The sequence below is a fragment of the Synechococcus sp. CBW1006 genome, assembly GCF_015840525.1.
Lineage (GTDB): Bacteria > Cyanobacteriota > Cyanobacteriia > PCC-6307 > Cyanobiaceae > CBW1002.
This window is the reverse complement of the sequence record NZ_CP060396.1, coordinates 55,472-110,980: the sequence shown is the minus strand read 5'-3', so window position 1 is coordinate 110,980 and position 55,509 is coordinate 55,472. Positions and strand designations below refer to the sequence as shown.

Annotated in this window: 57 protein-coding genes (1 of these 57 running past the window's edge); 26 read left to right on the top strand and 31 right to left on the bottom strand. The window is 67.1% G+C overall.

Annotated elements, in window-relative coordinates:
* Positions 1–124, top strand: the 3' portion of a protein-coding gene (locus H8F26_RS00555; protein WP_197156737.1) for a hypothetical protein. The gene continues 83 nt to the left of window position 1, outside the view; only the last 124 of its 207 coding nucleotides appear in the window; the start codon falls outside the window, past its left edge; the stop codon is at positions 122–124.
* Positions 125–190: 66 nt separating this feature from the next.
* Here H8F26_RS00555 and H8F26_RS00550 read toward each other — a convergent pair whose 3' ends face one another.
* The 5 genes from H8F26_RS00550 to H8F26_RS00530 form a co-directional block, all read right to left on the bottom strand.
* Positions 191–466, bottom strand: coding sequence for a hypothetical protein (locus H8F26_RS00550; protein ID WP_197156735.1), 276 nt, complete (start codon positions 464–466; stop codon positions 191–193).
* A gap of 32 nt (positions 467–498) precedes the next feature.
* On the bottom strand, positions 499–2,007 hold the full coding sequence (locus H8F26_RS00545) for a leucyl aminopeptidase (RefSeq protein ID WP_197156733.1): 1,509 nt from the start codon (positions 2,005–2,007) through the stop codon (positions 499–501).
* Between the two features lie 50 nt (positions 2,008–2,057).
* On the bottom strand, positions 2,058–2,699 hold the full coding sequence (locus H8F26_RS00540; RefSeq protein WP_231597998.1) for a GIY-YIG nuclease family protein: 642 nt from the start codon (positions 2,697–2,699) through the stop codon (positions 2,058–2,060).
* Positions 2,696–3,523: a hypothetical protein gene (locus tag H8F26_RS00535; protein WP_197156731.1), complete on the bottom strand. Its 828-nt coding sequence runs from the start codon at positions 3,521–3,523 to the stop codon at positions 2,696–2,698. The genes H8F26_RS00540 and H8F26_RS00535 overlap by 4 nt, the downstream gene beginning before the upstream one ends.
* 87 nt (positions 3,524–3,610) lie before the next feature.
* Positions 3,611–4,309, bottom strand: coding sequence for a response regulator transcription factor (locus H8F26_RS00530; protein WP_197156729.1), 699 nt, complete (start codon positions 4,307–4,309; stop codon positions 3,611–3,613).
* Positions 4,310–4,504: 195 nt separating this feature from the next.
* Here H8F26_RS00530 and H8F26_RS00525 point away from each other — a divergent pair, with 195 nt between their 5' ends.
* The 5 genes from H8F26_RS00525 (at position 4,505) to H8F26_RS00505 (ending at position 8,745) form a co-directional block, all read left to right on the top strand.
* A complete protein-coding gene (locus H8F26_RS00525; protein WP_197156727.1) occupies positions 4,505–4,828 on the top strand; it encodes a DUF1825 family protein in 324 nt (107 codons plus the stop codon).
* 146 nt (positions 4,829–4,974) lie between these two features.
* Positions 4,975–6,222 carry a tyrosine--tRNA ligase gene (tyrS, locus tag H8F26_RS00520; protein WP_370594656.1) on the top strand — a complete coding sequence of 416 codons (1,248 nt, stop codon included), beginning with the start codon at positions 4,975–4,977 and terminating at the stop codon, positions 6,220–6,222.
* Positions 6,219–7,004 carry an orotidine-5'-phosphate decarboxylase gene (gene pyrF, locus H8F26_RS00515; RefSeq protein ID WP_197156725.1) on the top strand — a complete coding sequence of 262 codons (786 nt, stop codon included), beginning with the start codon at positions 6,219–6,221 and terminating at the stop codon, positions 7,002–7,004. Before tyrS ends, pyrF begins: the two co-directional genes overlap by 4 nt.
* 86 nt (positions 7,005–7,090) lie before the next feature.
* Entirely contained in the window at positions 7,091–8,431 is a 1,341-nt protein-coding gene (locus H8F26_RS00510) for an MBL fold metallo-hydrolase (protein ID WP_197156723.1), read from the top strand.
* Positions 8,425–8,745 (top strand): GGDEF domain-containing protein, encoded by a 321-nt coding sequence (locus H8F26_RS00505; RefSeq protein ID WP_370594655.1) that lies wholly within the window; start codon positions 8,425–8,427, stop codon positions 8,743–8,745. The genes H8F26_RS00510 and H8F26_RS00505 overlap by 7 nt, the downstream gene beginning before the upstream one ends.
* A gap of 29 nt (positions 8,746–8,774) precedes the next feature.
* On the opposite strand, the gene H8F26_RS00500 is transcribed toward H8F26_RS00505, so the two are convergent.
* Positions 8,775–9,263: a DUF2721 domain-containing protein gene (locus H8F26_RS00500; protein WP_197156721.1), complete on the bottom strand. Its 489-nt coding sequence runs from the start codon at positions 9,261–9,263 to the stop codon at positions 8,775–8,777.
* 44 nt (positions 9,264–9,307) lie between these two features.
* Here H8F26_RS00500 and H8F26_RS00495 point away from each other — a divergent pair, with 44 nt between their 5' ends.
* Complete coding sequence (locus H8F26_RS00495) at positions 9,308–9,709, top strand: OsmC family protein (RefSeq protein WP_197156719.1); 402 nt, start codon at positions 9,308–9,310, stop codon at positions 9,707–9,709.
* A 49-nt stretch (positions 9,710–9,758) separates the two neighbouring features.
* Here the strand turns inward: H8F26_RS00495 and H8F26_RS00490 are convergent, their stop codons facing one another.
* The gene (locus H8F26_RS00490; RefSeq protein WP_197156717.1) at positions 9,759–9,908 is read right to left on the bottom strand and encodes a hypothetical protein; all 150 of its coding nucleotides are present in this window, start codon (positions 9,906–9,908) and stop codon (positions 9,759–9,761) included.
* Between the two features lie 586 nt (positions 9,909–10,494).
* Between H8F26_RS00490 and H8F26_RS00485 the strand changes: the two genes are divergently transcribed.
* On the top strand, positions 10,495–10,785 hold the full coding sequence (locus H8F26_RS00485; protein WP_197156715.1) for a GAP family protein: 291 nt from the start codon (positions 10,495–10,497) through the stop codon (positions 10,783–10,785).
* Between the two features lie 16 nt (positions 10,786–10,801).
* Here H8F26_RS00485 and H8F26_RS00480 read toward each other — a convergent pair whose 3' ends face one another.
* On the bottom strand, positions 10,802–11,731 hold the full coding sequence (locus tag H8F26_RS00480) for a cation diffusion facilitator family transporter (RefSeq protein ID WP_197156713.1): 930 nt from the start codon (positions 11,729–11,731) through the stop codon (positions 10,802–10,804).
* A gap of 8 nt (positions 11,732–11,739) precedes the next feature.
* Complete coding sequence (locus H8F26_RS19100) at positions 11,740–12,570, bottom strand: cation transporting ATPase C-terminal domain-containing protein (protein WP_231605380.1); 831 nt, start codon at positions 12,568–12,570, stop codon at positions 11,740–11,742.
* A gap of 449 nt (positions 12,571–13,019) precedes the next feature.
* Here H8F26_RS19100 and H8F26_RS00470 point away from each other — a divergent pair, with 449 nt between their 5' ends.
* From H8F26_RS00470 to H8F26_RS00455, 4 genes are all read left to right on the top strand, one after another.
* Positions 13,020–13,247, top strand: a complete 228-nt coding sequence (locus tag H8F26_RS00470; protein WP_231597995.1) for a high light inducible protein — start codon at positions 13,020–13,022, stop codon at positions 13,245–13,247.
* 78 nt (positions 13,248–13,325) lie between these two features.
* Positions 13,326–14,879, top strand: a complete 1,554-nt coding sequence (locus tag H8F26_RS00465) for a carboxypeptidase M32 (protein ID WP_197156711.1) — start codon at positions 13,326–13,328, stop codon at positions 14,877–14,879.
* Between the two features lie 70 nt (positions 14,880–14,949).
* Complete coding sequence (locus tag H8F26_RS00460) at positions 14,950–15,537, top strand: inorganic diphosphatase (protein WP_197158875.1); 588 nt, start codon at positions 14,950–14,952, stop codon at positions 15,535–15,537.
* A 360-nt stretch (positions 15,538–15,897) separates the two neighbouring features.
* A complete protein-coding gene (locus H8F26_RS00455; protein ID WP_231605379.1) occupies positions 15,898–16,377 on the top strand; it encodes a L,D-transpeptidase in 480 nt (159 codons plus the stop codon).
* Between the two features lie 289 nt (positions 16,378–16,666).
* Here the strand turns inward: H8F26_RS00455 and H8F26_RS00450 are convergent, their stop codons facing one another.
* The 7 genes from H8F26_RS00450 to rpoD form a co-directional block, all read right to left on the bottom strand.
* A complete protein-coding gene (locus H8F26_RS00450; RefSeq protein WP_197156707.1) occupies positions 16,667–18,742 on the bottom strand; it encodes a chloride channel protein in 2,076 nt (691 codons plus the stop codon).
* A gap of 27 nt (positions 18,743–18,769) precedes the next feature.
* A complete protein-coding gene (gene hemC, locus H8F26_RS00445) occupies positions 18,770–19,735 on the bottom strand; it encodes a hydroxymethylbilane synthase (RefSeq protein ID WP_197156705.1) in 966 nt (321 codons plus the stop codon).
* Positions 19,736–19,898: 163 nt separating this feature from the next.
* Positions 19,899–20,315 (bottom strand): DUF1824 family protein, encoded by a 417-nt coding sequence (locus H8F26_RS00440; protein ID WP_197156703.1) that lies wholly within the window; start codon positions 20,313–20,315, stop codon positions 19,899–19,901.
* Entirely contained in the window at positions 20,315–20,959 is a 645-nt protein-coding gene (locus H8F26_RS00435; RefSeq protein ID WP_197156701.1) for a phosphatase PAP2 family protein, read from the bottom strand. Before H8F26_RS00435 ends, H8F26_RS00440 begins: the two co-directional genes overlap by 1 nt.
* Positions 20,959–22,743, bottom strand: a complete 1,785-nt coding sequence (locus H8F26_RS00430) for a glycosyltransferase family 39 protein (protein ID WP_231605378.1) — start codon at positions 22,741–22,743, stop codon at positions 20,959–20,961. The genes H8F26_RS00435 and H8F26_RS00430 overlap by 1 nt, the downstream gene beginning before the upstream one ends.
* Positions 22,744–22,851: 108 nt before the next feature.
* Positions 22,852–23,961, bottom strand: coding sequence for a glycosyltransferase family 2 protein (locus H8F26_RS00425; RefSeq protein WP_197158873.1), 1,110 nt, complete (start codon positions 23,959–23,961; stop codon positions 22,852–22,854).
* Positions 23,962–24,034: 73 nt separating this feature from the next.
* Positions 24,035–25,507, bottom strand: a complete 1,473-nt coding sequence (rpoD, locus tag H8F26_RS00420) for an RNA polymerase sigma factor RpoD (protein WP_197156699.1) — start codon at positions 25,505–25,507, stop codon at positions 24,035–24,037.
* Between the two features lie 668 nt (positions 25,508–26,175).
* Here rpoD and priA point away from each other — a divergent pair.
* On the top strand, positions 26,176–28,431 hold the full coding sequence (gene priA / locus H8F26_RS00415; RefSeq protein WP_231605377.1) for a primosomal protein N': 2,256 nt from the start codon (positions 26,176–26,178) through the stop codon (positions 28,429–28,431).
* A gap of 23 nt (positions 28,432–28,454) precedes the next feature.
* Here priA and H8F26_RS00410 read toward each other — a convergent pair whose 3' ends face one another.
* The 3 genes from H8F26_RS00410 to H8F26_RS00400 form a co-directional block, all read right to left on the bottom strand.
* Entirely contained in the window at positions 28,455–29,573 is a 1,119-nt protein-coding gene (locus H8F26_RS00410) for a DUF3153 domain-containing protein (RefSeq protein WP_197156697.1), read from the bottom strand.
* Positions 29,574–29,583: 10 nt separating this feature from the next.
* Positions 29,584–30,483, bottom strand: coding sequence for an acetylglutamate kinase (gene argB / locus H8F26_RS00405; protein WP_231605375.1), 900 nt, complete (start codon positions 30,481–30,483; stop codon positions 29,584–29,586).
* A gap of 143 nt (positions 30,484–30,626) precedes the next feature.
* A complete protein-coding gene (locus H8F26_RS00400) occupies positions 30,627–31,193 on the bottom strand; it encodes a DUF2854 domain-containing protein (RefSeq protein ID WP_197156693.1) in 567 nt (188 codons plus the stop codon).
* A 57-nt stretch (positions 31,194–31,250) separates the two neighbouring features.
* Here H8F26_RS00400 and H8F26_RS00395 point away from each other — a divergent pair, with 57 nt between their 5' ends.
* Positions 31,251–31,529: a hypothetical protein gene (locus H8F26_RS00395; protein WP_197159375.1), complete on the top strand. Its 279-nt coding sequence runs from the start codon at positions 31,251–31,253 to the stop codon at positions 31,527–31,529.
* A gap of 33 nt (positions 31,530–31,562) precedes the next feature.
* Here H8F26_RS00395 and H8F26_RS00390 read toward each other — a convergent pair whose 3' ends face one another.
* Positions 31,563–32,093: a single-stranded DNA-binding protein gene (locus H8F26_RS00390; RefSeq protein ID WP_197156691.1), complete on the bottom strand. Its 531-nt coding sequence runs from the start codon at positions 32,091–32,093 to the stop codon at positions 31,563–31,565.
* 31 nt (positions 32,094–32,124) lie between these two features.
* On the opposite strand from H8F26_RS00390, the gene H8F26_RS00385 reads away from it, so the two are divergent.
* Together H8F26_RS00385 and cutA are read left to right on the top strand one after the other, a co-directional pair.
* Positions 32,125–32,994 carry a precorrin-6A/cobalt-precorrin-6A reductase gene (locus H8F26_RS00385; protein ID WP_197156689.1) on the top strand — a complete coding sequence of 290 codons (870 nt, stop codon included), beginning with the start codon at positions 32,125–32,127 and terminating at the stop codon, positions 32,992–32,994.
* Positions 32,995–33,028: 34 nt separating this feature from the next.
* On the top strand, positions 33,029–33,532 hold the full coding sequence (gene cutA, locus H8F26_RS00380; RefSeq protein WP_370594654.1) for a divalent-cation tolerance protein CutA: 504 nt from the start codon (positions 33,029–33,031) through the stop codon (positions 33,530–33,532).
* Here the strand turns inward: cutA and H8F26_RS00375 are convergent.
* From H8F26_RS00375 to H8F26_RS00360, 4 genes are all read right to left on the bottom strand, one after another.
* Entirely contained in the window at positions 33,501–34,493 is a 993-nt protein-coding gene (locus tag H8F26_RS00375; protein ID WP_197156687.1) for an adenosine kinase, read from the bottom strand. The two genes, cutA and H8F26_RS00375, sit on opposite strands and share 32 nt — an antisense overlap.
* A gap of 9 nt (positions 34,494–34,502) precedes the next feature.
* Positions 34,503–35,816 (bottom strand): adenylosuccinate synthase, encoded by a 1,314-nt coding sequence (locus tag H8F26_RS00370; protein ID WP_197156685.1) that lies wholly within the window; start codon positions 35,814–35,816, stop codon positions 34,503–34,505.
* A gap of 280 nt (positions 35,817–36,096) precedes the next feature.
* Positions 36,097–36,519 (bottom strand): photosystem II protein Psb27, encoded by a 423-nt coding sequence (gene psb27 / locus H8F26_RS00365; protein ID WP_197156683.1) that lies wholly within the window; start codon positions 36,517–36,519, stop codon positions 36,097–36,099.
* Positions 36,520–36,575: 56 nt separating this feature from the next.
* Complete coding sequence (locus H8F26_RS00360) at positions 36,576–38,399, bottom strand: proline--tRNA ligase (RefSeq protein ID WP_197156681.1); 1,824 nt, start codon at positions 38,397–38,399, stop codon at positions 36,576–36,578.
* Positions 38,400–38,835: 436 nt separating this feature from the next.
* On the opposite strand from H8F26_RS00360, the gene H8F26_RS00355 reads away from it, so the two are divergent.
* Together H8F26_RS00355 and H8F26_RS00350 are read left to right on the top strand one after the other, a co-directional pair.
* A complete protein-coding gene (locus H8F26_RS00355) occupies positions 38,836–39,231 on the top strand; it encodes a hypothetical protein (protein ID WP_197158870.1) in 396 nt (131 codons plus the stop codon).
* 630 nt (positions 39,232–39,861) lie between these two features.
* Positions 39,862–40,410 carry an inorganic diphosphatase gene (locus H8F26_RS00350; RefSeq protein ID WP_197156679.1) on the top strand — a complete coding sequence of 183 codons (549 nt, stop codon included), beginning with the start codon at positions 39,862–39,864 and terminating at the stop codon, positions 40,408–40,410.
* Between the two features lie 29 nt (positions 40,411–40,439).
* On the opposite strand, the gene H8F26_RS00345 is transcribed toward H8F26_RS00350, so the two are convergent.
* A complete protein-coding gene (locus tag H8F26_RS00345) occupies positions 40,440–41,150 on the bottom strand; it encodes a class I SAM-dependent methyltransferase (RefSeq protein ID WP_197156678.1) in 711 nt (236 codons plus the stop codon).
* A 141-nt stretch (positions 41,151–41,291) separates the two neighbouring features.
* Here H8F26_RS00345 and H8F26_RS00340 point away from each other — a divergent pair, with 141 nt between their 5' ends.
* Positions 41,292–41,654, top strand: a complete 363-nt coding sequence (locus H8F26_RS00340; protein WP_197156676.1) for a 2Fe-2S iron-sulfur cluster-binding protein — start codon at positions 41,292–41,294, stop codon at positions 41,652–41,654.
* The gene (locus tag H8F26_RS00335; protein ID WP_197156674.1) at positions 41,651–42,010 is read left to right on the top strand and encodes a Spx/MgsR family RNA polymerase-binding regulatory protein; all 360 of its coding nucleotides are present in this window, start codon (positions 41,651–41,653) and stop codon (positions 42,008–42,010) included. Before H8F26_RS00340 ends, H8F26_RS00335 begins: the two co-directional genes overlap by 4 nt.
* 60 nt (positions 42,011–42,070) lie before the next feature.
* Here the strand turns inward: H8F26_RS00335 and H8F26_RS00330 are convergent, their stop codons facing one another.
* Entirely contained in the window at positions 42,071–43,678 is a 1,608-nt protein-coding gene (locus tag H8F26_RS00330; RefSeq protein ID WP_231605374.1) for a hypothetical protein, read from the bottom strand.
* Positions 43,679–43,739: 61 nt separating this feature from the next.
* On the opposite strand from H8F26_RS00330, the gene lepB reads away from it, so the two are divergent.
* Positions 43,740–44,513: a signal peptidase I gene (gene lepB / locus H8F26_RS00325; RefSeq protein WP_197156672.1), complete on the top strand. Its 774-nt coding sequence runs from the start codon at positions 43,740–43,742 to the stop codon at positions 44,511–44,513.
* Here lepB and H8F26_RS00320 read toward each other — a convergent pair.
* On the bottom strand, positions 44,479–45,747 hold the full coding sequence (locus H8F26_RS00320; protein ID WP_197156670.1) for a dihydroorotase: 1,269 nt from the start codon (positions 45,745–45,747) through the stop codon (positions 44,479–44,481). The two genes, lepB and H8F26_RS00320, sit on opposite strands and share 35 nt — an antisense overlap.
* A gap of 8 nt (positions 45,748–45,755) precedes the next feature.
* Positions 45,756–47,096 carry a histidine phosphatase family protein gene (locus H8F26_RS00315; RefSeq protein WP_231605373.1) on the bottom strand — a complete coding sequence of 447 codons (1,341 nt, stop codon included), beginning with the start codon at positions 47,094–47,096 and terminating at the stop codon, positions 45,756–45,758.
* 106 nt (positions 47,097–47,202) lie between these two features.
* Here H8F26_RS00315 and H8F26_RS00310 point away from each other — a divergent pair, with 106 nt between their 5' ends.
* From H8F26_RS00310 to H8F26_RS00290, 5 genes are all read left to right on the top strand, one after another.
* Entirely contained in the window at positions 47,203–48,675 is a 1,473-nt protein-coding gene (locus H8F26_RS00310) for a CPBP family intramembrane glutamic endopeptidase (protein ID WP_197156666.1), read from the top strand.
* A 177-nt stretch (positions 48,676–48,852) separates the two neighbouring features.
* Complete coding sequence (locus H8F26_RS00305; RefSeq protein ID WP_231597990.1) at positions 48,853–49,218, top strand: hypothetical protein; 366 nt, start codon at positions 48,853–48,855, stop codon at positions 49,216–49,218.
* Positions 49,219–49,258: 40 nt separating this feature from the next.
* A complete protein-coding gene (locus tag H8F26_RS00300; RefSeq protein WP_197156663.1) occupies positions 49,259–51,070 on the top strand; it encodes a penicillin-binding protein 2 in 1,812 nt (603 codons plus the stop codon).
* Positions 51,071–51,170: 100 nt separating this feature from the next.
* The gene (locus tag H8F26_RS00295) at positions 51,171–52,340 is read left to right on the top strand and encodes a transaldolase (RefSeq protein ID WP_197156661.1); all 1,170 of its coding nucleotides are present in this window, start codon (positions 51,171–51,173) and stop codon (positions 52,338–52,340) included.
* Between the two features lie 107 nt (positions 52,341–52,447).
* Entirely contained in the window at positions 52,448–52,825 is a 378-nt protein-coding gene (locus tag H8F26_RS00290; protein WP_197156659.1) for a Crp/Fnr family transcriptional regulator, read from the top strand.
* A 99-nt stretch (positions 52,826–52,924) separates the two neighbouring features.
* On the opposite strand, the gene H8F26_RS00285 is transcribed toward H8F26_RS00290, so the two are convergent.
* From H8F26_RS00285 to pyrH, 3 genes are all read right to left on the bottom strand, one after another.
* Complete coding sequence (locus H8F26_RS00285; RefSeq protein ID WP_197156657.1) at positions 52,925–54,082, bottom strand: geranylgeranyl reductase family protein; 1,158 nt, start codon at positions 54,080–54,082, stop codon at positions 52,925–52,927.
* Between the two features lie 11 nt (positions 54,083–54,093).
* Complete coding sequence (frr, locus tag H8F26_RS00280) at positions 54,094–54,633, bottom strand: ribosome recycling factor (protein ID WP_197156655.1); 540 nt, start codon at positions 54,631–54,633, stop codon at positions 54,094–54,096.
* A gap of 89 nt (positions 54,634–54,722) precedes the next feature.
* Positions 54,723–55,436, bottom strand: coding sequence for a UMP kinase (gene pyrH / locus H8F26_RS00275; RefSeq protein ID WP_197156653.1), 714 nt, complete (start codon positions 55,434–55,436; stop codon positions 54,723–54,725).
* Positions 55,437–55,509: the final 73 nt, after the last annotated feature.

Sequence of the window (55,509 nt, the reverse complement as noted above, 5' to 3'; positions counted from 1 at the left end):
TGATCGTCTGCTGGCCACTTGCGGCGAGCGGGCTCGCTGGCAGATCCATGCGCTCGAATCTCCCGAGTTGCTGCGGCAGCAGCTCCGTAACCCCCGTCCCGGACGGGCCGCCATGGCGGCCTGACTGGTTCAACGGTCCAGGTCGACTTCAACGTTCCGGCGGCCTGGTCCACAGGCCGCCCCTGCGGCTTCAGTTCCGCTGCTCAGGCCGGGGCTGGCGCGGGTAGCCCCGCAGCAGTCCGCTTTCGATCATCAGGCCCACGCCGGCATTGATCAGGATCAGGCCGAAGGTGCCATACCAGAACCAGGGGCCTGGATCGGCAATGGTGTCCACAGTCTTGGCCGAGGCCGCCAGGGTCTGGATGCCCTTGCGGATCACCGCTTCGCCGAACAGGCACAGGCCCGCCGGGAGCATCAGCACCCCCAGTTGCGCTTTGGCGTACCAGCGGATCTTCTGAGCGGCCATGGGGCTGGGAATCCGGCTTCAAGGGCTACAACCTAGGCGGTGGCCCCCGCCTGCACCCATTGCACCAGAGTGCGCACCCCGAAGCCGGTGGCCCCGGCCGGATCCATGCCCCGCCCCTTGTCGCTCCAGACCGTGCCGGCGATATCGAGGTGGGCCCAGGGCAGATCCTTGGTCACGAAGTCCTGCAGGAACAGGGCGGCAGTGATCGAGCCGCCGGGGCGCGGACCGGTGTTCTTCATGTCGGCCACGGGGCTCTTGAGGCCGCTGCGATAGGAAGCCCGCAGGGGCATGCGCCAGAAGGACTCGCCGCCCACCTGGCCGGCCTGCAGCAGGGCTGCGGCGAGCGCATCGCTGGTCGACCAGAGACCGGCGATCTCCTCCCCCAGGGCGATCACGCACGCCCCGGTCAGGGTGGCCAGATCCACCACGGCATCCGGTTCCAGCTTGCAGGCGTAGATCAGGGCGTCCGCCAGGGTGAGCCGCCCTTCGGCATCGGTGTTGTTGATCTCGATCGTCTTGCCGTTGGAGGCGGTGACGATGTCGCCGGGGTGGACGGCACCACCGCTGATCATGTTTTCGCAGGCGGCCACGATCACATGCAGCTCCACCCCCGCGGGCCGCAGCTCGGCAAGGGCACGCGCTGCCCCCAGCACGGCGGCGCTGCCGCCCATGTCGTACTTCATCATCTCAATCTGGGATCCGCCCGTCTTGAGGTTGTAGCCGCCTGAGTCGAAGGTGAGCCCCTTGCCCACCAGGGCCACGCGCCGCTGGATGTCGCCTTCGGGGCGGATGGTGAGGTGGATGAACTTGGGCGGCAGATCCGAGCCCTGGGCCACGCCCAGGTAGGCCCCCATGCCCAGGGCCTGGCAGTCGCTCCGCTCCAGCACCTTCAGCTCGGCGCCATAGGCCTCGGCGATGGCCAAGGCCGCGTCGGCGAGAGCCTGGGGGGTGACCACGTTGGGGGGCGCGGCCACCAGTTCACGGGCCAGCTCCACGCCGGCGCAGACTGCCCCCACGCGGCTGAGGGCGGTATCGGCCGCGTCATCCAGGCCGATCAGGGTCACCGTGTCCGGGCGGGGCTTGGGTTCGGCCTCGCTGCGGAAGCGTTGGTCGGCGTAGAGGCTGAGCCGCACGGCCTCGGCCATTGCCGCTGCGGCGATGGCGGGGGTTGTCTCGGCCGGCAGGCTGGTCAGGGGGAAGGCCAGGCCGAGGTGGCGACCACCGGAAGCGGCCGCGGTGCGGGCGGCCTTGGCGACGGCGCTGCGCAAGCCATCGAGATTGAATCCCTCCGCCTCGCCCAGCCCCACCACGACCACGGCTGTCGGCTCGACGCCCACCCGTTCGAAGGCGAGCACCTCCGCTGGCTTGGCCTTGAAGGCCCGTTGTTCCAGCCGCTGTCGCAGGCCAGCGCCAAGCAGGGCTTCCAGCGCTCCGAGCAACGGCTGCCCGTCATCTCCCGCGAGCAACCCCAGCACCAGGGTGTCGCCGCTCCAGTCGCCGAGGGGGGTGGCGGAGGTTGCGGGGAGGCAACGAAACTGCATGCGGATCAGACGGGCGTGGCCGCGATCGTAGCCAGCTCAACTGGGCGCTCTCAGTCCTGCAGGGCGGTGAATGGGGTGCTCCAGCGCTCGCGCGTCTCCTTGTTAAACGGTGGCAGCCACTGTTGGATCAGGGCCTGCTCCACGGCGCGTCGGGCTGCGGTCGTGGCGGGCACGTCGCACCAGAAGCGGATGCTCAGCTGGGGTTGCAGGCCGGCGGCGCGCAGGGCCTCGCCGTAGGTGCTGAGATAGCTCTTGCAGTCGTGATCCCCCTTCCAGCGCCGGTCGGCGCGGCTGGTTTCGCCCACGTAGAGCAGCAGGGGGCAGGGGGCTTCGGCGGGCCGGTCCATCACCAGATACACGGCGGCACCCTGGTGGGAGCTGCTGGGCCAGCGCCAGAACGACAGGCTCTGGGGCGTGAGGCTGAGCGGATCCAGCTGGCCAGCCAGCCGCTGAGGCTGACTCGCTGGGCCGAACAGGAGGCCCTGCTGGGCGGTGGGATCCAGGCCCGCGGCGGTGGCGCTGAACAGGGGCTGCTGGTGGGCCGCCAGGGCCCCTTGCCAGGCGAGGATCTGGCGGCGTAACAGCGGCAGGGTGTCCGGTCTTGCCGGATTGGTCGCGGCCGAGAGGCCTGTGATGGAGGCCGGCGTGCCGGCGAACAATTCCCCCTGGCGTGGCTGGCCGCGGCTGCTCATCGCGGCTTGCGGTGCTGGCTGAGGGGCTTGAACAGACTGGGCCCGGCGGGACCGGGGCTGAACCGGACCCGGCCGATCCAGCCCTCCAGCAGGGCGGGGGGAAACTGCAACCGCAGCTGCAGATCGGCCAGGTCCTGAAACGGCAGCCGGGAGCGTTCGCGCAGCAGGCGCCCGCAGCGCTCCTCGCTCAGCCCCAGATCGCGCTGAAGCTCAGCGGCGCTGGCCTGGTTGATCTCAAGCGGGCGTGTGGCCGGTACGGCAGGGGCGTCGCTGTACCAGCGAAAGTCCAGCAGGGGGACCCAGGTCGCCATGGTGGCCGCCTCCAGCTCCAGCAGGTTGGCCAGGTCATCAGGGCCGCTGAGCTGAACCCCGCTGGCCTGGAGGCGCAGCAGCAGATCCACATGGTTCGGGCTGCAGCCCGGCAGCCGCAGCCAGTCGGCGGCCGTGGCCCGGTTCACGTCCAGCCGCCAGCCGAGGGCGGCGGCCCGTCGCACCTCGTCTGCCCCCTGCAGACGCAAAGCGGGGTTCTGGGCCAACCGCAAGGCCAGTAGTTCCCGCTCCACGGCTTCCTGTTGCTCTGCCTCCTGAACGCCGAGGTCTTGCTTGTCGTCACCGGGGGTGAGGCGGTGGTCTGGTGAGACCTTCTGCTCGGGGGTGCGCCAGGCCGCCACGGCTCGGATGCGATCCGCTGTGATGTCCAGCGCCCGGCCCAGGGGCCTGATGCCGCCGCCGGAATTAGGTTCACGCTCGGGTACGGCAGGAAGTTGGCCCGTCGCCTCCAGCAGACGGCGGGCCAGGGGATCGAGCCAGTGGCCCTTGGCCATGCGGATCCGGGCGCGGTACGGCTCAGAAGTTAGCGGTGGCCCCCCTGCCCGAGCCAGGTCATTGAATCTGATCTCGCCTGACGGACTTCAGGTGTCTGGCCAGGGCACCAGCCCCCGGCAGAGGCCAATCACAGCGGCATGGGTGCGATCGCGCGCCTGCAGTTTGTGGCGAAGGTTCTGGATATGGCTTTTCACGGTGTCCGGCGACAGAAACAGCTGGGCGCCGATCTCCGGGTTGGAGTGGCCCTGCGTCACCAGGGTGAGCACCTGGGTCTCGCGCTGGGTGATGGGCCGCAGAGGGGTGTGGTCGGCATGGACCTGCCTGAACAGATCGGCCAGGCCGGAATCGATGTAGACCCCGCCGCCGCGCACCGCACCGATCGCCGCACGCAGCGTGCCGAACCCGATGCGTGATTCGAGACAGATGCCGTTGCATCCAGCCTTTATCGCCGCCTTGAGGCGCTGGCTGCGTTGGGGTTGGGTGGCGATCAGCAGGGTCCGCAGTTTCGCCTGGAGCTGCTTGGCCTGCACCACGAGGTCGATGCCACAGCCGTGTTCCAGATGGTCGGTGGCGATCAGCACGTGGGGCTTGTTTTTGATCAGCAAATCCAGAACTTCCTGGGCGGTGGTGGCCGCTCCGGTGATCCGCAGCTGTGAGGGGTAGTGGCAGAAGAACGTGAGCAGGGCCGGGCTCCCCATGGCGACCACGGCTCTGCGGCCACGGATCACCTCCAGGCTGCTGAGGTCAGGGTTCTGCAGGCGCGGCAGGTGCGGGGTGAAATCCACGGGTGGCGGAGCTCCTGAACGGCGACCGGCACAGAACGGTTGGGTGGGCTGGTCGATGGCGGCATGCTGAATCGCGCTTGAGCCGCTGTCAGGCCTCGGTGGCGTTTCGCTGAACCTGTGTGTGCGTGGATCCGCACCTCCGAGGGGGAACGGGGGGACCCCAGAATCGTCGCCAATGCGTCAACGGGCTCGGCCATGGCCTTCTTCGACTCCGAGATCGTTCAGGACGAGGCCCGCCGTCTGTTCAGTGATTACCAGCAGCTGATGCAGCTGGGCAGTGACTACGGCAAGTTCGACCGGGCTGGTAAGAAGCTCTACATCGATCGCATGGAAGAGCTGATGGACCGCTATCGCGTGTTCATGAAACGCTTCGAGCTCTCGGAGGATTTCCAGGCCAAGCTCACCGTGGAGCAATTGCGCACCCAGCTCGGCCAATTCGGCCTCACCCCCGAAGTGATGTTTGAGCAGATGCACCAGACCCTCGAACGCATGAAACGCGAACTCGATCAGACGGCCTGAATTCGCAGCCCGTCTGATCCCGCAGTCCGCCTGAGCGCGGCCCGCGCCTGCCTACGATCCGCCGCGGTCTGGCAACGGGGAGCAGGATGGCTGAGGCAGGGTTTGAAGCCATGCAAGGGGTTGGCGCCATGCCAGTGGGGGAGACCATGGCGCTTCCCGGCTGGCTTCAGCGTGGGCTGGTGGATCTCTTCCCGGCCGGCAGCGCCGCCGCCGATCCCGATCAGCTGCTCGGATCTCGCCTGGCTGAGGCTGAGGCCGCTGGCCGTCCCCTGCGGGTGAAGCTGGGGATCGATCCCACCGGCAGCGACATCCACCTGGGGCACAGCATCCTGTTCCGCAAGCTGGGGGCCTTTCAGGATGCGGGCCATACGGCCGTGTTGATCATCGGCGACTTCACCGCCCGCATTGGTGACCCCACCGGTAAGAGCAGCACGCGGGTGCAGCTCGACGCCGAGGCGGTGGAGGCCAACGCCCGCACCTATCTCGAACAGCTGGGTCAGGGGCAGCCGAGGGAACGGGCCCTGCTGGATTTCGAGACGCCGGGTCGGCTGGAGGTGCGCCGCAACAGCGAATGGCTGGCGGGACTGGATCTGCCCCAGGTGATCGAGTTGCTGGGCATCAGCACGGTTGGGCAGATGCTGGCCAAGGAGGATTTTGCCAACCGCTACGGCTCCGGCACACCGATCTCCCTGCATGAATTTCTCTACCCCTTGCTGCAGGGCTACGACTCGGTGGCGGTGCAGGCCGATCTCGAGCTGGGCGGCACCGACCAGAAGTTCAATGTGGCCATGGGCCGCGATCTGCAGCGCCACTTTGGCCAGCGGCCCCAGTTCGGGCTGCTGTTGCCGATCCTGCCGGGCCTCGATGGGGTGCAGAAGATGAGCAAGAGCCTGGGCAACACGGTGGGCCTGCGGGACGATCCGTTGACGATGTATTCGAAGTTGGAGAAGGTGCCCGATGCCGTGGTGGACGCCTACCTCACTCTGCTGACCGATTCCGATCTGGCCGCCCTGCCGGCTAACCCGCGCGAACGCCAGAGGGCGATGGCCCTGGAGATCACCCGGGCCCGCCACGGCGCCGAGGCGGCGGCCCAGGCCCAGGCGGATGCCGCGCGCCTGGTGGCCGGGGCCGCCGGCAGTGGCGCAGCCGATGCCGAAGTGCCGGAGGCGTCGCTGGCGGCGGTGAACTTCCCGGCCAGGGCCTTCTATCTGCTTGCTGCGGTGGGACTCTGCGCCAGCAGCAGCGAGGCGCGCCGCGCCATTCAGGGCGGTGGGGTGCGGCTCGACGGCCAGAAGCTGGCCGATCCCAACCAGGAGTTCGCTGATACAGCCGTGCTGGATGGCAAGGTGCTGCAGCTGGGCAAGAAGACCTTCCGCCGTCTGGTGGCCGGATGACCTCTCCTGTTCCCTCGCCGGCCGATCAGGTTGCTGCCGATCAGCTGATCGTGGCCCTCGACGGCATGGATGGCACCCAGGCCCTCAGCTTCGCGGAGAGGATTCCGGAGCTGCGCTGGGTGAAGGTGGGGCTGGAGCTGTTCACTGCCGCCGGCCCTGCGGTGATCGCCGAGCTGCGTGATCGGGGGCTTCGGGTGTTTCTCGATCTCAAGTTCCACGACATCCCCGCCACCATGGCAGGCGCCTGCCGCAGCGCTGCTCGCCTCGGCGCCGAGCTGATCACCGTGCATGCCTGCGCCGGCGGCGATGCCCTGGCCGCCGCCCAGGCCGGCGCCACCCTGGCTGCCGAGCAGGCGGGTCTGCCCCAACCCACCCTGCTGGCGGTCACGGTACTGACCAGCTGGGATGCCGCTCGCTTCGCTGCTGAGCTGGCGATCGAGGAGCCCCTGACCACCTACGTGCCCCGCCTCGCTGAACTGGCCGTCGCGGCCGGTCTCGGCGGCTGTGTCTGCTCTCCGCTGGAAGTGGAGGCTTTGCGGCGGCGCTACCCGGTACCTTTCGCTCTGGTCACCCCGGGGATCCGGCCGGCGGGAGCCGCGGCGGGGGACCAGCAGCGGGTCTGGAGTCCGGCAGAAGCGATTGCGGCCGGTTCCAGCCAGCTGGTGATCGGCCGACCGATCACGGCCGCCGAGGATCCTGCTGCTGCCTTTGATCAGTGCTGCCGCCAACTCGCGGCTGCCGCTGGCCAGGGTTCGGCCGCTGTTATGCCTGATCTGCACTAGCGTTCTCTCATCCTCTTGTTGCCTCTACCGATCTGATTGTGATCATCGACTTCGAGCCGTCACAGTTGGATCGACGGGAGACTTCAGTGCTTCCTTTTCATGGGAGCAACGAGCCTGCTGATTGCTCCGATGCCCCGATCGAACTGGCTCCCGATGTGTGGTGGGTCGGGCGTCGCCTGCCGGACGACCGCTTCCAGTGCCATGCTTATTACCTGCGCAATGGCAACAATGGGGTTCTGATTGACCCGGGCTCGCCGCTCACGATCGAGACCACCCTGGCCAAGGTGGCCCGGATCGACGACCTGAGTGCGATTCGTTATCTGGTCTGTCACCACTGCGATCCTGATATCGCGGCGGCCCTGCCGATGTTGTCCGAGCGCCTCAGCCGGCCGGATATTCAGGTGGTCACCGAATGGCGGGCGATGGCGCTTCTGCGCCATTACGGCCACCGTTTTGATTATTATCTTGTGGAGGAACAGAATTGGCGTCTGCCTCTGGAAGGGGATCGAGCTCTTGAGTTTCAGCTCACGCCCTATCTGCACTTTCCTGGAGCGATGGTGTCGTATGACACGGCCTCCAGGATTCTGTTCTCCTCCGATCTGTTCGGCGGCTTTGTCCCCGATGCCGCCAATCTGATCTGCCGGGACCTTGATGTTCTGATCGCCAGTGCCAAGCCCTTTCATCAGCACTACATGCCCAGCACGGAGCTGCTGTCGGCTGGGTTGACCCGGGTCCAGCAGCGCTGGCCCCAGATCGCCATGATCGCCCCCCAGCACGGCCATGTCGTGCCTGGCCCGCTGGTGGAGGAGGCCTTCAGCCGGCTCAAGGCTCTGGAGTGCGGCATCTTCGCCCTGGCGGATGCCGATATCGATCTGAAGCGCTTATTGCGCATTGCCGAGGCCCGTAGCCGCCTGTTTCAGGTGCTCCTGTCCCAGGCCGCCCCTACCCAGATGCTGGTCACCCTCAAGCTGGTGCTGCAGCGCATCCGCGGAGTCCGCGATTGCGTGCTCTCGATTGACCTGCCTGATCAGGGGTGGACCAGCTGGAGTGGCACACCACCGGAACCGCGGCTGGAAGGGCCGCCGCCGAACTGGGAGCAGGTGGAGCTCAGCACCCAACCTCCGACGAAGCTGTCGCTGCTGATCGACGACCAGATCCCTGTGGATGAGGATGTTCTGAGGATGCTGAAGGACATCACTCCATCTCTTCAGTCGTGGATTGATGGTGTGGTGGAGGAGCATCAGGATCATCTGCGCATGCTTGAGCTCAAGCAACAGGCCACAACCGATCCGCTCACGGGCCTGACCAATCGACGGGCCCTTGAAGATGACCAGCCCAGCGGTGCCTACGCCCTCCTGTCGTTCGACATCGATTTCTTCAACAGATCAACGACAGCTTCGGCCATGCGGCCTGTGATCAGGTGCTGAAGAAGGTGGCTGCTGTCATGACCAAGGCCGTGCGAGAGGGAGATGCTGTGTATCGCCTCGGTGGAGAGGAGTTTCTGGTGGTGCTCCCCCAGATTGATCCGGCCATGGCTCTGGGGATCGGTGAACGGATCCGCAGCCAGGTCAAGGTTCTGGATCTCCAGGGGTTGGCCCCGGACGGGGGTGTGACCATCAGCGCTGGGTTGTTCGTGGCCGATCCAGATCAACCTCTCCCGTTCGATGCAGCCCTCGCCATGGCCGATGGGGCGCTCTATCTGTCCAAGGAGCAGGGGCGTGATCGCCTCACGGTGGCCTGAGGGATGGTCCCTGGGCTGATCTGGCAGTTTCAGTAATAGCGGCGGGGGTTTTGGCCGATTGCCAGCTGCACCTCCACCAGGAACAGCAGCAGGGCCACGATCAGCGCCGGCATCGCCAACACGAAGGCGGGCACCACGATCGCCGCCAGGTCGAGGGCGGCCACGGTGCTGATGAACAGCACGGCCACCACTCCCGCCACCAGCAAGGCGCTGATGCTGCTGCAGAGAATGGCGCGGTTGATCAGGAAGGTGCGGCGGTGCTGCACCTTCAGGGCCTTGGTCAGGGTGTCCGCCTGCTGGCCGCCGCCCCGTTCCAGGGTCTCCTGCATCACCCGGGTCCTGTCGATGATCCGAGCCAGCCGGCCGGTGAAGGTGTTGAGCAGGCCACTGATGCCGGTGAGCAGAAACACCGGCGCCACCGACAGCTGGATGGCCCTGGAGAGCGCGACCACGGCCGACCCCTGCTCAGGCTCGCTCAGGACCCCCAGGAGGATGGTCGTGGACAGGGTGCCCTGCATCGGAGGAATTCACCGCAGACTGCGACCCTACCGACTTTGATCCGATGACTTCGATCGCCTGCCGTTACGAGGGCGGCCTGCGCTGCCAGGCCCTGCATGAACCCAGCACCATGGAGTTGGCCACCGATGCCCCCACCGACAACCAGGGGAGGGGGGAGTGCTTCTCCCCCACCGATCTGGTGGCCACCGCGCTCGCCACCTGCATCCTCACAATCATGGGGATCACAGCCGAGCGGCATGGCTGGCCTCTCGAGGGCGCCACCGCCCGGGTGGAGAAGAGCATGACCACCACGGGAGCGCGGAGGATCGAGAAGCTGGAGGTGTGGATCAACCTGCCGACGGAGCTGGAGGATTCCGCCCGGGCGGTGCTGCGCCGCGCGGCGGAGGCCTGCCCGGTGAAGAAGAGCCTGGAGGGTGCCGTGGCGATGGAGATGCACTGGGCCTGACCCTGCGCGACTGGCCGCGCTGAGAACGAAGCGATCAGCCCGTGGCCGTTCACATGATTTCCGGACCACCGGAAACGGGCGAAATATGCAGCAGGTCGGCGTGAATGCCCAGCCGTTCCTCCGCGATCATCATCGCCGTTCCCAGGGAGGTGGCTTCGAGCATCGTCACATTGCCCTCCTGATCCATGACGCGGTACAAGCGGGGCCCCTGGCGTCTCACTTCGGGCCAGGGCTCACCGCACAGCCTTCGCCCAGGCCGGTCAAGGTCTCGGAAGGGGGGAGTCATGGTCGGATTGGTTGATGACGATGAGCAGGGCAGGGCCGCCAGTCGCGTGGCACTGAAACAAAATCCTGGTCTTGATGGTGGGTCCCGTCTGCGTTGTGGGTGGTTGACGCAGGGTGTCTGGCGGCGAATTTTCCCCATTTTGGGGTGGAAGCTGATGGGGTGTCAGCGGTTCAGGGGAGTTCTTCATCGCAGGGGGCCGAGCCAGCTTCCCGATTGGCACGACGACGTGATTGATGGGATTGGGTTATCGGCTCTCGGTCTTATCTGGATTCAGATTTTTCTCTGGTCCCTGATCTGGTGATCCGTGGTGTCCGAGATATTGGCTGTCGATGCTGTTGCGATGTTGCGATTCTCGTGGGTTGAGGTGTTGGTGAAGAAAAAGTGGAAGCTCCTGAATTGTCGTCAAAGAAGGTGAAATCCTCGTGTACTTTCTCTGGCGTTCAATGCTGCATCTCGCCGTTCATCGTTGTCACAGTGATGTGTGCCGCCGACTGGAGCGGTGGTCTTCTCTGTCAAGGAGGGCGGCATGCTGCTGGCCAACCACTCCGATCTGCGCGGCGATCTGGAGGTGGGCTCCGTCTTCGTGACCATGACCACGTCCCTGTTGCTGTTGCCACCCCTGGCCTGGTTGGTCAGCGGCAACCGCTTGCGAGAGCCCCTCTCTTCGCTGAACGATTGGCTGGTGCACCGGGCCGAATGGCTGGTCGGGGTGTTCGCGCTGCTGCTGGGCCTCTATCTGGGTTGGCAGGGCATCGAAGGGCTGCACCGGATGGTGGAGCTGGTGGGCTGAGTCCCTCCCCATCCTCTCAAGGATCAGCTGGGTCCGCCGGCTCCAGTTGAAGGGTGCTGTGGGCAATGCCGAGCTGGGCGAGTCGTTCCTTGGCCTGGTGCAGCAGTTCCAGGTCGTCGATCGCTCCGGTTCGACGCACCACATGGGCGGTCAGGGCGTTCTGGGAGGTGCTCATGCTCCAGATGTGCAGATGGTGCACATCCACAACGCCGGGCAGGCTGCGTAACGCCTGATTCACCGCCGCCGGCTCGATGCCGGCAGGCACCGCATCGAGGGCGACCCGCATCGACGCGCCCAGCAGGGACCAGCCCGTCCAGGCCACCGCCAGGCCGACCCCAATGCCGGTGGCGGCATCGAGCCAGTTCCAGCCGGTCAGTCCCACCACGATGGCGCTCACGAGCACCGCTGCCGACACGGCGGCATCGCCGAGCAGATGAATCACTGCCGCCCGGCGGTTGAGGTCGTGGCTGCCGTCGTCGCCGAACAGCCGGGCGGAGAAGAGGTTGACGGCGATGCCCAGCGCCGCCGCCCAGGCCACGGGAGTGCTGAGCACCTCGACCGGGGCATGGAGCCGTTTGATCCCCTCCACCAGCACCACGGTGGCGGCCATCAGGATCAGCCCCGCATTGGCCAGGGAGGCCAGCTGGGTGGAGCGGCCATAGCCGTAGGTGAACTGGTCGTTCGGGGCTCGCGTGCTCAGCCGCTCGGCGCCCCAGCCCAGCAGCAGGCCGGCCACATCGCCAAGGTTGTGCACGGCATCCCCGACCAGCGCCAGCGACCCGAAGCCGACGCCGATCGCGAGTTGCAGGGCCGAGAGGCCGCTGTTGAGGATGACGCTCCAGCGAAAGGCCCTGCCGGATCCGGCGCGGTGCTGATGCTGGCGGGGATGGGGTTGGCGCTGGATCTCCACCGCAGGATGGCTGCGGCTCTCGTGCTGGGAAGACATGGGGGGGGTCAGGCGAGTTGGCGGTTGAGCAGCCCTGCCAGCAGCAGGGCGACCGCCGTGGTGATCATCACGGTGAGGATCTCGGCTGGCTGCATCGGCGCCAGGCTGAGCAGCTGCTGCAACCCGGGAATGGCCAGCAGCAGCAGCCACAGCCCCAGGCCGATGCCGGCCCCGGCGGCCGTGATGCGGCTGTGGGGATCTCCGTTCAGCCACACCAGGCCTCCACCGGCGAGCAGCAGCAGCGAGAACACCAGGCTGCGGTGGGTGGCAGTGTCCGTATCCGGCCAGAAGACCAGCACCAGGGCGGCCACCATCACCACGGCGCCCTGGCTGAGCGAATGGCGCCAGGTGTCGGGGCCGAACAGGGGCGCCTGCGGCGGGCGGGGGGGCTGTCGCATCAGGCCCGGGGTGGCGGGCAGGGCCTCGAACACCACCGTGCAGGCCGGATCGATCACCAGATGCAGCAGGGCGAAGTTGCCAGCGCGGAAGCGGATCCGCAGCAGATCCTGGCCGGTGACGCTGGTGTCGATCGTCAGCCTCGTCTCGTGGTTGAAGCTGAGACCATTGAGCAGGGGAGCTCCCGCTGCCGTGTTGCTGGAGGTCTCGATTGCGCTGCCGGTGTAGTGCAGTGCCCCCAGGGCGCCATTGATCTGCAGTTGCACCGTTGTGGTGGGCGCGAAATGGAGGGCTTCCAGTTTCTCGACCTCCTTCATCGTCTCGATGTCTTCGGTGGCTGGCTGGGGCGCCTCAATCGGGATGTCCTGGGCGAGCAGGGGGGCTGTTGCACTCACCATCCAGGCCACCGCGCAGCACCGAAACCAGGGCTGGATGGACCTCATGCTGTTGGCAACCCCGTCTGCGTGCCATGTCGGTTCGTTCTCCAGCCTTTGACAGGGTTGTGACCGGCATCGTGTCGATCACCGCACAGGTCGACATCGGGTACGGGTTTCACTCTCCAGCGCGCTGATGTGCCCCAGCCTGCGGATCAGAGGGGCAGGGGAAACCGCCCTTCACCTGACCACACAGCCTGGAAAAGGTTGAAAACGTCATTCTGGCTTTACGGTGTTGTCATGAAGAGGAGCCCCTGACAGTCATTGATCAGGGCATCGTCGAAGCGCAACATAGTTCTTGCTACTTCCATGGGCCTGGACGCCATGGTTGTTTTCCAGCACGCGTTCCTTCTTCAGGACACTTACAGACTTCACTCGCAGGACTCATCGTCATGTCGGCTTCAACCAAAACCGCAGCACAGGTCCATGTCAAAAACTATGCCGAATCAGAAGGCGGGATGTGGGATTCTCAGGAGCCCCAGCTCCTCGATCCGCGGGTCATTGAACCACGCATGTATCTCGCCAGCGCAGCCAGTCACAGTGGCTGGGGTTTCCACAGCCGTGCCGAACTCCTGAATGGTCGCCTTGCCATGCTTGGTTTCGTGATCGGCCTGGCCATTGAGGCCCTCTCCGGCCAGGGAATCCTGCAGCAGCTTGGCTTGGGTGCCTTGCTGCAGCACGGATGATCAGCTGCGGCCCCATCGGCCCGCCAGACTGCAGAACCAGGCCGGCGCCATGCTGGCCTCCAGCAGTGGTCCGTCTTCATGGCCCCCTCGGGTTCGACCCTTGAACGCCTGCGCAGCCATCTGCACCGGACCCGGCTGCTGGGCTCGATCAGCAGTGCCCTCTACTACGACCAGAACACGGTGATGCCAGCGGCTGGGGCCGCCTGGCGAGGGGAACAGCTGGCCCTGCTGGCCGGCCAGCTGCACGAGCGCCAGAGCAGCGATGAGCTGGCCGATCTGGTGGCGGCGGCTGAGGCCGAGCTCGATCCTGAAGCTCCGCCGCAGCGGCGTCGCAATCTGCAGTTGCTGCGGCTGGAGCAGGAGCGTCAGCGCTGCCTCGACCCAGAACTGGTGGCCGCCCTGGCCATGGCCCAGTCACGCGGCAATGCGGTCTGGCAGGACGCCCGGGCGCGCAACGACTTCGGTGCCTTCGCGCCGGCCCTGACCACGTTGATCCGGCTGCGGCGTGAGCAGGCCAGCCAGCTGGCCGACGCCGAACCGGTGCTCCGCAGCCCCTGGGAGATCCTGGCCCAGCCCTTTGAGCCGGATATCAGCGTGGCGAGGCTGGAGGCATTGTTTGCCCCCCTGAAGGCCGAGCTTCCGGCTTTGCTGGACCAGGTCACCTCTGCTGCAAACACAGCGGCTTCCACCACAGCAGCTGCCAGTGCAGCAGTGCCCACTGCCGACCTGCCCGAGGGCCTGCAGGAGAGTCTCTGCGCGGCGCTGCTCGACGACTGGGGCTATGACCCCAGCCGCTGCCAGCGCTCCCGTTCCGCCCACCCCTTTTCCTGCACGGTTGGCCCCCAGGACTTCCGCATCACCACCCGGGTGGTGCCTGGCCAGCCGCTTTCAGCCTTTCTGGCCACTGCCCACGAGTGGGGCCACTCCCTCTATGAGCAGGGCCTGCCTCAGTCCGACGACCATTTCTTTCCCTGGCCCCTGGGAGAAGCCACCTCCATGGGTGTGCATGAATCCCAGTCATTGTTCTGGGAGTGCCGGGTGGCCCGCAGCCGCGCCTTTGCCAACCGCTGGCATCCTCGCTTCCGCGACGGTCTGGGGGCTGATCCCTGGGGAGGCGCCGCCGGCTTCTGGCGCTCCCTCAACCCACTGCGGCCGGGACTGATCCGGGTCGAGGCCGACGAACTCAGCTACGCCCTGCACATCGTGATGCGCTTTGAGCTGGAACTGGCCTTGCTGGAGCAGGGGATGCCGGTCGAGGACCTGCCGGAGCAGTGGAACCGCCGCATGCGCGACCTGCTCGGAATCCAGCCACCCAACGACGCCCAGGGGTGCCTTCAGGACATTCACTGGGCCGAAGGACTCTTCGGGTATTTCCCCTCCTACGCCCTGGGCCATCTGATCAGTGCCCAGCTGGCCGAAGCCATGGAGCGGCGGACTGGTCCGATCGAGGAATGCGTGGCGGAGGGTCAGGAGGAGAGGCTGCGCGGCTGGCTGGCGGAGCAGGTCTGGCCGCTGGGTCGCTCGGTGAACGGCGAGGAGCTGGTGGAGATGGTCACCGGCCAGCCCTTGCATGCGGATCCGTTCCTGACCTATCTCAGGCAGAAGGTGCTCCGTCTGCTGGCTCCGGACTGAGTGCCTGATGGGATGGCGAAGCGGTCTGGGGCGATCCGTAGGATGCCCGCCAGCCGTTTTGAAGTGCTTCATGGCGAACATTGATCAAGCCCCCAGCCGCACGATGATGAATCTGCTGCATGTGCTGCCGGCCTTCGCCGATGAAGCGGAACTGCGGCTGAACACGATTGTGGAGCTGAACAGCAACACCATTAACAAATACGAGCTGATCACCGAAACCGGGCAACTCAAACTGGATCGGGTTGGCTATTCCTCCCTTGCCTATCCTTTTGCCTATGGCTGCATCCCCCGCACCTGGGATGAGGATGGCGACCCGCTTGATATCGAAATCGTGAGCGTGACCGAACCTCTGGTGCCCGGCAGCCTGGTGGAAGCCCGCATCATCGGCATCATGAAATTTGATGATGGCGGTGAAGTGGATGACAAGGTGATTGCCGTGTTGGCTGATGACAAGCGCATGGACCACATCACCTGCTACACCCAGCTCGGTGATCACTGGCTCAAGGAAACCCAGTACTACTGGGAGCACTACAAAGATCTCAAGAAGCCTGGCACCTGCCGTGTCAATGGCTTCTTCGACAGTGCTGAAGCCGTGAAGATCATCAAAGAGTGCGAAGCGCGTTATCTCGAGGTCATCGAGCCCCAGCTGGTCGGCTGATCCTCATCGGAGCCTCCCGACCAGAGGCCGGCAGGGCTGGGGGCCAAGGAGCCTTCGGTTCCAAGCGCCACTCAGCGGGGCTCCCTAGTCTTCTTTGCAATGACGTTGTCTCTTCCAATCACCTTGACAGCCATGGTGCGCTTTCTTCACTCCCGGTCTGTCGCGGCACTGATAGCCCTGCCTGTACTGGCGAGTGCTGGGTCCCTGGGTCTGGGCGCCACCGCCGTGGTGGCGGAAGAGGCCACGTCGTCTTTGCCTTCAGCTGGCGAGTCACCTGCCACTGGACCCGCTGTCAACCAGCCCCAGACAAGCCTTTCGACTCCCGCAACAACGGCTCCCGCAGCAACGACTCCCGCGACGGTGGTTTCCCCTGACACGCCGCCTCCAGGGGCCGCTCCGGCTGGACCTGGGGCTGCTGACGCTGCCACAGCGCCGATCACCCGTGAGATCCTCCTGGAGCTTGGGCGGCGCACCATCAGCCTGCGGGAGAACGGCAAGGTGATCAGCAGCTGGCCAGTCGCCATCGGTGATCCCAGGACCCCCACCCCCGCGGGCCGCTTCAAGGTTGAGAACAAGGTGGTCAATCCTCAGTACCAGAGCACGAAGAGCGGCAAGATCAACCCTGTCGTGGGTGCCAATGGTCCGCTGGGTGATCGCTGGCTCGGCTTCAAGAGCAGTGGCGTAAACCAGTACGGCATCCATGGCACTCCCAGCGCCTGGTCCTGGACCGTGAGTTCCCGCTCGGCGGTCACCAATGGCTGCGTGCGCATGTTGTCCGACCATGTCCGCAAGCTGTTTGACCTGGTCGAGGTGGGGACGCCTGTGGTGGTGACCCGCTGATCGGGCAGGAACCAAAAACATTCTGCAGATCCACCCGCGAAGGCCTAGGTAGGACGGGATCAGCCCGTAGTGTCATGAGCATCTTCGTGATCGAATCAACGCAATCGTTGCTGTTGGCGCGATTGCACGCTTTCGATCTCCGCCGGCTCCATGGCCCGTTCTGTTCCCCTTCGCGCTGGATTTCCGTTGCATCCCTCGGATCACCCCCACAGCTTTGATCCGCTCAACAGCACAGCTCTGAAGTGGTGCAGCAATGGCGAGCTCTCCGAGCTCGATCTGCATCGCATTCTCAGCCGTCTGTCCCAGGTGGATCCGGTGGCGGGTCCATTGGATCCCCAGGCCTGCGATCTGGCCAGCTGATCTGACGGGCCAGGGCCAGGGCCATGCCATCCCGGCTGGCCAGTCCCCGCAGTCGGCTCAGCGGCAGACCTCGGGCCGGTAGCCCATGGGGCAAAGCCCCCTCCCGGGCTTGCGGCAGGTCGAAGACCGGCAGCTGGCGCAGTCCTTGGGAGAGCAACTGTTCCTCCAGTTGAGCCAGGCTGGCGCAGAGCGGTAACCAGACCAGTTCGCCGCGGCGGCAATCCAGCAGCCGCGGCTCACTGTCCATGGCGCAATCGTCGGCGGGACGGTTCGTTTGCTTATCCAGGCGGTGCGATGGGCCCTCTTGGGCGATCTGCTGGGTCGTCCAATGCTGTGTGGCGCTGAGGACCCGTTGCAGGTCCGGCAGGGTGACCAGCCCCATGGCCCACTCTCCCTCGCTGACGATCAAGGCGTGGCCATGGCAGGCAACCAGTTGATTCAGGGCCTGAAGAACCGGTGTATCTGCCTCCAGCACCAGAGGAGCTTCCGGTTCAAACGCCTCCGCCACCGATAAAGCCGTGAGTCGGCCACGCCGCTCCTCCTCCATCGGATCCGGTCCCAGCAGGCCGGGATCGTGCAGCCCCTGCCAGCGTTCCACCAGGGCCGCACTCAGACCGGCGGCTGCCATCAGCGGCAGCACGATGCGGATGTCGCGGGTGAGCTCGAACAGCAGCAGCAGGGCCGTGAGGGGAGCCCGGGCGCTGCCGGCCAGCACCGCCGCCATGCCCACCATGGCGTAGGCCGGCGGTTCGGCCACCGGCAGATGCAGACCGCTGTCTCCAAGAATCTGGCCGTAGCAATTGCCCAGCACCGCCCCGAGAAACAGTGATGGTGCGAAGCCGCCGCCCACGAATCCGGTGGCACTGCTCACGGCCGTGGCGAGCACCTTGACCACGAGCAGCACCGCCAGGGTGAGCAGGGGGATGCCGCCATCGCGGCCCAGCAAGGCTTCAATCGTGTCGTAGCCCACCCCCAGCACCTGGGGAAACAGCAGGGCCATGCCACCGACGGCAGCACCGCCGAGGGCGGTGGGCAGTCCAATCGGCAGGCGCCCCAGCCACTGCTGCAGCCTCTGGCTGCGCCCTGCGGCCAGCAGGCTGATCAGCAGCCAGGACATCAGGCTGGAGGCCACTCCCAGGCCGAGATACAGCGGCAATTCCAGGGGTGAGCGCACCTCGTAGGCCGGCAGCCTCAGGATCGGGGTATCGCCGAGGCAGAGCTGGGTGACCAGGCAGGAGGCCACTGCTGCCACCAGCACGGCCCGCACGCTGGGACGACCGGGAATCGCACTGAAACTGCCCTCCAGCGCGAAGAACACGCCGGCGATCGGTGCCTTGAAGCCGGCGGCCAGTCCGGCGGCCACCCCGGCCGCCACCAGTGTCTTCTGACTCTGGGGTGTCAGCCTGCCGCGTTCGCCCACCCAGAGGCCGATGTTGCCACCGCCCTCGACGCTGGGCCCTTCGGGGCCGAGGGAGGCGCCGCTGCCGAGGCTGAGCGAGGCTGCCACCAGCCGCAGCAGCGGCAGTTTCGGGGTGGCCGGCTGGCTGCCTTCCGCCATCGCCTGCAGGCTGGGCAGGCCAGGGCCGAGATCCCCGCCGATCCGGCGCAGCACCCCCACGGCCAGGCCCCCCACTGTCGGGACAACCACCACCGGCCAGAGATCCAGCCAGCCCGGCGCCGTTGGCAGGGGTGGCGGCGCCGGCAGCGGTGGAGCCGGTGGTGGCGGCAGGAATCCCAGGCCCCCCAGGCCGATCTCCAGCAGGGCCTTCAGCGGCGTGCTCCCTTCCGGCGACAGGGAAGGCAATTCCGGGGCCGGTGGCGCGGTGGAGGTTCCCAGGCTCAGCAGACCTTCCACGAAGGGGCCGAACAGGAAATTGTTGATGAAGCCCAGCAATTCATGGAACCCCACCACCGCCAGGCCGGTGGCGGTGCCCACCAAGGCGGCCCAGGCCAGCAGATTCCACTGGAAGGGCAGGGCCGTGGCCTCGGTGGACGACTGCTGCATGGCCGAGGCCGCGACCGCCTCGCCGCTTCAGGCCTCGGGCCGGACGCTGGCGAAGATCTCCTGCAGGATCTCGCCGGCGCCCTGCTGCTTGAGCGTGTGGGCCAGGGCGATGCCGATCGCTTCCGGATCCTCCTGGGGGCCACGGGCCTCGTCGCGGATCAGGCGCAGGCCATCGAGGCTGGCCACCATCCCGGTGAGCACCAGGTCGCCGCTGCCGTCCGGCCCCTCGAAGCGGGTGTTGACTCCGATCGGCACCTGGCAGCCGCCCTCCAGTTCCCGCAGGAAGGCCCTCTCCGCCAGGCAGCGGCGGGCAGTGGGGGTGTGCTCCAGCACCTTGATCTGCTGCAGCACGGCCTCGTCACCCTCGCGGCACTCGATGCCCAGGGCGCCCTGGCCCACGGCATGCAGAGAGATCGACGGGTCGATCAGTTCGTGGATGCGGTCGCCAAGGCCGAGGCGACCCAGGCCGGCTGCCGCCAGAATCAGGCAGTCGAACTCGCCGGAGTCGAGTTTCTCGAGGCGGGTGATCACATTGCCGCGCACATCCTTGAAGACGAGGTGCGGATAGTGGTGTCGCAACTGGGCCAGACGGCGCAGCGAGCTGGTGCCCACCACAGCTCCTTCCGGCAGGGTGGCCAGGGTCTTGTCCCTGTGCGTCTCGTGCACCACCAGGGCATCGGCCGGATCCTCCCGTTCGGTGATGCAGCCCAGCATCAGCCCCTCGGGCAGGTTGGTGGGCAGATCCTTGAGGCTGTGAACGGCGATGTCGGCCTGGTCCACCAGCATCTGGGCTTCCAGTTCCTTGGTGAACAACCCCTTGTCGCCGATCTTGGCCAGGGCCACATCCAGGATCTTGTCTCCCTGGGTGGCCATCGCTTCGATCGAGATCTCCAGGCCGCCATGGGCCTTGGCCAGCTCATCGCGCACCCAGTGGGTCTGCACCATGGCGAGCTGGCTGCGGCGGGAGGCAATGCGCAGGGTGGAGCCGGCCATCGAAAACCTTCGGTTGGCAGTCGAGCTGCCGATCAACAGCCGCCCAGCCTAAGGACCGGCCCGCTCTCGTCAGCCAGCAGCGCGATGCTCCGTGATCTGCCGATGCATCAATCCAGCTGCTGACGCATGAATCCAGCAGCTGATCAGTCATCCCGGCGGGCGTTCAGCCGAAGAAATCAAGGGGTAGTGGTCCCCAGGTGTCCTCTGCCTCCGGATCGGCGGGGCTGTGGCCGCTGATCAGCAGTCCTTCGCCCAGGCCGTTCTCCTGACGCAGGCTGAAGGTGCCGGTGTTCTGGTTGCCCTTGAGAAAGACCGGCCCAGCCTCGGCCGCCGCTGCGCCGGTGCCGCCCTGCGGGTCATGGCCATTCAGGGGGGCGAGGGGGCTCCAGTCCAGGGCGACTTCGCAGCGGCGCAGGGTGGCGGTGGCAGCAGCGCCCGACGGGGCCATCACCCCCACGGTGAACCAGTCGCAGGCGGCCAGCCGCTCCTGCAGCTCCTGACGCAGCACTTGCCGTTCAGGCTCCGTGAGGCTGGGGGCGGTGCGCAGTCCACGCAGGTCGACCAGGGCAGCGACAGCCATCAGGAGGAGGAATCGGCAGGGTTGCGCCAGATTGACAGGCAGACCGTCAGCCAGGCGAGGCCCACGGCTCCGCCGGCGATCAGGTCGCTGGGCCAGTGGGCCCGCACCACCAGGGTGCTCAGCCACACCAGCGCCACCCACAATCCCGCCCCGAGCGTCAGCGGCCAGCGCAGCCGCGGATGGTGCGCCGCCAGGATCGTCACCATGGCGAAATAAAACACCACGCCTCCGGCGGCATGGCCACTGGGAAAGCTGCGTCCATCCACCGGCAGCAATTTCTCAGGCGGTCTGGAGCGATCGAAGAACGGTTTCAGCATCCGGTCCACGATCAGCAGGATGCCGGCGGTGGCCACCACCAGCATGGCCAGATCCCGCCACCATCGCTTGAACGACACATAGAACAGGGCGGCAAGCACCAGCACGAAGGTGAAGCCCACGCCACTGACCCGATACACCTGAACCAGAACTGTCCGCAGGGGGCCGCGGATGCTTTCGCTGATCCAGTCGAGCACCGCTGCATCGAACCGCGGCGGCTCTTTCGGATCCAGATTCGCCGCCAGTGCGCTGACCAGTCCAATGCAGATCAGAACCGTCAGAACGTCGCTCCAGCGGAGCTGGGGCCGTGGAAGGGACAGGCGCGCCATCAGGAGGCCTTCCGGTTGCGGGATCGCTTGCGCGGACGCAGCTCGTCCAGGGAGACCCGCCAGAGCTCCTGAACCCCGCGCTGACCCAGCCGTTCAATCCGATCGGCCGGCAGAGCGAAGCCATCGAGTTTGTGCCGGTCGCCCAGCAGAAGGGCGCTGACGCTGGCGGGCTGAATGGCGAGCAGGGAGGGATCCTGTTTCCAGAGATCCTTGACGTCGCTGGCATCCCCGAGGAACACGGCCGACCGTCCGCCATAGAAGAGAGTGCTGTAGCGCATGGTGCCCACCACCCACAGGGGTTCATCCGGGCGGCTCTGGCTGCCCGCCAGCTGTTGCAGCTCACGCAGGGGAAGCTGGCGTTCCCGATCCAGCAGGGGACCAAGGGGTGCCACCACTCCGAACAGGACAGCCAGGAAGCCTGCCAGATTGGGAAGCCAGATCCAGTCGTTGCGGCGGCCCAGCATCAAGGCCAGGCCCACCAGGGCGGCCAGGCCGAGAAGTACCGCCAGCAGCTGGGGTAATCCTGAGGCGCTCAAGGCGGCGGCGAACTGGGGAAAGGCCGGATCGCGGCTGACCCAGCTGGGTGCCAGGGCGGCCGCGGCGGAACCTCCTGCCAGCAAAGCGATGTTCAACCAGCTGGCGAAGGCCCAGGTCGGGGGAGCCTGCCGGTCCCGTCGATCGGTGCTCAGGGGATGCCACAGCAGGGCCACCAGCAGGCTGGCGGCTGGAATGGCCGGCAGGATGTACCCCGGCAGTTTGGTGGCGGCGGCCGAAAAGAACGCCACGATCAAAACCAGCCACAGCAGCAGGATCGCCGGCAGGGCCGGGGCGTCGGCCTGGCGTGCCCGGGCCAGCGGCCAGGGGGCGGCCCGGGCGATCGCCTGGGGCAGGAACGGCGACCAGGGGAGCAGCAGCAGCAGCAGCCAGGGGAGGTAGAACCAGGGCGGTCCTGGGTGGTCATAGAGCACGCTGGTGAAGCGTTCCAGGTTGCTGAAACCGAGGAAGCCGCCGAGGAACGCCTGGCCATGGACCGCCGTGGCGGCGGCATACCACGGCAGGGCGATGCCGCAGAACAGCAGGGTCATCGCGGCCAGGGGGAAGGGCCGCAGCCAACGGGACCAATGGCCCCGCACCAGCAGGTCTGCGCCGATCACGATGGCAGGCAGCAACAGGCCGACCGGGCCCTTGGCCAGCACGGCGATGCCGGCAAAGCAGGCCATGCCCACCCGGCCCATGGCGATCAGGCGCCGGTTGGACGGATCCCGCTCCGCCACCAGATAGCTGAACAGCGCCAGGGTGATGGCGCTGGACAGAAACATGTCGGTGGTGGATGTGCGGCCCCAGCCGATCCAGGCGGGTGTGGTGGCCAGGACACCAGCCGCCAGCCCCGCCCGCGCCACAGCCTTAAGCCGCGATTCCCCAGCGGGCGCCCAGAGCAGCAACAGGCCGAACGTGGCCAGCACCACGGCACTGGCGGCCACTGCCACCGGCAGCCGCGCCGCCGCTTCGGAGACACCGAACAGACGGAAGCTCAGGGCCACCATCCAGTAGCCCCAGACCGGATAGTCGAAGAACGTGCTGTCGTTCCACCAGGGTGTGACCCAGTCGTTGCGCAGCAGCATCTGATGGCCCACTTCCACAAAGAGGGCCTCGGTCTTGTCCATCAGCCCGAGGGAGCCGAGGCCGTTGAAGAAAGCCAGCCAGCAGAGCCCGATCAGCCCCACGATTGCCAGCAACGCCAGCCGGATCGGCTGGTCTTCCAGCACGCTCAGCCTGCTCTTCAATCCAGCACTCTGAACATCAGCCAGGTTCTGCAATCCAGCCACGCTGCCGATTGTGATCGACAGGTTAAGGCTCCGCCTCCGGGCCGGCAGGTTGAAGAGCGGGCCGCTTCAGGGGGTGTTCCAGACGAAGCGGGAGGAGGCGGCATAGTTCCAGACAAACACCACCACGATGCCGGCCAGCTGGGCCCAGAAAGTGTCGGGCGAGACGAAGCTGTAGAAGGCCGAGGCGAGGCCCACATTGGCCAGTACCGGCAGGGACGCCACCAGCAGGAATTTGAGCAGGCCCCGCAGCAATCCCAGGCCCCGCAACCGCTGAAAGCGGAAGGTGAGGGCGTTGTTGATCAGATAGTTCGAGCTGGCGGCGGCCACCACGGCCACAGGCAGGGCCTGTTTGAAGCTCAGGCGGTCGCCGGCCATCAGCAGGGCGGTCATCAGCAGCTGCACCGCCACACCGCTGATCCCCACCAGACCGAAGCTGATCGCCCGTCGGGGCAGCAGCCGAAAGCTGAGGCTGTGCAGGATCGAGATCAGGAAGTCCCAGAACACCGCCAGATCGAGCTTTGAGCTGCCGTAGCTGCGCGGCTGAAACGTGAGTGGGATCTCGGCGGCCCTGAGGCGGCCGCCGCTGACGGCCAGCAGTTCGTAGAGGAACTTGAAGCCGTTCACGTCCACGGCGCGGATCAGGGGCAGCACCCTGTCGAGCCGCAGCGCGAAGAAGCCGCTCATGAAATCGCTCAGCGGCCCATAGGCTCGGGCCAGGCTGAAGCGGGCCACGCTGTTGGCCCAGGTGGAGCCGGTCTCCCGGCGGCCGCTGAGACCGCGGATCTCGGCCCCGGGGTGGAAGCGGCTGCCGATCACCAGATCGAGCTCGCCGGCCTGCAGCGTCTCGAGAGCACGCAGCACCGAACCCGGTTCGTGCTGGCCGTCGCTGTCCATCACCACCGCCAGATCTCCGGTGGCATCCAGCAGCCCTTCCTTGATGGCGCTGGCCAGACCGGCCCGGCCGACCCGGCGGATCAGTCGGATCGCCGGTTCGCCATGGGCCAGCTGCCTCACCAGTTCGGCGGTGCCGTCGGCGGAGTCGTCGTCCACCACCAGGATCTCGAGATCGAACTGGCGGCGCAGCGGCAGCAACTGAGCCAGCAAAGGCTCAATGTTGCCCCGCTCGTTGTAAGTGGGCAGCACGATCGAGACGCGGACCGGGGCCGGCGTCGCCATCGCAGGGGCCGGCTCGGACGAGGGGAGTGCGCTCAAGGGGTGAACGGGCGCTCCAGGCTCACCAGGCTCAGGATCACTTGATGTATTCCTTGAGCACGCCGTTGCGGTTGGGATGGCGGAGCTTGCGCAGGGCCTTGGCCTCAATCTGGCGGATGCGCTCGCGGGTCACATCAAAGATCTGGCCGATCTCCTCAAGGGTCTTCATGCGGCCGTCGTCGAGGCCGTACCGCAGGCGCAGCACATCGCGCTCGCGTGGGCTGAGGGTGGCCAGCACGCCTTCGAGGTCTTCGCGCAAGAGATTCTTGGCCACGTCCTGCTCGGGATTCTCGATGTCGGCTTCGATGAAGTCGCCGAGGCGGGAATCCTCCTCCTTGCCGATCGGGGTCTCCAGGGAGATCGGCAGCTGGGCACTCTTGGCGATGAAGCGCAGCTTCTCGATGGTCATCTCCATCGATTCCGCGATCTCCTCTTCGGTGGGCTTGCGGCCGAATTCCTGGGAGAGGGTCTTGGTGGTTTTTTTGATGCGGGAGATGGTCTCGTACAGGTGCACCGGCAGGCGGATGGTGCGGCTCTGATCGGCAATGGCGCGGGTGATGGCCTGGCGAATCCACCAGGTGGCGTAGGTGGAGAACTTGTAACCTTTCTCGTGGTCGAATTTCTCAGCGGCCCGGATCAGACCGAGGGAACCTTCCTGGATCAGGTCCTGGAAGCTCAGGCCCCGGTTCATGTACTTCTTGGCGATCGACACCACCAGGCGCAGGTTGGACTGCACCATCTTTTCCTTGGCACGACGGCCGAGCATCAGTCGACGCCGGAACTTGATCACCGGCATGTCCAGCAGGACAGCCCATTCCTTGGTATCGGGGTAGTGGCCCTTGTCGGCTTCGAACTGGCTGGCCAGTTCTTCAAGCTGAAGCAGGTCGGCGATCTTGCGGGCCAGCTCAATCTCCTCATCAGGGCGCAACAGGCGGATGCGGCCGATCTCCTGCAGATAGACGCGGATCGAATCCTCGGTGTAGACGCCCTTCGGCCCCACCTTGATGCTGGCGAGGGCCTTGGCGTCCTTGGCTGATTTCTTCTCGGCGTCCGCTTCGGTGCTGCTGCTGGTCAGGAGCTCATCGGCCGCCAGGTCCAGGTTGGCGGGGGCTCCGGCCACCTCTGCGGTTTTGGCCTTGCTGCTGCGGGACGCTCCCTTGGTGGCAGCGGTCTTTGCGGCAGGGGTCTTGGCAGAAGCGCTCTTGGCGCTTGCCTTGGTGGCGCTGCTCTTGGCGGCTTTTGTGGTCGTGTCCTTGGCGCTGCTCTTGCGGCTGCTGCTCTTGGTGGTGCTGGCCTTCTTCTCCTCGCTGCCCGTTTCGGCGCTCTTGGAGGTGCGACTGGCCCGGGGCTTGGCCTTGCTGGCTTTGGCGGCATCCAGGTCGGCCTCGGCGGCCTTGGCGGCGGGAGGTGTCTTGACGATGACCGACTCCCCGGACGCGCTGGCCACCATGAGGATCTCCGGCGCGGCGGACTTGGCTTTGGCGGTGGGCTGGGCGGCGACTGGGCTCATCGGATGCGGCAAGACGATGGTGTGGGTGGAGCGAGGCTGGGGGATCGGGACGTTCATTCCGGTGGAACGCACCGGTGGAACATCAGGACAATCAGGGATGTCAGGAGTCGTCCGATCGAGAGCGCCCTGACGACAGGACGAGGCAATCGGCAGGTGCAGGCCCCGGGTCAGGAGCCCTGCGGAACGGTTCGGTTCAGAATCAAACGCGGTCGAGTCAGGTCGTTCAGCGCTCTGAAAGCCAGATCAGCCCAGGGCCGGTTCCCTTGAGTCTTCCCCGGTCTGCCCAGAAGGGAGCAAGCGGGAAGGATGCGGCAGCAGAACTGCCGGCCGGACCGTCACTGCGGCTCCACAGGCATAACGGTGCCTGGAAGCATGGCGTGACCGAACCGCTGGAGCGGACCGGTCGCAGGACGTGGGGGAACCTGATCGAAGGCTGAGAACCTGACCGATGGGGGAGAGGATGGAGAACGGAGCCGAGACAGTGCTGTCAGGGGTGGTCGCAGACCTGGAGGACCTGATCTCAAGGATGGTCCTGCACTTCGGGTCTTCCCTCTGGACGGAACTCTGTCGGGTTCCGACAGCAGCTTTGAAACTGCTCAACGCCATTATCTTAAGAAGACAGGGAGACAGCCGCAACTTCCCTGTCCGTTTTTGACGCCCCTGATCTGGTGCACGGCTTCGTGCAGGTGTGGCTCGAGGCCGGTCGGGAGGGGCAGGTGTTCACCTATGCCAATCCCGATCGGCTCGTTCTGGGGCCAGGGGATCTGGTGGCGGTACGCCTGCAGGGTCGGCGTCATGGCGGTCTGGTGGTGGAGACCCTCGTCGAGGTTCCCCCCGAGCTTCTGGGCCGCACCCTGGAGCCGGTGCTGGAGCTGCTGCAGCCCGCCGCCGTAGACCCACGCTGGCGTGCCTGGATCGCCCAGGTGGCCGATCAGTGCCACACCAGTCTGTTCCGAACCCTCAAGAGCGCTTTGCCGGCCGGCTGGCTGGGCCAGCGCCGCAAGACTTCGCTCAGCCGTGCCTCGGTGGGGGCCGCCGCCCGGGCCCTGGCACGCAGCTGGGTCGCGTTGCCGGCCGAGCATCCGGCTGCTCCTGTTTCCACCACCGAACGGCAGGGCCGTTTGCTGCAGGCCTTGGCCGAGGGGGGAGGCCAGTTGCCACTGACGGCCCTCCAGGCGGTGGAGGGCTGTTCGCCGGCGGTTCTGCGCACCCTGGAGCGGCGGGGATTGCTGCGCCGTTGCCCACCGCCTGCCTCGTCTTCGTCCGATGACCCCGGCGGGCATCGGCTGACGCCGGCCCAGCAGGAGGCCGTCGCGGCGATCGAGGCTGCGGCCCCTGCCCAGGCCCTGCTGCTCTGGGGTGTGACGGGGGCCGGCAAGACCGAGGTCTATCTGCAGGCGGCGGCCGCCTGCCTGGCCAGGGGGGAGAGCGTGCTGCTGCTGGCCCCGGAGATCGGCCTGATCCCCCAGTTGCTGGACCGTTGCCGCCAGCGGTTCGGCGCGCAGGTGCTCGAATATCACAGCGGCATGGGCGACGCCGAGCGGGTGCGGGTCTGGCGGAGCTGTCTGGAGGCGGCTGCCGAGCCCGTGGCCCTGGTGGCGGTGGGAACCCGCTCGGCGGTGTTTCTGCCGCTGCCCCGTCTCGGTTTGATCGTGCTGGATGAGGAGCACGACGACTCCTACAAGCAGGAGAGTCCGATGCCCTGCTATCACGCCCGCGATGTGGCCCGGCTGCGGCTGTCTGGCTCTGGTGCGCGGCTGGTGCTCGGCAGTGCCACGCCGTCGCTGGAAACCTGGCTGCGCTGCCAGGGCAGTGCCGCTGACACCCGGCTGTTGCGCCTGCCCGAGCGGATCGGGGCCCGGCCGCTGCCGCCCGTGCGGGTGGTGGACATGCGGATGGAGCTGGTCGAGGGGCATCGACGCCTGCTCAGCCGGGCCCTGATGGGGCGTCTGCAGCACTTGCAGGAACGTGGCGAGCAGGCGGTGGTGCTGGTGCCGAGGCGCGGCTACAGGTCCTTTCTCAGCTGCCGCAGCTGTGGCGAGGTGGTGCTCTGCCCCCACTGCGACGTGGCCCTCACCGTGCACCGCAGTGCCCGCGCCGATGGCGCCGGCCATGAGTGGCTCCGCTGCCACTGGTGCGATCACCGCAGCCCGATCAGCCATCGCTGCGGCCATTGCGGTTCCACTGCCTTCAAGCCCTTCGGTGCCGGCACCCAGCGGGTGATGGAGCAGCTGGCCGCTGAGCTCGAGGGTCTGCGGGTGCTGCGTTTCGATCGGGATACCACCCGCGGCCGCGACGGTCACCGCCGTCTGCTCGAGCGCTTCGCCGCCGGTGACGCCGACGTGCTGGTGGGCACCCAGATGCTGGCCAAGGGGATGGATCTTCCGCGGGTCACCCTGGCGGCGGTGTTGGCCGCCGATGGGCTGCTGCATCGCCCCGATCTGCGTTCCAGCGAGCTGAGCCTGCAGTTGCTGCTGCAGCTGGCCGGCCGGGCCGGCCGTGGAGAGCGACCCGGCGAGGTGCTGGTGCAGACCTACTGCCCGGAGCATCCGGTGATCCGGCACCTGGTGGATGGGCGCTACGAGCAGTTTCTGGTCGAGGAGCTGGCCCTGCGCCGCCAGGCGGGCCTGGTGCCGTTCAGCCGCGCCTGCCTGCTGCGCCTGGCCGGGCCGAGCGCCACGGCCACGGCCACGGCAGCCTCCGCCCTGGCCGAGCATCTGCGCCCCACACTCCTGACGGCGGGCTGGATGCTGGTGGGGCCTGCGCCTGCTCCAGTCGCCCGGGTGGCGGGGCGCAGCCGCTGGCAACTGCTCCTGCATGGACCGGCGGGCACACCCTTGCCCCTGCCCTCCGAGGCGGAGCTCCGCCAGACCCTGCAGGCCGGGGTGAGCCTGGCGATCGATCCCGACCCCCTCAGCCTCTGAGCGCGGCTGGTTCCGGAGATCGATCAGGCCGGCAGCTCCGGCCAGCCGAAGCCCGCCCGTCGCCGCAGCCACTGCAGCAGGGAGACCAGCAGCAGCAGCAGCAGGATCGAGGCGCCGCCCAGCCCCAATGGGCTCCAGCGCCAGCAGCGCAACTCCAGCCTGTTGAGGGCCCCGGCCTGCAGGGGCCAGAGCTGACCTCCGGGTTGCCGCGATGACCGGGTGGCCAGCGGGGTGGACAGGCGCACGGCCGAAGGCCGCACCGGAGCGAGGTTCAGGCCCAGATCCAGGCCTGGAACGGTGGCGAGGTTGCGCAGATCCAGCTCCAGTTGCAGCTCCTGCCGCACCCCCAGGCCCCAGTTGCGCTCCCGCAGGACCAGCTGGGGCGGCGGCAGGGGGACGCCACCCAGCTGAGAGGCGAGCTCCAGGTTGCGGGCCATCTGGGCCAGGGCGGCGGAGGCCGGTTCGACGGATCCGATCAGCTGCTCCTCTCCGCCGCTGCGGACGTGGCGAAAACCCTCGGCTTCCAGGGCCAGCGCGAACTGGCGCTGCCAGGGGGTGATGCGGCCGCTGTCACTGCGCAGATGGTGCTCCAGGCGGAGTCGACCCGGTCCTTCGAAGTGGAGGTCGCTGCGCACCTGCATGCAGCCGCCCAGGCCGAGGGCCAGCAGCACCAGGGCAATCACCAGGGCCGCGAAGCCGATCGGGGCGCGGGTGGCCCCCACCGGCGGTGGCGGTGGCGGCGGTGGGCCGCTGTTGGCCCGCCGCCGCAGCGCGGCAGCCCGGCTGCCCTCCAGAGAGGGCGCATCTCCAAGCTCGGGAAGGGTGAGGGACCAATCGCGGGGGCGGCTGAGCGCTGGGGCCTCCAGGACCAGCAGCAGATCCCGCGCCTGGGTCCGCAGCAGGGGGTCGTTGCAGCGCAGCAGCTCACGGCAGCAGGCCTGGGCCCGTTCGCTCTGCCCCTGACCCATCAGAGCCGTGGTCATCAGCAGCCGCACCTCTCCGCCCAGGGCGGTGCGCGGTGAATGCAGGGCCGCGAGCGGCTCCAGCAGGCGCAGCACCTGGCCATAGTCGCCCCGCTCCAGGCCGCGGCGGGCCGCCGCCAGAGGGTCGTCCGCCAGTCCCGCTCCGCTCAAGCCCTCCATGGCGGTGTCGTCAGTCGTTCTGCAGGGTGCGGGAGCTGCCCACCACCATGGTGCCGATGCCGGAGTTGGTGAACACCTCCAGCAGCAGGGCGTGGGGGACACGGCCATCGACGATGTGGGCGGCGGCGACCCCCTGGGCCAGGGCGCGGATGCAGCACTCGGTCTTGGGGGTCATGCCCCCCTCGACGATTCCCTCGGCGATCAGGGCCCGCGCCTCGGAGAGGGTGAGCTGGCGCAGCAGCGAGGCCGGGTCGTGCCGGTCCCGCAGAATGCCCGGCGTGTCGGTGAGCAGAATCAGTTTTTCAGCCTGGAGTGAGGCGGCCAGCTCCCCGGCCACGGTGTCGGCATTGATGTTGTGGGCCCGGCCAGCGGAATCGGGGGCCACGCTGGAGATCACCGGTACATAGCCGTTGTCGAGCAGCGGCCGGAGCACGGCGGGATGGACAGCAGCCACATCACCCACCAGGCCGTGATCACCGTCGCCGTAGGGACGGGCCCGCACCAGGGATCCATCGCTGCCGGAGAGGCCCACCGCCCGCACCCCCACCTGGTTGAGGCCATTCACGATCTGCTTGTTGACCCGTCCAACGAGCACCATCTCCACCACGTCCATGGTGGCGGCGTCGGTAACCCTGAGGCCATCGCGGAACTGGGGCTCGATCGCCAGGCGCCCGAGCCACTGGTTGATCTCCGGGCCGCCGCCGTGCACCACCACCGGCTGAACGCCGACGGAGGCCAGCAGGGCCAGATCGCGGAACACGGCATCGCGCAGCTCCTCCTGCACCATGGCGGCGCCGCCGTACTTGACCACGATGCGCCGTCCGGCGAAGCGCTGGATGTAAGGCAGCGCCTCACTGAGAACCGACACCCGCAGGGTGTCCTGATGGCTGATCGAGGGTTCGGTGCTCAACGGTCTGGAGGAAAGGGTGGGGAGAGAGTGGGGGGACGCGGTCCGTCGACGCGGCTTCGGTTGGCGTTGGGCGTTGGACCTCGGGCCTCGAGTCATGTACCCCTTGGTCGTGGCGTGGCCAGCGGCCCGGTCAGGACTGGACGTCAGACGTTGGGGGTGGTTTCTGGGGTGGCAGCGGCCGGCAGGAGGCTGAGCTGGATCTGATCGCCGCCCAGCCGGCTCAGCTCTGCCTGCAGGCCCGGCCCGAAGAAGCGGCCCAGCCGGTCCTGGCGTGCTTCCCACTGGTCATAGGGCACGGCACCGGTGCTGAAGCGCAGCCGCAGGCCGTAGCCGCCGTTCTGCTCGAGCTCGGCGATGCTGAGCAGCTGGGGAGGGGCATCGTCGTCCCAGAGCTTGAGGGCTTCGAGGGAACTTTCCAGGTGTGCTTTCTGGCCGTAGCGCCAGCGGGTCACGTCGCCCAGCAACTTGCGCAGCGGCTCGTTGGCCTCCTGCTGGCGCAGTGCCTTGTACTGACTGGCTGGGGTCAGGCGCTGGGCAGGGGGCAGCTCCGACGACTTCAGGGCCAGCCCACCCAGTAGGACGGGCACCCCGTAAAACACCCCGGCCAGGCTGAGGTTGGGGCTGTCCGTGGCGTAGGCGATCGAGCCGATCACCGTGAGGGCGGCGCCGGCGATCGTCACCAGGCTGCCGGGGGATGTGAGCGCTTGCATGTCGCCATCCTCCTGCAGGGGGTAGCAGGATGGCGATGGACTCCATCCCGCTCTGCCGTGACCGCTCCGAACGCCGCTGCCGCCAGCGCCGCTGATGTCAGCGCCGACGCCGCTGCGGGAACCGCAGCGGCGGTTGGCGATCCAGGTATTGCCGATCCGAGTACCCCTGGGATGAGCACCGCCGACCTGATCAGCCAGCTGCAGGCCGACCGGCTCTGGCTTCTGCGCCAGATCGATGCCGGCCTCTGGCCCCAGTGGCGGCTGGATCTGGCCGCTCTGGAGCGGGAACTCGGCCAGCTCCTTGATCAGGCCGGCGAGCGATTCCCCCAGAGCTGATCGTTGGGCGGACGATTGCTGGGCTGGCCTGATTCAGAAGGGGATGTCGTCGTCGTCCGGCAGGTCTGGCACCAGGGGAGAGGTGTTCCAGGTGGGTGGCGGTGGAGTGGCGGCGGCGGCCGCGGTGCGGGCCTCCGGCCCACCAGCCGTGCGGCGTTGGGGCGCCGCCGCCGCTGGCCGTTGGCCGCCAGCCATCCCAGGGCCCGCTGCTGGGGCCATGCCAGCGCCGCCCAGTGCCGGTCCGCCAGAGCTGCTGCCGTCCGGTCCGATCGGGTGCAGCCGCGAAAGGGTGAATTCCGCCCGCTTCTCCTTGACCCCATCGGGTCGGCTCACGGTGTTGATCCGCAGTCGACCTTCCAGCACCAGCCGCTGGCCCACCTGGACCCGGTTCTGCAGATCCTGGGCGAGGTTGCCCCAGCCCACCACCTTCAGCTGCCCCGGCGGATCATCGGGCCGCAGGCCATCGAGCCGCACCGCCATCTCCGCAATCGGGGTCTGGTTGTCCTGGGTGTAGCGGATCTGGGGAGCCTCCAGCACCTCCACTTCAAGCAAACAGTGATTCACGCCCCGCCGGCCGGTTGATCACCCCATCCTGATGCACCGCTCAAGCCCTGTCGCTGCTCCTGTGGCTCAGGATCGTCTCTGGTTGGTTGCCGGCACGGGCGAAGGGCCGCCGCTGGCGGCCGCTCTGCTGCAACGCGGCTGGCGGGTGCAGGTGAATGTGGTCACGGCCGCGGCCGTGCGCGCCTATGCCCCCCATCCCGCCCTGGAGATTGGGGTGGGCGCCCTCGGGCCGCAGGGTGTGGCGCAGGTGTTGCAGGAGGCCCAGCGGAAGGGGCGCCCCTTCCGCTGGGTCGTGGATGCCAGCCATCCCTTTGCGGTGCGGATCTCAGACGAGCTGCAAAGGGCCTGCGCTGCCCTGGAGCAGCCCCTGCTGCGCCTGCTGCGGGCCGACCCTGCGCGGGAGCCTGCACTGGCGCCGGCGACGGGCAGTGGTGCACCATGGCCGACCATGCCAAAGCCGTCCTCTCCAGAGCCTTTGCTGCTGGAGGGGGTGTCTGCCCTCGAGGGGTGCGGTCCCTGGCAGGGCCGACGGCTGCTGCTGGCGATCGGCTCGCGGCAGTTACCCGAGGCGCTGGCCTCCAGTGAAGGAGCGCGCCACTTCGCCCGGGTGCTGCCGGCTCCCAGTGCCCTGGCCTTGGCCCTGGCGGCCGGCTTGCCCCCCGAGAGGATCGCCTGTCTGCGGCCCGCCGTCGGTGCCGCGGTGGAACGGGCCCTGTGTCGCCGCTGGGCGATCAGTCACGTGCTCTGCCGCCAGTCCGGCGGGCGCACCGAAACCCTCTGGCGAACGCTGGCGGCGGATCTCGGACTGCACTTGCTGTTGCTGCGCGCTCCACAGGAACCACATGCGCGCCAGGGCCTCGCCTGGGCGGCTTTGCTGGAGCGGATCGGCTGGCCCGCTTGAGCCGCTCCAGCATGGGCAGCATCTGAAGCCCCCCATGCCCGCCATGGAGTCCAGCAAAACCGGTTGCCCCCAGGCAGCCGCCATGCAACAGGCGGATCCTCCGCCGGCCGCCATGCCGCAGGCTGGCCATCTGCCGGCCGAGGGTCCCCAGCCTGAACCCAGCGCGGATGGCTCCGCCGGCCCCGCTTCCCTGGTGCTGGCCCTCACCACGGAGGCCGATGTCGAGAGGGCCCAGGCCCTGGCTCGTGTCTTGGTGGAACGGCGGCTGGTGGCCTGTGTCGCCCTGACGCCGCTCCGTTCGATCTACCGCTGGCAGGGGGCGATCGAAACCGCTGAGGAGGTGCAGCTGCTGCTCAAGACCCATGCCTCCCGCCTGGTCGACCTGGAGAGCGCCGTGCGGGCCCTGCACAGCTACGACACGCCCGAGTGGATCCACTGGCCCGTGGCGGCCAGTGCCGCCTACGGGCGGTGGCTGGCCGAGAGCTGCGGGCTTGGCGAAGCTCCACTCAACCCAGGTGGGACGCCACCAGGTCCTTGAGTGAGCCCTGGGGGCGCGGACCCAGCTGGGTCACCACCGCACCGGCACAGAGCGATCCGAGCCGTCCGCAGCGCTCCAGGCTCTCGCCGCGGGTGTAGCCGTACAGGAAGCCGGCGGCGTAGAGGTCCCCGGCTCCGGTTGTATCGATCAGGTTGCCCAGCACCACCGGTTCCACCTGGATCGTGGTGTCGCCGCTGAGGATCAGGGAGCCCTGTTCACTGCGGGTCAGGGCCGCCACCTTGCAGCGGCCCCGCACCTGATCGGCGGCCTCCTCGAAGCTGTTGGCCCGGTAGAGGGCCGTGATCTCCATCTCGTTGGCGAACAGCAGATCGACGTGACCATCAACCAGCTCGAGAAAGCTGTCGCGGTGCCGTTCCACGCAGAAGGCATCGGAGAGGCTCAGGGCCACCTCGCCGCCAGTGGCGCGGATGGCTTCGGCCGCGGCCAGAAAGGCGCGCTTGGCCTCTTCGCTGTCCCAGAGGTAGCCCTCCAGGTAAAGCAGCCTGGCCTGGCTCACCAGGGTGAGGTCGAGGTCGGTGGGATCAAGCCCCACGGATGCCCCCAGATAGGTGCACATGGTGCGCTGGGCATCGGGGGTGACCAGGATCAGGCAGCGGGCCGTGGAGGGGCCGCTGCGGGCTGCGGGGGTGTCGAAATGAGCGCCCACCGAGCGGATGTCGTGGCTGAAGATCGCTCCGAGCTGGTCATCCCGCACCCGGCCGATGAAGCCGGCTCGGCCGCCCAGCTGGGCGATGCCGGCCAGGGTGTTGGCGGCGGAGCCGCCGGAGGTCTCCAGGCCAGGCCCGACACTGGCGTAGAGCTGCTCGGCCTGCTGCTCATCGATCAGGGCCATGGTGCCCTTGGTGAGGCCATGGTCGCCGAGAAAGCGGTCGTCGGCCTGCACCAGCACGTCCACGATGGCGTTGCCGATGCCCACCACGTCGAAGGATTTGGTCGTCATGGCGATACCTCAGACGTTCAGGAGGGCGCGCTTGGGACCGTGGATCGGATCCTCGACCACGATCGTCTGATCCCGGCTGGCGCCGAGCGACACGATGGCGATCGGTACCTCCATCAGTTCGGCGAGAAAGCGGAGGTACGCCATCGCGGTGCCGGGCAGATCGTCGAGGCTGCGGCAGTCGGCGGTTGAGGTCTGCCAGCCGGGCAGGGTCTCGTAGATCGGTTTGCAGCGGGCGAAGGCTTCGGAGCTGCTGGGGAAATGGACGATGCGCTCGCCGTCGAGTTCGTAGGCGACGCACACCTGGATCTCGTCGAGCTCATCGAGCACGTCCAGCTTGGTGATCGCCAGGCAGTCGAGCCCGTTCACCTGTACGGCGTAGCGACCGATCACGCCGTCGAACCAGCCGCAGCGGCGGCGGCGGCCGGTGGTGGTGCCGTACTCGCCGCCACGATCGCAGAGGTGGTCGTTGAGGCTGCCCTCCAGTTCGGTGGGGAAGGGGCCTTCGCCGACGCGGGTGGTGTAGGCCTTGGCCACGCCGATCACCCGGTCGATCAGGGTGGGACCCACGCCGGCTCCGATGCAGGCCCCACCGCTCACCGGGTTGGAGGAGGTGACGTAGGGGTAGGTGCCATGGTCCAGGTCGAGCAGGGTTCCCTGGGCGCCCTCGAACAGGATGTTCTTGCGGGCCCGGGCCGCTTCATGGATGGTGCGGGTGCACTCCACCACGTGGGGGGCGAGGCGCTGGCCGTAGCCCACGTATTCGGCCACCACCGCCTCGAAATCGAGCGGTTCGAGGCCGTAGAGCTTCTGGAGGATCTCGTTCTTCTCGGCCAGGGGGCCGGCGAGCCGGTCGCGCAACCGGGTCTCATCGAGCAGATCGATCACCCGGATGCCGTTGCGTTCGGCCTTGTCCGCATAGGTGGGGCCGATGCCGCGGCCGGTGGTGCCGATGCGGCGATCGCCGCGCCGCTGTTCCATCGCCTGATCCAGCAGGCGGTGGTAAGGCATGGTCACATGGGCGGTGGACGCCAGCTGCAGGCCGCTCACATCGATGCCCAGGCCGAGCAGCATGTCGAGCTCGACCAGCATCACCTTGGGATCCACCACCGTGCCTGAGCCGATCAGGCAGGTGGTGTCGGCATAGAGAATTCCGGAGGGAATCAGGTGCAGCTTCAGCACCCGACCATCCACCACGATCGTGTGGCCGGCGTTGACGCCTCCCTGGTAGCGCACCACCACATCGGCGGAGCGGCTCAGCAGATCCGTGATCTTTCCCTTCCCCTCGTCACCCCACTGCGCACCGATGACGACAACGTTGGCCAAGGAAGAACACAGCGGCCCGAAGCCGCTTCAAAGCACAATCCGAAAGCCTCTCAGATCAGGTGGCTTTTCGTCAAAATCCCTGGGTCGACCTCCCTGGTGAGCCGGTTTCCATCCCTCCCTTTCGCCAACAGATTTTTTCGGGCCTGACTTCGCAGGCCGCCGCCATGAATCCTGCGACCCGCAGACAGAAAAAGCTGCCCAGACTGGAACGGCGTGTGCTCGTCGTTGGATTGACGCCGTCCTGGGGGGCAGCTCGACGGGCTGAGCGAGGACAGGGGGATCAGGTGCCTCGCACAACGTTGCGTTCGGCCTTCTGCAGCTCTTTCTCCAGCCGCTCCCTCAGGGCATCGGGCAGGGGCCGATTGGCGTAATTGGTGTAGTGGCCGGCCAGGGAGTTGAGCGCCGTCTGCATGGTGGTGAACGAGCTCAGGCCATTGACACTGCTCTGGGGCCGGTAGCGGGCCATGTAGCTGTTGATCAGGGCCCGGGCCTCGGTCTCGGCGGCGGCGTGTCCAGGATCGTCCTGCGGGATCGCGATCGTGGTCAGGAGGTTCTGCGCCACGGCCATGGTGTCGTCCACATAGTTGCCGCTCAGGCCCGAGGAGGCTCCACTGCAGGCCGTGAGCCCGAGCGCCAGGCACAGACCCAGAGCCACCAGCACAGCACGCAACCGGTGCTGGACGCGTTGCCAGAAGGCAGCCATGGGGAATGGGCAAAGGGTTGGGGAATCCTAGGGATTGGGCATCGCCAGGCCAGCGCTCAGCCCTGGGCCGGGTTGCGCAGACCCTGGCGGCCCGCCTGGATCCGGGGCAGCAGTTCGGCCAGGAGTTCGTCGGCGCTGAGATCTCGCTTGTTGCCGCCGGCGCGTTCCACCAGCTCCACCTGGCCGTCAGCGGCGCCGCGGCCCACCACTACGCGCCAGGGGATGCCGATCAGGTCCGCATCCTTGAACTTGACGCCGGCGCGCTCGTTGCGGTCATCCAGCAGCACCTCCAGGCCCGCCTCCTGCAGCTCGCCATACAGCCGCTCAGCCAGGGTCACCTGCTGGCTGTCCTGGCTGCTTGCCACCACCACGATCACCTCGAAGGGCGCGATCGAGACGGGCCAGCAGATGCCGTTGCGGTCGTGGTTCTGTTCCACCGCGGCCTGGGCCAGCCTCGAGACCCCGATGCCGTAGCACCCCATCCACAGGGCCTCGTCGGCTCCGCTCTCGGCGGTGAAACGGGCGTCGAGGGCCTCGGAATACTTGCGGCCCAGCTGGAAGATGTGGCCCACTTCGATGCCTCGGGCCGCCTCCAGTTCCTGGCTCGGGTCGTGCTGGCAGCGGTCGCCAGGCTGGGCGGCGCGCAGATCCAGGGACTCCGGACAGGGGTTGGATGGCCCCCAGCGAGCACCGACGCGGTGGGTGTCGAGGCGGTTGGCCCCGCAGACGAAGCGTTGCAGAGAGGCGGCGGTTCCGTCGGCGAGCCGCAGGAAGCGCGGGGTCCAGTCCCGGGCTCCAGACAGAACCGCATCGCTCAGATCCGGGCCGAGGGAGCCGAAGGGAAGGGGCGCCAGTCCCTGGCGCTCCAGCTGATCGGCCGTGAGCGGGGCCAGCTCGAGCAGGCTGCCCCGTTCCGCACCCAGGCGGGCCTGAACGGCATTGGCCAGCTTGACCTCGTTGAGTTGCTGGTCTCCTCGCAGGCTCACCACCAGGGGCTGGTCAGCGCCATCGGCGAAGCGAGCCAGCAGCAGCAGCACCTTGACGATCTGGCTCGGATCGAAGCCATGCCCGCTGCACAGCTGTTCGATCGTCGTCTGCCCCGGCGTGCTCAGCTCCTGGCAGGGCTGGTCCGTGAGCGCCACCGCTTCGGGTGCCAGGGAGACGGCCCGCTCCTGATTGGCGGCGTAGCGGCCGTCGGGGCTGGTGAGGATCAGGTCTTCGCCGGCCTCGGCGGTCACCATGAATTCCTGGCTGGCCGAGCCGCCGATGGCGCCGCTGTCGGCTTCCACCGCCACGGTCCGCAGCCCGCATCGGCTGAAGATGCGGCGGTAGGCCTGATCCATCGCTGCGTAGGTGTCCCTGAGGCAGGCTTCGCTGGCGTGGAAGGAATAGGCATCCTTCATGATGAATTCGCGCCCCCGCATCAGGCCGAAGCGGGGGCGGATCTCATCGCGGAACTTGGTCTGGATCTGGTAGAGGTTCACCGGCAGCTGCCGGTAGGAGCGCAGCAGCTCTGCCGCCAGCGCGGTGATCACCTCTTCATGGGTGGGGCCGAGGCCCAGCTCGCGGCCCTGGCGATCCTCCAGGTGGAACATGATTCCCTCGCCGGCGGTATAGCCGGCCCAGCGACCACTTCTCTCCCAGAGATCAGCAGGCTGGAGCTGGGGCAGCAGTGTCTCGAGGGCCCCGGTGGCGTCCAGCTCCTCACGCACGATCGTCGCAACCTTGCGCAGCACCCGCCAGAGCAGGGGGAGATAGGCGTAGATGCCCGAGGCGATGCGGCGGATGTATCCGGCCCGCAACAGCAGCTTGTGCGAGGCAATCTCAGCTTCTGCCGGATCGTCCCGGAGCGTCACCAGCATCAGGCGGGAGACGCGCATCGTTGTGGGGCAGTGGGTTTGGGAAATTACCACTGCCCAGGGCCTGACTGATGGTCGAAGAATCCTGCAAGGGTGAGCGGGACGGTTGCTGAAGGGGCCTGATCCCACGGCGGAGCCCCTGGCACACCTGGAAAGCTCTGCTAGCGTCTGGCGCGTTTCCCACCTGTCTAACTGTCGTCTCATGCCACCCTTCCCAGGAACAAACGGTGGAGCGGGAGGGCTTGCTTCGAGCGCTGCGGCGCCTGTTTCGGCGGTGGCCAGCGGTTTCACCGGTCTGGCACCGGGCCTGCGCAGTGCCCCTGCTGCAACTCCCCCTTCTCCGCCCCGAGGGGTGGGTTATGGGGCAGTGGCTCCATCTGGATATGTTCCGGCCGCGTCCGGGCCTGATCGCCCCGCCAGCGAACAGGAGCCGCCTGCCGCAGGGGCCGCTGCAGCGATTACCCCGGAGGGACTGATCGGCATTGATGAGGTCCAGAAGGCGCTCAACCGTTCAAGGGCTTCGGTCTATCGCTACACCAACACCGATCCGCGCAACCTCAATCCCCCCTTCAATCCACGCAAGCTCAATCCCGAGTACCGAAGCGACCAGAAGGATCCGCTGCTGTTCCATCCCCATGAGGTGGCTCGCTTCGCCCGGGATGTCCTGAGGATCAAGGAGGTGACCGTGGAGGTGCTCAACTCGCCGTCGACCGCGACCCAGCAGCTGCTCACATCGATTCTCGATGAGCTGCGCGCGATCCGCAGCCGTCTCGATGCGTTCGAGGAGGGCTCAGCCCCCCTGCCTGCGCCTGCCCACCGCGACAGCTTTGATCAGGCGCGACCGGCAGCCTGAGGAATCGCCAGCGATCCGTCATCGTCGACATCTGCCGTAGTGACATCCGCAGAGCCAGAAGCTGCACTGGCTCAATCGGCGGACTCAAATGAGGCGCTTGAGTTGTTGCCAAACTGGATGCATCGCTTGCCTGCAGGGAGACGTAAGATTCCTGTTCCTTCTTTCATCCCCGTCTTCAGGACCCCTCAGGCCGTTCGTCCCTTCCTGTGCTCCAGCTGCTGCGGCTCCTCATTCCCTCCTTAGGGCAGTGCCATGAGTTCCGCAGCTGAGCCGTCGCCGCAGGTAGGGCCCTTCAGGTCAGTTGCCCCTCCGGCCGCGGCTGACTTGCTCGTGGGTTCCGCTTTTTCATGGACCATCCTCCTCCTGCCACCGCCTCACTGATCGGGGCCTTGCTCCAGACCACTCCTGAAGATCAGAAGCAAGACGGTCTCGATACCGGTCAGGAATCCCTTGAGGAGCCCCCCAGTCCGGGGCTGATCCAGCTCTCTCTCTCTCCCATTCTGGGCTTCACCATCGCCCTTGCCACCGTTCTCGTGCCCCTCGGTAGCGTGATGGCTCAACGGCCCACCTGGCTGCCTTCCGCCGCGGCTCCAGGGCCTGCCGTGACAATCCCCCTGCGCGAGACGGGCCATGGATCTCAGCAAACTGGCGGCCTGTCCGGCACCAGGACTGGTCAATCTGATCGTTGAGATCCCGGCCGGCAGTCGCAACAAATATGAGTACAACGCGGAGGCCGGCATCATGGCCCTCGACCGGGTGCTGCACTCTTCGGTGCGCTACCCCTTCGACTATGGCTTCGTCCCCAACACCCTTGCGGAGGATGGCGCTCCGCTCGATGCCATGGTGATCATGGAAGAGCCAACCTTTGCCGGTTGTTTGATCACTGCGCGCCCGATCGGCATCCTCGACATGATCGACTGTGGTGCCAACGACGGCAAGTTGCTCTGCGTGCCGGCTGCCGATGCGCGTCAGGTTGGCGTGCGCAGTATCCGCCAGATCTCACCGAATCAGCTGGAGGATGTGGCTGAATTCTTCCGCACTTACAAAAGTATCGAGGGCCGCAAAACCACCATCACCGGCTGGCTGGATGTGGTGGAAGTACCCGCTCTGCTGCAGCGTTGTATGGAAGCTGCCCAGCTTGCCAACACCCCCATCTCGGTTCCATCCCTGGATCCCTGAGAGCGGGTGGGGGCTGTATCACGACTTCCTCAACGTGCTCGCTGCAGCAGGAAGCCTTCGTAGTTGAGAGCCTGAAAGATCCGGGCAGGATCACTGAATCCCGCCGCGTTCACCAGGGCGCCGAGCCGGGCCAGGCCGATCGGGTGGGTCTGCTCCGTGAGAGGCGCCAGCTCCTCGGCGGCGGCATCAAGGCCGCTGGCCTCCTGGAAGCCGATCCAGGCAGCCTCGACCTGCTTCCGCAAGGGGGAACGCTCCGGCTGCATCCGATCCACCAGCACCAGCTGACCGCCCGGCTGCAGGCTGCGGCAGAGGGCGCTGAGGAAGGCCAGCTTGCTGCCGTCATCAGGGAGCGACTGCAACACCAGCACCGAAAGGGCGCCGGCAAAGCGTCCCTGCGACGCCTCGTCCTCGGCAAGTGCTTCAACCGTGCTCTGGCGCCAGTCGATCCTGCCGCCGCCTAAGAGCCGGCCCCGGGCGATGGCCAGCATCTCGGCGGAGGGATCGGTGGCGGTGAGGCTCCAATCGGGTCGCTGAGCCTGGGCTTCGAGCAGTTCGGAACCCGTACCGCAGCCGGCCACAAGGATGGCAGCTCCCTCACGGCTGGCCAAGGGCGAGGCTGCCAGCAGGGCCACGGCCAGGCGGGCCAGGCTGGCGTAACCCGGGATCAGCCGCTGGACCACCCGCTCGTAACCGTCATTATCGGCCGGGTGGCTGGTGTCGCTCTGGCGTTCCTCGACCACGGCTGGTGCGGATTGGAGGGTGAGCCGCGATGCTACGGGCGCTTTGCCTCCTCAACACTCCGTTTCAGGCGGGCCGTAACTGCAGGGGATGCTGCGGTGGGTGCCCTAAGTTGGGCGGCGCCCATTCCCCCCGGATCGACCGTGCCCACCATCCGTTTTGAACGCGAAGGCCAGCAGGTCGGTTGCATCGAAGGAGCCAATCTTCGTAAGGCAGCCTTGGATGCGGGCATCAACCCTTACAAGGGCCTCAACAACGTCAACAATTGCGGCGGCCTTGGCCAGTGCGGCACCTGCGTGGTCGAGGTGCTCGAGGGCCAGCGCAATCTCTCCCCCCGCAGTGATGTCGAGGAGGTGTACCTGGCTGATCGTCCGGCGAACTACCGCCTCAGCTGCCGCACGGCCGTCAACGGGGACGTGACCGTCCGTACCCGCCCTGATGCAGGCGTGGGCAAGGGCTCCAACAGCCTGGTGGGTGCACTCAAGGCTCTGGTCGGCAAGAAGTGAGCGGCTGGCGTCTCTACGCCTATGCCCAGTGCTCCACCTGCCGCAAGGCCCAGCAGTGGCTGGCCAGCCAGGGCCTCAAGCCTGAGCTGCTGGACATCACCCTCACCCCTCCCACACGCCTGGAACTGGCGGCGGCGCTGGAGCAGCTCGGTCGCCGTCGCCTGTTCAACACCAGTGGGCAGAGCTATCGGGCTCTCGGTGCAGCGGCTGTCAAGGCCATGGATGATGAGGCTGCCCTTGATGCCCTGGAAGCGGATGGCAAGCTGATCAAGCGGCCCTTCCTGGTGCGCGGCGACGGGCGGATCCTGACCGGCTTCTCGCTTGAAGAGTGGCAGACCTTCTGTCTGGATGCCTGAGGCTCAGGCTCCCTGTGGTTCAGGCTCTGTCGTGGACATGGGCAGGCAGCCATCCAGTCGTCACCGTCCTCCGCGCTTCGGATTCTGCCCCTGTCTGCCTGTGTCGCCTGGATCAGTCTCAACGCCTCCTGCTCCTTGAATGGTTCCGTCATGGCCAGCCAGTGAGGATGGCAGGGTGATTTCTTCGAGCTCCTCGATGAGGGCCTCGATGCTGGCTCGGTTGATCTGGCCGAGGTAGGTCCGCTTCAGCTGCTCCAGCAGCGAGCAGAGCAGCGCCTGGGATCGCAGCAGTGCCTCCCCATTTTCGAGGGCGGAGGCCAGTTCTTCCCAGAAGCGGTCGATGAAGCGCTGCAGCAGCTCCAGCTGTAGATCATCCCGGCGCTGCAGACGCTCGCCGGTGCCTCGGGAGACGTCCAGCAGACTTTCCACCATGCCGTTGGCCAGCTGCCGGCTCAGTCCCTGCTCCATCTGCATCAGCAGCTGAATCCGCCGCAGCGGCCCCGGCACGATCGTGTTCTGCAGGCTCTGCTGCAGGGCATGCCCCAGAACTCCCTGGATCTCTGGCTCCAACCGGGGCGCCACCTGGTTGAGCAGCAGCGGTGCCCAGATGCGCACCAGCTCCACCAGTTCCTGTTCGTCGGGGCTGATCACGCTCTGGTGGCTGCGCAGGGCCCGAAGCCGCTCAGGCCACCGCCGCGAGCGCACAAGCTGCTGGATCCCGTCGACCAGCTGCAGGGACAGCACCTCAAACAGTTCCACCGCCAGCATCGCCACCACCCCGCGGCTGATCACTGCCCGCAGCGGCTCGATGTTGATCAGGCCGCTGGACTGCAGGCGTTCCACCACAGGCACCAGGCGCAGCCAGCGCCAGAAGGGCAGCAGCAAGGGCAGATCAATCCAGCGTCGCAGCAGCGCATCCCTCCAGCTCAGCCCGGGCAGTCGCCGCCGGATCCGCAGGCAGCGCAGGAGGATGTCCAGGGCGAAGACGCTCTGAAACAGCACCAGGTCGTAGAACCAGAAGTGGTCGGTGGGGCGGCCGTTTTCGTCGATCGACCGCCAATAGTTGGTGGCGACCAGGGGCAGGAGCTGCTCCCGCCAGAAGACCCGCTCCGTGGCCCAGGGGTGGCTGCTCAGCCAGGCCGGATCGAGCAGTTCGGCCGAGGCCTGTTTGGCCGAGGTCTCGTCGGCCCGCTGCCGCAGCAGATTCTTGATCTTCTCGAGTGTGCCGGAGGCGTTGGCGGCCAGGAAGGGATTGCTGTCGATCATCTGCTGCGTCAGCTTCACCTGCTTCGCCAGCAGCCGCCGCTGCTCAGCGCTGAAGCTGTCTGCTGGTGAGCTTCCCTTTGGGGATGCGCCGGTCTGCAGGGAGTGATCCAGGCGCTCGAACTGATCGAGGTAGGCCTGGGTTTCGCGGTGGGGTTCGATGCCCTTGATCGGATCCACCAGGGGGGTGAGATCCGGCAGAAAGGGCACCGGCACCCGCAGGGGCAGGGATTGCAGTGGATACAGATTGCGCTGCAGCCAGAAATTGCGCAGGGGGATGTAGGTGAGATCAAAGGCCACCCACAGAAGATTCACCGTTGCCCACAGGGCCACAAAGCGATCCCACGCCAGGGCGAGGGTGCTGCGGGGGCGTGGGACCTGAGCTTGCCAGCGGGGTCGTGCCATGAAGGGGCAGCGGGCCGATCTCTGCCTAATCTGCCTTCCTCGGGCCAAGCCGCCGCCGTCGATGAGTGCATTGAGCGATCCCCTACCCCATCCGCCCAACGACGATGACGTTCCTGGGGCGCGGCCCGATCCACCCGCTGTTCAGGATGAAACGCCCCATCCGCATGCGGCCGAGAACCCCTGGGCCTTCTGGCGCAGTGTGCTGATCACCCTGGCGGTGGCCCTGGGTATCCGCCAGTTTCTGATGGAGGCCCGGTACATCCCTTCCGGGTCGATGTTGCCGGGCCTGCAGATCCAGGATCGCCTGCTGGTGGAGAAGCTCTCCTACCGCAGCCGCGAACCACGTCGCGGCGAGATCGTGGTGTTCCATTCCCCCTATCACTTTGATCCGGTCCTGACCGGCGAGAGCTCCCCCAATCCACTCCGTTGCCTCCTGGTCAACCTGCCCTTCATCGGCACCCTGCCGGGCCTGCAGGTGCCGGCCTGCGATGCCTACATCAAGCGGGTGGTGGCTGTGCCGGGTGATCGGGTTGCGGTGGATCCCCGCGGTCAGGTGTTCATCGATGGCAAGAGGCTGAACGAGCCCTACGTGCACAACTACTGCCCCGTGGACAGCCAGGGCATCGGCCCCTGCCGCACCCTCAACATCGTGGTGCCGCCTGGCCACGTTCTGGTGCTGGGCGACAACCGCGCCAACAGCTGGGATGGTCGCTTCTGGCCCGGCGGCAACTTCCTGCCCCAGAAGGAGATCATCGGCCGGGCGTTCTGGCGCTTCTTCCCCTTTGATCAGATGGGCAGCCTCAGCCCATCAGGCACCAGTCCGCAGGATCCATGAGTCCGCTGGCCCGCACCCGTCCCACCAGGGGCTGCCCCCAATGCAACTGGTTGGCGGCCAGCGACCGGCAACTCCCACCGTCCCAGTTCCAGGACGCTGCAGGATCGAACAGAATCCAGCGGTCACTGGGGAGGATCAGGCTCTCGGGTTGTTCCCCCAGCAGGGCAGCCGGACCCCAGCAGAGCACCTGCCAGAGCTCCGCCACGGTCCAGCCCCTGCCCACGACCAGTTCTTGCCAGAGCAGGGACAGGGCCAGCCCATGGCCGGCCACGCCGGCGCGTCGCTGATCCACCGGCAGCAGCCGTTCCTCGGCATCAAGCGGCTGGTGTTGCACTGCCACCGCCGTGATCAATCCCTCCGCCAGGGCTGCGATCAGGGCCTCCCGATCGGCCGGATTGCCCAGGGAGGGGACCACCCGCCAGCCTTCATCACTTGGATCGAGACGGCCGCTGTCGGCCAGCAGGTGCCACCAGCTCACCGTCGCCGGCGGTGGCTGGCGATGGCGGCGCAGCTGCTCCACCGCTTCGCTGGTGGAGAGGTTCATCAGCACCAGTCGGGCTGAGGGATGGGCCTCGCCAAGGGCCAGTAAGGTCTGAAGGGGAAGGGTTTCGCTCACCACCGGATCCAGGGGCCAGCCGGCCCGCAGGCCCTCCACCCGTTCCCGAACAAACCCCTGACGCGTCAGCTGGGCCTCCCGCGGAGCCAGCAGCACCGGCCGTTCGGCCATCTCCGCCAGCCGAAAGCTGCTCTCCAGCAGCGCTAGGGGAGGCAGGTGGTCATCGCCGGCCAGGCCAAGGGCTCCGGTGGCCAGTTGATCGGCGTGGGGGGCCAGATCCTGATCGGCACCCTTGAGACTGAGGCTGCCCCAGAGGCGCAGGCGCAGGGGCTCTGGCCAGTGCAGCTTCAGGCGCTCGGGCCGGTCGCGCCAGTCGTGGGCACGCGGCAGCAGGGCCACGGTGCCATAGCCCCCAGTCACGGCTGCCGCAGCCAGGCTGCTCAGGGTTTCGGCGCGGCCGTCCCATGGATCTTCGAGAACGCTGTGGGGATCCACCAGGGGAGGCGCCAGCCAGCAGCCGCCAGCGTCGACACGCACAACGGGTGCCAGAGGCAGGAGACGGCGGGCCTCATCGCCCTCAGCCACCAGGCGACGGTCCTCGAGCAGCACGTCGGTGGTGCTGGGCTGCTGCTGCGGGCCTGGCAGCAGCGTCACTCCTTCCAGCAGATGGCGCACCATCGGCCGGATCAGAGGGCTCCCGCCGCGGTGCGGTCCAGGACCCCGCCGAGGTGGGCGGTCAGGTTGAGGCAGCTCACCACCGCTCCTGCCGCCACGCCGTGGGGATAGTCGATCACGGTCACACCACCGTTGCCCTGCTTGATCGCCCAGATGTCAGCCGGCCGGAGGCCCAGCAGGCCACAGAGGATCGTCTTGTTGACGGCGTCGTGGGCCACAACCAGGGCCGTTTCCTCGTGATCGAGGCTGGCGGCGATCACGTCCCAGGTGTGCAGGGAGCGATCCGACACGTGCTGGATCGTTTCCCCCTCCGGCATCAGCACCGTCTCCGGTGCCCGTTTCCAGTCAGCCAGCAGCTGCGGCCAGCGCTCAGCGATCTCGGCTTCGAGACAGCCCTCCCAGAGGCCATGGCCGATCTCCACCAGCCCGTCGGTGCTGGTGAGCGGCACACCGGGATGGTCTTCGAGAATCACCTCGGCGGTGCGACGCGGCCGTGACATCGAGCTGGTGTAGGCCCGCTGCAGGCTCTGATCCGCCAGGAAGGACCTGGCGGCCTGGGCCTGGGCCAGGCCATTGGCGTTCAAGGGAATATCGATCTGGCCCTGAAAACGCCCCTGGCGGTTCCAGTCGGTTTCGCCGTGGCGCACCAGCAGCAGCCTCGGTCCATCGCCCTTGGCCGGCAGGCCGCGGCCGAGATGAACCGTGCCGTTCAGCGACTCGATCTGGACCTCCGGATCGCTGGCCGAGCCGCTCAGGTTCAGCACCGACACCGAGGCGTTATCGAGGCGCAGTCGGCGGAACTCACGGGCGGGCAGGCCCAGCAGGGTGAGCAGCAGGCAGCGCAGGATGCCGTTATGGGCCACCACCAGCACCGTGCTCGTGCTGGCGCTGGTCACGGCCTCGGCGTGATCCCGAAGCAACCCGTTCAGCCAGTCCCGGGACTGGACCATCAGCTCCTCGAGGGGGCGGTAACAGCTGCCGTCGGGGCGGCTGAATTCCAGGGTCTCGGGCGCCTCCCGCCAGCGGCGTTCCTCCTCGGGAAAGGTCTGCCTCAGCTCGCTGCGCAGCAGGCCGGTCCAGGGGGTCAGATCAATTTCCAGCAGCCCGTCGTTCGCTGTGGCCTGCAGGGACGTGCCCTGCGCCTGCAGCAGCTCTCGGGCCGTGTCACGGGCCCGGCTGAGGGGGGAGCAGTAGGCGGCGGCGAGGGGCAGATCCCGAAGGGCCTCACCGGTGCGGCGGGCCTGCTCGTGGCCCTCGGCGGTGAGGCTGGAGAGATCGTCGCGTCCCTGAATGCGGTGCTCGGTGTTGAAGGTGCTCAGCCCGTGACGGACCAGAACCAACCGGAGGGACACGGAGCTGTGGCGCAGGTGCGGCCATCGTATGGGAGGGGTCGGGAGCCAGGTCGCGGGGGGTGTGCGGCCCCTGCAGACCAGAATCCCAGGGCCACCGGCGCACTGCATGGCTCCGTCCTCCGCAACCTGGAAGCCCGCCCTGGCGTTCCTCAGCCTGGCTCTGAGTGCCCTGGTCTGGTTCAACGGCCTGCTCGACAGCCTGCAGCGGCCGTCGGTGGCCACCGCCCTCGATCTGCGCCAGCTGGAGCTGGCTGCTCTGGCGGCGCCGGCGGTTCCCGCTCCGTTGCAGCCCCTGCTGGTGGGGGCCGATCCGCTGGAAGCGTTGCGGAGGGAGTTGCAACGCCTCGATGGCGACACGGCTGGACTGACCGCTCCGCAGCTGCGCCTGCAGTGGGCCCTGCTTGAGCGTGGCCGCGGCGACGACGCCCAGGCCCGGGCGTTGCTGCAGGATTTACGCGCAACCGCCGAGCTTCCCCCCTCCCGGCGCCCCCTGCTCGATGCCCTGCTGGGGTCTCCCTCCCCCTCCCGGCCCGGTGAGGAACCGGCGGCCAGCCCTTCGGCTCTGGCGGTCGCTGATCCCGCCCTGCTGGCCGCCCTGACGCCCGACGACCTGATCGCCACTCTGCTGGAGCCGTGGTCACCCTCGCCGCTGTTGCGGCGCCTGGGCTGCGAGCAGCTCAGCGCTGATGCCGAGGATCGGCCGCTGCGATGCCTGGAGGCGGGCCCTGCCCGTGGAGCCCTCTGGCGGCTGGTCGGCATCAACCTGCTGCCCGCTCTGCTGTTGCTGCTCGGACTGGCCCTGCTGGTGCGGCAGCTGTGGCTGGCCTGGCGTGGTCGCCAGGCGCCCCTTCCCCCCTTGCAGGGCCCCACCCTCTCCGGTGTGGATGTGACCCTGCTGATCGCCGGTGGTTTCGTGCTGCTGGGTGAAGTGCTCACCCCGCTGCTGCTCGGCCCGCTGCTCAGCTCCGCAGTGGCCGCACTCGGGGTGGACCTGGCTTTGGGCCAGGGGCTGCAGGTGCTCGGGCTCTATCTGGGGCTGATGGCCGCCCCCCTGACCCTGCTCGCTGTCCTGTTGGCTGGGTTGGGACCTGTACCGGAGGGTGGCTGGTTGCAGTGGCGCTGGCGGCCGCTCAGCCTCAGCCTCCGCTGGGCCGCCTCCCACCTGGTGATGGTGTTGCCGGTGGTGGCCCTGACCGGCTGGATCCTGCAGTGGATCTGGAGTGATCCAAGCGGCAGCAATCCTCTGCTGGAGCTGGTGCTCACCAGCGGCAACTCTGCGGCGCTGCTCTGTTTTGCCGCGACGGCCATGGTGCTGGCACCTCTGTTCGAGGAGACCCTGTTCCGAGGCGTGCTGCTGCCGGTCCTGGCGCGGCGTCTCGGTGGTACGGGAGGCGTGCTCGGCAGTGCGGCCCTCTTCGCCCTGGCCCACCTCAGCCTGGGCGAGCTGGCGCCCTTGTTTGTGCTGGGTCTGGGGCTGGGCTGGCTGCGGTTGCGCAGCGGCCGGCTCGGGGCCTGCGTCCTGATGCATGGCCTCTGGAATGCCCTCACCTTCTCCAACCTGCTGTTGCTTGGGGGCTGAGCCTGGAGCGGGCTGTGCTGTGCCGATTTGCGGATGGCGCCGCCACAGCTTGCGAGTGCCCCTGTTCAATGGTTCACTTGCGCAGATTCCATCCAGGCTTTGCTCGCCTCCCCCTCCTCCCCCAAACCCCTCCGGCGAGCCCCGATCCGGCGATCTCTGGAGCTGATCCAGGGATCAATGTCTCCGACCCGGATCGCACGCCGCTCCCCTTGGCTGGCGGGCCTTCACCGTGCAAGTGACGGAGCCTTGCTCGGTCTGGGTGTGGCCATGCTCGGCCTGAGTGCCCTCACTCTCTACTGGCAGGCCCACTGGGCCCGTAGCTATCAGGAACTGGAGACCTCTCAGGTGCTGGAGCATCGCCTCCAGGAAGCCACTGCTGTGCTGGAACAGCATCATCTCGGTGTGGCCAGGACTCCAGGCCTTGTCGAACCCACCAGCAGTGAGAAACTGGTCTATCTGCCAGCTCCCCAGGCAGAGGCTGGACGACGGGGCCTGCCACTCTTGGCCAGTATCCAGATCGATCGCATCCCGTCTGGTTACTGAACGTTCCGGCTCACCGGTCTCTGCAGCGTCGATCCCTCCCATGGCGGCATCCTCGACCGATCTCCGCCCCCGTCGCCGCCCCCCGGGTCGGGTGGTTGATCTGCATCCGATCTCCCCAGGCCGGTTGCTGTCCGTCTATCTGATCCTGGCTGTTGGCCTCACTGGTCTGGCGGCACGACTGGCCTGGCTGCAGGTGGTCGATTCGCCCCGGCTGCAGGCCAAAGCCCGGGCTATCCAGACCCATTCCCAGGTGCCGATCGGCAAGCGCCGCACCATCGTGGATCGCACCGGACGTCTGGTGGCCCTGGATGAGGAGCGCTACACCCTCTGGGCCCATCCCCGGTACTTCAACCTCCCGGGTGACGATCCCCAGAAGCTGAGGCCCCCAGCCGACGTGATCGAGCGCCTGGCTCCAGTGCTGGCCGTGCCTCCGGCCAGCCTGGAAGACCGTATCGGTGGCCGCCGCAGCGGAGTCAAGCTGGCCACCGATCTCGACCCTGACACGGCCGAGCGGGTCCGGGAACTGGGCATCAGCGGCCTGGATCTCGAGGCCTATCCACAGCGGCTCTATCCCCAGGGTTCCTTGTTCGCCAATGTGGTGGGCTTCCTCAACCTGGAGCGGGTGCCGCAGGCCGGCCTGGAGCAGAGCCGCGACCGGGATCTCAAGCGCCATGAGGCGGTGCTGCGCATGCGACGCGGCGCCGATGGCACCCCCCTGCCGGAGGGTCTGCAGGCTGGCGTGCTCTACGGCGACGATCTGCGCCTTCAGCTGACCCTTGATGCCCGCCTGCAACAGGTGGCCCAGCAGGCCCTCAGCAAGCAGGTCAAGCAGTGGAAGGCGAAGCGGGGGGTGGCCCTGGTGATGGATGTGCGCAACGGAGAGCTGCTGGCCCTTGCGTCCACGCCGACGTATGACCCCAACAAATTCTGGAAGTTCAACCCCGGTCTGTTCCGCGAGTGGTCGGTGCAGGATCTTTATGAACCGGGTTCCACGTTCAAGCCGATCAACCTGGCCCTGGCCCTGCAGGAGAAGGCGATCGATCCCAACGGACGGGTCAACGACAGCGGCTCCCTCACGATTGGCGGCTGGCCGATCTTCAATCACGACAAGCGGGCCAACGGGGTGATCGATTTCCCCACCGTGCTGCAGGTGTCGAGCAACGTGGGGATGGTCAATGCCATGGCGCTGGTGAAGCGTGATCGCTTCTGGCACTGGCTGCATACGCTCGGCATCGATGCGGTGCCAGACACCGACCTGCCTGGTGCGGTGGCCGGCCAGCTCAAGGATCGCCAGCAGTTCGTCTCCCATCCGATCGAACCGGCTGTGGCGTCCTTCGGTCAGGGGTTCTCGCTGACGCCCCTGAAGCTGCTGCAGATGCACGCCATGCTGGCCAATGGTGGCCGGCTGGTGAGTCCCCACATCACCCGGGGACTTCGTTCCGGTGATGCCTTGGCCAGCCCGGCGTCGCGCTCCGGCGTCCAACTCCTGGATCCGGCTGTGACCAAGGTCGTGCTGGGTTGGATGGAATCGGTGGTGGAGAAGGGCAGCGGCAAGGGCGCCAAGCTCGCCGCCTATCGCATCGGTGGCAAGACGGGCACGGCCCAGAAGGCCCGCAATGGCGTCTACATCCCGGGCGCCCGGATCTGCAGTTTTGTCGCGGTGCTGCCCATCGAGGATCCCCGCTTTGCCGTCCTGGTGGTGGTGGATGAACCCCAGGGCGCTAACGCCTATGGCTCCACCGTGGCCCTGCCGGTGTCGCGCCAGATCATGGAGGCCCTGCTGGTGCTGGAGAAGATCCCCCCCAGCAAGCCGGCCGCCGCCGCCGCGGCCACTGCCAGGCCCGCCGCCTGAGGTCCGTGGGATCGGGCTGATCAGGCCTGTGGCCATTCCCACAAGTGGCTCAGGCCGCTGCTAGGGGTCTGGCTAGCCTTCAGGGAGCGGACGATATCCGATGGCCAATCTCCTGGATCAACTCGCCGCCATGACGGTGGTGGTCGCCGACACCGGCGACATCGATGCGATTCGACAGTTCACACCGCGGGATGCCACCACCAACCCGTCGTTGATCCTGGCGGCGGCCCAGATTCCCACCTACCAGAACCTGATCGACCGCTCGCTGCAGGAATCGCGGGCAGTGATCGGCGCGGAGGCTCCGGCCGAGGAGGTGGTGAACGAAGCCCTCGACGAGATCTGCGTCACCTTCGGCAAGGAGATTCTGCAGATCGTGCCTGGTCGTGTCTCCACCGAGGTGGATGCCCGCCTCAGCTACGACACCGAGGCCACGGTGGCCAAGGCCCACAAACTGATCGGTCTCTACGAGCAGGCGGGGATTGGTCGCGAACGGGTGCTGATCAAGATCGCCTCCACCTGGGAGGGCATCCAGGCTGCTGAGCGGCTGGAGAAGGACGGCATCCACTGCAATCTCACGCTGCTGTTCGGCTTTGCCCAGGCTGTGGCAGCGGCTGAAGCCGGCGTCACGTTGATCTCTCCCTTCGTGGGGCGCATCCTGGATTGGTACAAGAAATCAACCGGTCGCGATCACTACCCCGGTGCCGAGGATCCCGGCGTGGTGTCGGTGACACGGATCTTCAATTACTTCAAGACCTACGGCTACCGCACCGAGGTGATGGGAGCCAGCTTCCGCAACCTGGACGAGATTCTTGAGCTGGCGGGGTGTGATCTGCTGACGATCTCACCGGCCCTGCTGGATCAGTTGCGCAGCACCGAGGCAGAGCTGCCCCGCAAGCTCAACGGCAGCGATCCGGCGCCGAGTGAGCCGCGCATCAGCCTGGATGAGGCGGGGTTCCGCGCCATGCTGGCGGAGGACCCCATGGCCTCCGAGAAGCTCGATGAGGGCATCCGCGGTTTCTCCAAGGCGATCGAAACTCTGGAGGCCCAGCTGGCCCACCGACTGGCGGTGCTGGAGGGCGGAGCTGCCTTCACCCATGCGGTGCAGGAGATTTTCCTGCTCAACGATCTTGATGGCGATGGCTGCATCACCCGTGAGGAGTGGCTCGGCAGCGATGCGGTGTTTGATGCCCTCGACACCGACAGCGATGGCCGGCTCGCCCCTGAGGATGTGCGCGGCGGTCTGGGAGCCGCGCTGGCCCTGAGTCGTTGAGGGAGTGAGTCACTCCTGCCGCGTCTCCAGTCGCCGGCCTTGAGGCACCGTTAACCCGATCGGGCCCGGCATCAGCGACACTGTGGAGTCACTTCTCCCTGCTTTCTGTGAACGCCCTGGATACGATGCGCGCCCTGGCCAGCACCGGCGAGGTGGTCTCCGTTCCCCAGGGTGAGCTGATCTTCCGCTCCGGCGAATCCGGCGACTGCATGTTCGGCGTTCTGGAGGGCACGGTCCAGCTCAGCTGGAATGGGGACACCGGCCACGAGCAGATCGAGGCCGGTGATGTGTTCGGGGCCGGCGCGCTCGTCACCCACGAACACCGCCGCTATGGCAATGCCCGTGCCCTCAGTCCCTGCAGGCTGCTGGTGATGAACCGGGAGAAGTTCCTGTTTGCGGTGCAGGAATCTCCCATGTTCGCCATTGAGCTGCTCGGCTCGATCGATCAGCGGCTGCGGCACCTCAAAGACTGCATCAAGCCCTGATCACGCCAGCTGGCCCGGCCATGGAGCCTGGCGCTGTCGAGGCTGTACGCCAGAGGCTCTCAAGTTCCTTCGGATGTGCTGCGCCGGGTCAGCTCTGTTTCAGCCCTGTTGCAGCAGCAACCTGCGGATCACCCGTTGGGCGATGTCGCCGTAGCCCATCGATCCTGAAAGGATCTGGGCGATGCGCTGCGGCGCGGTAGGGCGTTTGATCCCCAGCTGATAGCCCACCCGCGGGAAGCGGTAAAACACCTGGGCGATCCGCCGGCCCCAGGCCATCGACTCGCCCCAGTCGGCTCGCATCTGGCTGGTGTAGGCCCCGAGAGCCTTGGTGTCTCCCGCCAACCAGCGCTCCAGGCAGGCGGCGCCGCTGCTGCCGCTCATCAGGGCCGGTCGCAGCCCTTCCGCCAGGAATGGATCGCAGAGTGAGGCGGCATCTCCCACGGCGATCACTCCATCGCCATGCAGGCGGTGGTGGCCGTCCCAGACGCGCAGGGGAGCGCCACGGCGCTCACCGGCCGTGGCCGCATAGCCGAGGCTGGGCAGCATCCGCTCCAGCACGGCCGCATGGTCGGCCGGGTCCCGGCCGATGAAGGTACCCACCCCCAGGCTCATGCCCCCCTGGCGGGGGAAGGCCCAGCAGAAGCCGTGGTGCACCAGGCCGAACTCGAAATGGGCGGTGTCATCGTCATGGGCGCTGGCTTCGCCTGCCGGGGTTTGGGTGGTTCGATCCACCTCGGCGGCCAGGGTGGTGGCAAAGCGGGGCCGGGCCGGGCCCAGCCCCAGCGGTGCGCTGAAGGCGGAGGTGGAGCCATCGGCAATCACCAGGGCGTTTGCCCGTACCAGGCGGCCGTCGTCACTGCGCACCTGCCAGAGGGAGTCATGGCGGCTCACGTCGCTCGCGCTCCAGCGGCTCTCCAGGCTGCAGCCCGCCGCCACCGCCTGCTCGACCAGATATTGATCAAGCCGCTGGCGGCGCACGATCCAGAACGGCGCCTCTCCGGGGAGCTCGGCCGTGACAGGATCCTCCAGATTCCAGGTGAAGCGCACCCGGCGGATCACCCGGTCCACCGCCGGGCTGAGATCGAAGGGGAACCAGCGCTGCACCGATGCGGCCATGCCGCCGCCACAGGCCTTGGGCCGCGGCCAGCTCTGGCGCTCCAACAGCAGCACCCGGCGGCCGGCGTGGCTGAGATGGAAGGCAGCAGCGGCGCCGGCGGCGCCAGCCCCCAGCACGATCACCTCGGCATCACGCGTCAAAGGATCAGCCCTCAGACCTTGAGGATCTCAGCTTCCTTGGTGGTCAGATGCTTCTCCAGTTCGCTGATGAAGCGGTCGGTGAGCTTCTGCACCTTCTCCTGCTCGTCTCGGCTCTGATCCTCAGAGAACTCTCCCTCCTTCTCCAGTTTCTTGATCCGGTCAATGCCATCGCGGCGGATGTTGCGCAAGGCCACCTTGCCCTCCTCGGCGTATTTTGAGGCGAGCTTGCAGAATTCCTTGCGCCGATCCTCGGTCAGGGGTGGGATGTTGATGCGGATCGATTTGCCGTCGTTGTTGGGGGTTAGCCCCAGATCGCTCATGGCGATCGCCTTTTCGATCAGGCTGATCGAGCCGCTGTCGAAGGGCTGGATCTGGATCGTCTGTGAATCGGGGGTGGTGATCGTGGCGAGCGATTTCAGCGGAGTTTCAGCGCCGTAGTACTCCACACTGATCTTGTCGAGCAGGGAGGGGTTGGCCCGACCGGTGCGGATGGTGTTGAAGGTGCGCTGGGTGGCTTCCACCGACTTGCGCATGCTGGCTTCGAGATCCATGACGGGATGACGCAGAAGGGATGCAGTCGAAACGGCGCGAAGGTCACGCCACGGTGCTCAGCGCACGGTGATGCTCAGCACAACAGTGGTCAACGCGAGGGAACGATACGGGTTCCGATCGACTGGCCTGAAACGGCCCGCCCGATGTTGCCCGCACCAAACAGGTCAAACACCACGATCGGGATGGCATTGTCCTTGCACAGCGCGATCGCGGTGCTGTCCATCACTTCCAGTTCGCCGCTGAGCACGTCCAGGAAGGTGAGCGTGTCGTAGCGCACCGCGTCAGGGTGCTTGGCCGGATCCATGTCGTAGACGCCGTCCACCTTGGTGGCTTTGAACACCACATCGGCATTGATTTCCGCCGCCCGCAGGGCGGCGGTGGTGTCGGTGGTGAAGAAGGGATTGCCGCAGCCGGCCCCGAAGATCACCACCCGGCCCTTTTCGAGGTGTCGGATGGCACGGCGACGGATGTAGGGCTCCGCCACCTCCTGCATCGAAATGGCGCTCTGCACCCGGGTCGGGATGCCGGCCTGCTCGAGGCCATCCTGCAGGGTGATGGCATTCATCACGGTGGCGAGCATGCCCACGTAGTCGGCGGTGGCCCGGTCCATGCCGGCGGCGGAACCTTTAAGGCCCCGGAAGATGTTGCCGCCGCCCACCACAATGGCCAGCTCCGTGCCGCTGGCCACCACCTCGGCCACATCCCTGGCGATCGACTGAACGATGGCGGGATCGATGCCATAACCCTGGTCGCCCATCAGCGCCTCGCCGCTGAGCTTCAGGAGGACGCGCTTGTAGGCCATCGACATCCACAATCGCCCGCACCGTAGCAACCATGCCAACCCCGATCCAAGGAAGGCTTGAGTGTGGTGCTGG

Bases quoted from the DNA above. Each gene is read 5' to 3' on its own strand.
- H8F26_RS00550 (WP_197156735.1), bottom strand. From the start codon at position 466: ATGGCCGCTCAGAAGATCCGCTGGTACGCCAAAGCGCAACTGGGGGTG.
- H8F26_RS00375 (WP_197156687.1), bottom strand. From the start codon at position 34,493: ATGACGACCAAATCCTTCGACGTGGTGGGCATCGGCAACGCCATCGTG.
- H8F26_RS00460 (WP_197158875.1), top strand. From the start codon at position 14,950: ATGGCGAACATTGATCAAGCCCCCAGCCGCACGATGATGAATCTGCTG.
- H8F26_RS00470 (WP_231597995.1), top strand. From the start codon at position 13,020: ATGTGGGATTCTCAGGAGCCCCAGCTCCTCGATCCGCGGGTCATTGAA.
- H8F26_RS00400 (WP_197156693.1), bottom strand. From the start codon at position 31,193: ATGCAAGCGCTCACATCCCCCGGCAGCCTGGTGACGATCGCCGGCGCC.
- H8F26_RS00525 (WP_197156727.1), top strand. From the start codon at position 4,505: ATGGCCTTCTTCGACTCCGAGATCGTTCAGGACGAGGCCCGCCGTCTG.
- hemC (WP_197156705.1), bottom strand. From the start codon at position 19,735: ATGGCCGGCTCCACCCTGCGCATTGCCTCCCGCCGCAGCCAGCTCGCC.
- H8F26_RS00385 (WP_197156689.1), top strand. From the start codon at position 32,125: ATGCACCGCTCAAGCCCTGTCGCTGCTCCTGTGGCTCAGGATCGTCTC.
- H8F26_RS00535 (WP_197156731.1), bottom strand. From the start codon at position 3,523: ATGGCCAAGGGCCACTGGCTCGATCCCCTGGCCCGCCGTCTGCTGGAG.
- H8F26_RS00310 (WP_197156666.1), top strand. From the start codon at position 47,203: ATGGCTCCGTCCTCCGCAACCTGGAAGCCCGCCCTGGCGTTCCTCAGC.
- pyrF (WP_197156725.1), top strand. From the start codon at position 6,219: ATGACCTCTCCTGTTCCCTCGCCGGCCGATCAGGTTGCTGCCGATCAG.
- H8F26_RS00295 (WP_197156661.1), top strand. From the start codon at position 51,171: ATGGCCAATCTCCTGGATCAACTCGCCGCCATGACGGTGGTGGTCGCC.
- H8F26_RS00545 (WP_197156733.1), bottom strand. From the start codon at position 2,007: ATGCAGTTTCGTTGCCTCCCCGCAACCTCCGCCACCCCCCTCGGCGAC.
- H8F26_RS00540 (WP_231597998.1), bottom strand. From the start codon at position 2,699: ATGAGCAGCCGCGGCCAGCCACGCCAGGGGGAATTGTTCGCCGGCACG.
- H8F26_RS00495 (WP_197156719.1), top strand. From the start codon at position 9,308: ATGACTTCGATCGCCTGCCGTTACGAGGGCGGCCTGCGCTGCCAGGCC.
- tyrS (WP_370594656.1), top strand. From the start codon at position 4,975: ATGGCGCTTCCCGGCTGGCTTCAGCGTGGGCTGGTGGATCTCTTCCCG.
- frr (WP_197156655.1), bottom strand. From the start codon at position 54,633: ATGGATCTCGAAGCCAGCATGCGCAAGTCGGTGGAAGCCACCCAGCGC.
- H8F26_RS00305 (WP_231597990.1), top strand. From the start codon at position 48,853: ATGTCTCCGACCCGGATCGCACGCCGCTCCCCTTGGCTGGCGGGCCTT.
- H8F26_RS00425 (WP_197158873.1), bottom strand. From the start codon at position 23,961: ATGGCGACGCCGGCCCCGGTCCGCGTCTCGATCGTGCTGCCCACTTAC.
- lepB (WP_197156672.1), top strand. From the start codon at position 43,740: ATGAGTGCATTGAGCGATCCCCTACCCCATCCGCCCAACGACGATGAC.
- rpoD (WP_197156699.1), bottom strand. From the start codon at position 25,507: ATGAGCCCAGTCGCCGCCCAGCCCACCGCCAAAGCCAAGTCCGCCGCG.
- H8F26_RS00440 (WP_197156703.1), bottom strand. From the start codon at position 20,315: ATGGCTGTCGCTGCCCTGGTCGACCTGCGTGGACTGCGCACCGCCCCC.
- psb27 (WP_197156683.1), bottom strand. From the start codon at position 36,519: ATGGCTGCCTTCTGGCAACGCGTCCAGCACCGGTTGCGTGCTGTGCTG.
- H8F26_RS00450 (WP_197156707.1), bottom strand. From the start codon at position 18,742: ATGCAGCAGTCGTCCACCGAGGCCACGGCCCTGCCCTTCCAGTGGAAT.
- H8F26_RS00480 (WP_197156713.1), bottom strand. From the start codon at position 11,731: ATGTCTTCCCAGCACGAGAGCCGCAGCCATCCTGCGGTGGAGATCCAG.
- H8F26_RS00500 (WP_197156721.1), bottom strand. From the start codon at position 9,263: ATGCAGGGCACCCTGTCCACGACCATCCTCCTGGGGGTCCTGAGCGAG.
- pyrH (WP_197156653.1), bottom strand. From the start codon at position 55,436: ATGGCCTACAAGCGCGTCCTCCTGAAGCTCAGCGGCGAGGCGCTGATG.
- H8F26_RS00320 (WP_197156670.1), bottom strand. From the start codon at position 45,747: ATGGTGCGCCATCTGCTGGAAGGAGTGACGCTGCTGCCAGGCCCGCAG.
- cutA (WP_370594654.1), top strand. From the start codon at position 33,029: ATGCCCGCCATGGAGTCCAGCAAAACCGGTTGCCCCCAGGCAGCCGCC.
- H8F26_RS00350 (WP_197156679.1), top strand. From the start codon at position 39,862: ATGGATCTCAGCAAACTGGCGGCCTGTCCGGCACCAGGACTGGTCAAT.
- H8F26_RS00410 (WP_197156697.1), bottom strand. From the start codon at position 29,573: ATGGAGGGCTTGAGCGGAGCGGGACTGGCGGACGACCCTCTGGCGGCG.
- H8F26_RS00360 (WP_197156681.1), bottom strand. From the start codon at position 38,399: ATGCGCGTCTCCCGCCTGATGCTGGTGACGCTCCGGGACGATCCGGCA.
- H8F26_RS00465 (WP_197156711.1), top strand. From the start codon at position 13,326: ATGGCCCCCTCGGGTTCGACCCTTGAACGCCTGCGCAGCCATCTGCAC.
- H8F26_RS00300 (WP_197156663.1), top strand. From the start codon at position 49,259: ATGGCGGCATCCTCGACCGATCTCCGCCCCCGTCGCCGCCCCCCGGGT.
- H8F26_RS19100 (WP_231605380.1), bottom strand. From the start codon at position 12,570: ATGAGGTCCATCCAGCCCTGGTTTCGGTGCTGCGCGGTGGCCTGGATG.
- H8F26_RS00330 (WP_231605374.1), bottom strand. From the start codon at position 43,678: ATGGCACGACCCCGCTGGCAAGCTCAGGTCCCACGCCCCCGCAGCACC.
- H8F26_RS00435 (WP_197156701.1), bottom strand. From the start codon at position 20,959: ATGGCGCGCCTGTCCCTTCCACGGCCCCAGCTCCGCTGGAGCGACGTT.